Source organism: Pseudoalteromonas sp. CNC9-20 (assembly GCF_022347875.1).
Lineage (GTDB): Bacteria > Pseudomonadota > Gammaproteobacteria > Enterobacterales > Alteromonadaceae > Pseudoalteromonas > Pseudoalteromonas ruthenica.
Window position 1 is genome coordinate 1 of sequence record NZ_JAKRFS010000007.1, and the last position, 57,671, is coordinate 57,671.

At 48.2% G+C, this 57,671-nt stretch carries 52 protein-coding genes and 4 tRNA genes (1 of these 56 running past the window's edge); 23 read left to right on the top strand and 33 right to left on the bottom strand.

The genetic code is table 11. The annotated features are described in order from the left end of the window. From MHM89_RS16400 to murB, 8 genes are all read right to left on the bottom strand, one after another. Positions 1–379 (bottom strand): GTP-binding protein (locus MHM89_RS16400; protein ID WP_239409258.1); only part of this gene is annotated, 379 nt, incomplete at its 3' end. A gap of 134 nt (positions 380–513) precedes the next feature. Then, a tRNA-Thr gene (locus MHM89_RS16405) sits at positions 514–589 on the bottom strand. 13 nt (positions 590–602) lie between these two features. After that, a tRNA-Gly gene (locus MHM89_RS16410) sits at positions 603–677 on the bottom strand. Positions 678–723: 46 nt separating this feature from the next. Beyond that, positions 724–808 (bottom strand) — tRNA-Tyr (locus MHM89_RS16415). A 41-nt stretch (positions 809–849) separates the two neighbouring features. Then, positions 850–925, bottom strand: a tRNA-Thr gene (locus tag MHM89_RS16420). Positions 926–1,042: 117 nt separating this feature from the next. Continuing rightward, positions 1,043–1,747, bottom strand: coding sequence for a type III pantothenate kinase (locus tag MHM89_RS16425; protein WP_053911105.1), 705 nt, complete (start codon positions 1,745–1,747; stop codon positions 1,043–1,045). Continuing rightward, positions 1,744–2,730 carry a bifunctional biotin--[acetyl-CoA-carboxylase] ligase/biotin operon repressor BirA gene (gene birA, locus MHM89_RS16430; protein WP_239409259.1) on the bottom strand — a complete coding sequence of 329 codons (987 nt, stop codon included), beginning with the start codon at positions 2,728–2,730 and terminating at the stop codon, positions 1,744–1,746. Before birA ends, MHM89_RS16425 begins: the two co-directional genes overlap by 4 nt. Continuing rightward, the gene (gene murB, locus MHM89_RS16435) at positions 2,717–3,745 is read right to left on the bottom strand and encodes a UDP-N-acetylmuramate dehydrogenase (RefSeq protein WP_239409260.1); all 1,029 of its coding nucleotides are present in this window, start codon (positions 3,743–3,745) and stop codon (positions 2,717–2,719) included. Before murB ends, birA begins: the two co-directional genes overlap by 14 nt. A gap of 118 nt (positions 3,746–3,863) precedes the next feature. Here murB and MHM89_RS16440 point away from each other — a divergent pair, with 118 nt between their 5' ends. Next, positions 3,864–5,702: a M1 family metallopeptidase gene (locus MHM89_RS16440; protein ID WP_239385795.1), complete on the top strand. Its 1,839-nt coding sequence runs from the start codon at positions 3,864–3,866 to the stop codon at positions 5,700–5,702. An 82-nt stretch (positions 5,703–5,784) separates the two neighbouring features. Here MHM89_RS16440 and MHM89_RS16445 read toward each other — a convergent pair whose 3' ends face one another. Next, a complete protein-coding gene (locus MHM89_RS16445) occupies positions 5,785–6,375 on the bottom strand; it encodes a DUF2057 family protein (protein WP_045979364.1) in 591 nt (196 codons plus the stop codon). Positions 6,376–6,473: 98 nt separating this feature from the next. Here MHM89_RS16445 and MHM89_RS16450 point away from each other — a divergent pair, with 98 nt between their 5' ends. Together MHM89_RS16450 and MHM89_RS16455 are read left to right on the top strand one after the other, a co-directional pair. After that, positions 6,474–6,839: a histidine triad nucleotide-binding protein gene (locus MHM89_RS16450; RefSeq protein WP_239409261.1), complete on the top strand. Its 366-nt coding sequence runs from the start codon at positions 6,474–6,476 to the stop codon at positions 6,837–6,839. A gap of 216 nt (positions 6,840–7,055) precedes the next feature. After that, a complete protein-coding gene (locus tag MHM89_RS16455; RefSeq protein ID WP_022946419.1) occupies positions 7,056–7,712 on the top strand; it encodes a response regulator transcription factor in 657 nt (218 codons plus the stop codon). 151 nt (positions 7,713–7,863) lie between these two features. On the opposite strand, the gene MHM89_RS16460 is transcribed toward MHM89_RS16455, so the two are convergent. From MHM89_RS16460 to MHM89_RS16480, 5 genes are all read right to left on the bottom strand, one after another. Further along, the gene (locus tag MHM89_RS16460) at positions 7,864–8,298 is read right to left on the bottom strand and encodes a hypothetical protein (RefSeq protein WP_053911101.1); all 435 of its coding nucleotides are present in this window, start codon (positions 8,296–8,298) and stop codon (positions 7,864–7,866) included. A gap of 774 nt (positions 8,299–9,072) precedes the next feature. Then, positions 9,073–10,101: a hypothetical protein gene (locus tag MHM89_RS16465; protein ID WP_239409262.1), complete on the bottom strand. Its 1,029-nt coding sequence runs from the start codon at positions 10,099–10,101 to the stop codon at positions 9,073–9,075. Positions 10,102–10,444: 343 nt separating this feature from the next. Next, entirely contained in the window at positions 10,445–10,651 is a 207-nt protein-coding gene (locus tag MHM89_RS16470; RefSeq protein ID WP_022943677.1) for a 4-oxalocrotonate tautomerase family protein, read from the bottom strand. Between the two features lie 10 nt (positions 10,652–10,661). Continuing rightward, on the bottom strand, positions 10,662–11,030 hold the full coding sequence (locus MHM89_RS16475) for a nuclear transport factor 2 family protein (RefSeq protein WP_239409263.1): 369 nt from the start codon (positions 11,028–11,030) through the stop codon (positions 10,662–10,664). Continuing rightward, entirely contained in the window at positions 11,027–11,656 is a 630-nt protein-coding gene (locus MHM89_RS16480; RefSeq protein ID WP_239409264.1) for a glutathione binding-like protein, read from the bottom strand. Before MHM89_RS16480 ends, MHM89_RS16475 begins: the two co-directional genes overlap by 4 nt. A 191-nt stretch (positions 11,657–11,847) precedes the next feature. Here MHM89_RS16480 and MHM89_RS16485 point away from each other — a divergent pair, with 191 nt between their 5' ends. Together MHM89_RS16485 and MHM89_RS16490 are read left to right on the top strand one after the other, a co-directional pair. Beyond that, positions 11,848–12,147: a helix-turn-helix domain-containing protein gene (locus tag MHM89_RS16485; protein WP_197275966.1), complete on the top strand. Its 300-nt coding sequence runs from the start codon at positions 11,848–11,850 to the stop codon at positions 12,145–12,147. 95 nt (positions 12,148–12,242) lie between these two features. Further along, positions 12,243–14,402: an ATP-binding protein gene (locus MHM89_RS16490; RefSeq protein WP_022943681.1), complete on the top strand. Its 2,160-nt coding sequence runs from the start codon at positions 12,243–12,245 to the stop codon at positions 14,400–14,402. Here MHM89_RS16490 and MHM89_RS16495 read toward each other — a convergent pair. From MHM89_RS16495 to MHM89_RS16530, 8 genes are all read right to left on the bottom strand, one after another. Further along, positions 14,399–15,808 carry a mannose-1-phosphate guanylyltransferase/mannose-6-phosphate isomerase gene (locus MHM89_RS16495; RefSeq protein ID WP_239409265.1) on the bottom strand — a complete coding sequence of 470 codons (1,410 nt, stop codon included), beginning with the start codon at positions 15,806–15,808 and terminating at the stop codon, positions 14,399–14,401. The genes MHM89_RS16490 and MHM89_RS16495 overlap by 4 nt on opposite strands. 55 nt (positions 15,809–15,863) lie before the next feature. Continuing rightward, positions 15,864–16,520: a glutathione S-transferase family protein gene (locus tag MHM89_RS16500; RefSeq protein ID WP_239409266.1), complete on the bottom strand. Its 657-nt coding sequence runs from the start codon at positions 16,518–16,520 to the stop codon at positions 15,864–15,866. A gap of 71 nt (positions 16,521–16,591) precedes the next feature. Beyond that, positions 16,592–17,365 (bottom strand): amidohydrolase, encoded by a 774-nt coding sequence (locus tag MHM89_RS16505; RefSeq protein ID WP_239409267.1) that lies wholly within the window; start codon positions 17,363–17,365, stop codon positions 16,592–16,594. A gap of 2 nt (positions 17,366–17,367) precedes the next feature. Next, positions 17,368–19,098 (bottom strand): DUF4153 domain-containing protein, encoded by a 1,731-nt coding sequence (locus MHM89_RS16510; protein ID WP_239409268.1) that lies wholly within the window; start codon positions 19,096–19,098, stop codon positions 17,368–17,370. A gap of 87 nt (positions 19,099–19,185) precedes the next feature. Further along, positions 19,186–19,425: a VF530 family protein gene (locus MHM89_RS16515; RefSeq protein ID WP_239409269.1), complete on the bottom strand. Its 240-nt coding sequence runs from the start codon at positions 19,423–19,425 to the stop codon at positions 19,186–19,188. A gap of 104 nt (positions 19,426–19,529) precedes the next feature. Beyond that, positions 19,530–21,230 (bottom strand): alkaline phosphatase D family protein, encoded by a 1,701-nt coding sequence (locus tag MHM89_RS16520; RefSeq protein WP_239409270.1) that lies wholly within the window; start codon positions 21,228–21,230, stop codon positions 19,530–19,532. 96 nt (positions 21,231–21,326) lie between these two features. Then, a complete protein-coding gene (locus MHM89_RS16525; protein ID WP_239409271.1) occupies positions 21,327–22,808 on the bottom strand; it encodes an FMN-binding glutamate synthase family protein in 1,482 nt (493 codons plus the stop codon). Between the two features lie 128 nt (positions 22,809–22,936). Then, on the bottom strand, positions 22,937–23,242 hold the full coding sequence (locus MHM89_RS16530) for a DUF6482 family protein (RefSeq protein ID WP_239409272.1): 306 nt from the start codon (positions 23,240–23,242) through the stop codon (positions 22,937–22,939). Between the two features lie 100 nt (positions 23,243–23,342). On the opposite strand from MHM89_RS16530, the gene MHM89_RS16535 reads away from it, so the two are divergent. The 3 genes from MHM89_RS16535 (at position 23,343) to MHM89_RS16545 (ending at position 25,681) form a co-directional block, all read left to right on the top strand. Further along, positions 23,343–24,041 carry an RNA pseudouridine synthase gene (locus MHM89_RS16535; RefSeq protein ID WP_239409273.1) on the top strand — a complete coding sequence of 233 codons (699 nt, stop codon included), beginning with the start codon at positions 23,343–23,345 and terminating at the stop codon, positions 24,039–24,041. Between the two features lie 61 nt (positions 24,042–24,102). Beyond that, positions 24,103–24,480: a BlaI/MecI/CopY family transcriptional regulator gene (locus tag MHM89_RS16540; RefSeq protein WP_022945014.1), complete on the top strand. Its 378-nt coding sequence runs from the start codon at positions 24,103–24,105 to the stop codon at positions 24,478–24,480. 1 nt (position 24,481) lies between these two features. Beyond that, complete coding sequence (locus tag MHM89_RS16545) at positions 24,482–25,681, top strand: TonB family protein (RefSeq protein ID WP_239409274.1); 1,200 nt, start codon at positions 24,482–24,484, stop codon at positions 25,679–25,681. A gap of 79 nt (positions 25,682–25,760) precedes the next feature. Here the strand turns inward: MHM89_RS16545 and MHM89_RS16550 are convergent, their stop codons facing one another. Beyond that, positions 25,761–26,144 carry an MAPEG family protein gene (locus MHM89_RS16550; RefSeq protein ID WP_138510013.1) on the bottom strand — a complete coding sequence of 128 codons (384 nt, stop codon included), beginning with the start codon at positions 26,142–26,144 and terminating at the stop codon, positions 25,761–25,763. Positions 26,145–26,370: 226 nt separating this feature from the next. Between MHM89_RS16550 and MHM89_RS16555 the strand changes: the two genes are divergently transcribed. The 3 genes from MHM89_RS16555 to MHM89_RS16565 all read left to right on the top strand — a co-directional run bounded on the left by MHM89_RS16555 (position 26,371) and on the right by MHM89_RS16565 (position 29,407). Further along, positions 26,371–27,225 carry a hypothetical protein gene (locus MHM89_RS16555; RefSeq protein ID WP_239409275.1) on the top strand — a complete coding sequence of 285 codons (855 nt, stop codon included), beginning with the start codon at positions 26,371–26,373 and terminating at the stop codon, positions 27,223–27,225. Between the two features lie 9 nt (positions 27,226–27,234). Continuing rightward, positions 27,235–28,359, top strand: a complete 1,125-nt coding sequence (locus MHM89_RS16560; protein ID WP_239409276.1) for a DUF4785 domain-containing protein — start codon at positions 27,235–27,237, stop codon at positions 28,357–28,359. Positions 28,360–28,534: 175 nt separating this feature from the next. Next, entirely contained in the window at positions 28,535–29,407 is an 873-nt protein-coding gene (locus tag MHM89_RS16565) for a DMT family transporter (RefSeq protein WP_239409277.1), read from the top strand. A 97-nt stretch (positions 29,408–29,504) separates the two neighbouring features. On the opposite strand, the gene MHM89_RS16570 is transcribed toward MHM89_RS16565, so the two are convergent. Then, entirely contained in the window at positions 29,505–29,681 is a 177-nt protein-coding gene (locus MHM89_RS16570; RefSeq protein ID WP_239409278.1) for a hypothetical protein, read from the bottom strand. 575 nt (positions 29,682–30,256) lie between these two features. Between MHM89_RS16570 and MHM89_RS16575 the strand changes: the two genes are divergently transcribed. Beyond that, positions 30,257–30,724: a hypothetical protein gene (locus MHM89_RS16575; protein ID WP_239409279.1), complete on the top strand. Its 468-nt coding sequence runs from the start codon at positions 30,257–30,259 to the stop codon at positions 30,722–30,724. Here MHM89_RS16575 and MHM89_RS16580 read toward each other — a convergent pair. The 3 genes from MHM89_RS16580 to MHM89_RS16590 form a co-directional block, all read right to left on the bottom strand. Then, positions 30,721–31,038: a multidrug efflux SMR transporter gene (locus MHM89_RS16580; protein ID WP_022945006.1), complete on the bottom strand. Its 318-nt coding sequence runs from the start codon at positions 31,036–31,038 to the stop codon at positions 30,721–30,723. The two genes, MHM89_RS16575 and MHM89_RS16580, sit on opposite strands and share 4 nt — an antisense overlap. After that, positions 31,038–32,570, bottom strand: coding sequence for a carbon-nitrogen hydrolase family protein (locus tag MHM89_RS16585; RefSeq protein WP_138548802.1), 1,533 nt, complete (start codon positions 32,568–32,570; stop codon positions 31,038–31,040). Before MHM89_RS16585 ends, MHM89_RS16580 begins: the two co-directional genes overlap by 1 nt. 71 nt (positions 32,571–32,641) lie before the next feature. Beyond that, on the bottom strand, positions 32,642–33,550 hold the full coding sequence (locus MHM89_RS16590) for a LysR family transcriptional regulator (protein WP_045979389.1): 909 nt from the start codon (positions 33,548–33,550) through the stop codon (positions 32,642–32,644). Positions 33,551–33,653: 103 nt separating this feature from the next. On the opposite strand from MHM89_RS16590, the gene MHM89_RS16595 reads away from it, so the two are divergent. Beyond that, entirely contained in the window at positions 33,654–34,508 is an 855-nt protein-coding gene (locus tag MHM89_RS16595; RefSeq protein ID WP_239409280.1) for a type 1 glutamine amidotransferase domain-containing protein, read from the top strand. A gap of 12 nt (positions 34,509–34,520) precedes the next feature. Beyond that, positions 34,521–35,675 (top strand): iron-containing alcohol dehydrogenase, encoded by a 1,155-nt coding sequence (locus tag MHM89_RS16600; protein ID WP_239409281.1) that lies wholly within the window; start codon positions 34,521–34,523, stop codon positions 35,673–35,675. A gap of 40 nt (positions 35,676–35,715) precedes the next feature. On the opposite strand, the gene MHM89_RS16605 is transcribed toward MHM89_RS16600, so the two are convergent. After that, positions 35,716–36,402 (bottom strand): SDR family oxidoreductase, encoded by a 687-nt coding sequence (locus MHM89_RS16605; protein ID WP_045979392.1) that lies wholly within the window; start codon positions 36,400–36,402, stop codon positions 35,716–35,718. A 122-nt stretch (positions 36,403–36,524) separates the two neighbouring features. Between MHM89_RS16605 and MHM89_RS16610 the strand changes: the two genes are divergently transcribed. Further along, positions 36,525–40,697: a DEAD/DEAH box helicase gene (locus tag MHM89_RS16610; RefSeq protein WP_239409282.1), complete on the top strand. Its 4,173-nt coding sequence runs from the start codon at positions 36,525–36,527 to the stop codon at positions 40,695–40,697. Between the two features lie 67 nt (positions 40,698–40,764). Here MHM89_RS16610 and MHM89_RS16615 read toward each other — a convergent pair whose 3' ends face one another. Beyond that, the gene (locus MHM89_RS16615) at positions 40,765–42,597 is read right to left on the bottom strand and encodes a fasciclin domain-containing protein (RefSeq protein ID WP_239409283.1); all 1,833 of its coding nucleotides are present in this window, start codon (positions 42,595–42,597) and stop codon (positions 40,765–40,767) included. A gap of 318 nt (positions 42,598–42,915) precedes the next feature. Between MHM89_RS16615 and MHM89_RS16620 the strand changes: the two genes are divergently transcribed. The 6 genes from MHM89_RS16620 (at position 42,916) to MHM89_RS16645 (ending at position 50,964) form a co-directional block, all read left to right on the top strand. Beyond that, complete coding sequence (locus tag MHM89_RS16620) at positions 42,916–45,057, top strand: TonB-dependent siderophore receptor (protein WP_239409284.1); 2,142 nt, start codon at positions 42,916–42,918, stop codon at positions 45,055–45,057. A 9-nt stretch (positions 45,058–45,066) separates the two neighbouring features. Beyond that, complete coding sequence (locus MHM89_RS16625) at positions 45,067–46,281, top strand: PepSY-associated TM helix domain-containing protein (protein ID WP_239385821.1); 1,215 nt, start codon at positions 45,067–45,069, stop codon at positions 46,279–46,281. A 183-nt stretch (positions 46,282–46,464) separates the two neighbouring features. Further along, the gene (locus tag MHM89_RS16630) at positions 46,465–48,792 is read left to right on the top strand and encodes a TonB-dependent receptor (RefSeq protein WP_239385822.1); all 2,328 of its coding nucleotides are present in this window, start codon (positions 46,465–46,467) and stop codon (positions 48,790–48,792) included. 47 nt (positions 48,793–48,839) lie between these two features. Then, the gene (locus tag MHM89_RS16635; protein WP_022944995.1) at positions 48,840–49,127 is read left to right on the top strand and encodes a hypothetical protein; all 288 of its coding nucleotides are present in this window, start codon (positions 48,840–48,842) and stop codon (positions 49,125–49,127) included. Further along, on the top strand, positions 49,124–50,731 hold the full coding sequence (locus MHM89_RS16640; RefSeq protein WP_239409285.1) for a PepSY-associated TM helix domain-containing protein: 1,608 nt from the start codon (positions 49,124–49,126) through the stop codon (positions 50,729–50,731). The genes MHM89_RS16635 and MHM89_RS16640 overlap by 4 nt, the downstream gene beginning before the upstream one ends. Continuing rightward, a complete protein-coding gene (locus MHM89_RS16645; protein WP_239409286.1) occupies positions 50,728–50,964 on the top strand; it encodes a hypothetical protein in 237 nt (78 codons plus the stop codon). The genes MHM89_RS16640 and MHM89_RS16645 overlap by 4 nt, the downstream gene beginning before the upstream one ends. 5 nt (positions 50,965–50,969) lie before the next feature. Here the strand turns inward: MHM89_RS16645 and MHM89_RS16650 are convergent, their stop codons facing one another. The 3 genes from MHM89_RS16650 to MHM89_RS16660 all read right to left on the bottom strand — a co-directional run bounded on the left by MHM89_RS16650 (position 50,970) and on the right by MHM89_RS16660 (position 53,624). Beyond that, positions 50,970–51,704 (bottom strand): SDR family oxidoreductase, encoded by a 735-nt coding sequence (locus MHM89_RS16650; protein WP_239409287.1) that lies wholly within the window; start codon positions 51,702–51,704, stop codon positions 50,970–50,972. Between the two features lie 40 nt (positions 51,705–51,744). Next, the gene (locus MHM89_RS16655; RefSeq protein ID WP_022944991.1) at positions 51,745–52,671 is read right to left on the bottom strand and encodes a prohibitin family protein; all 927 of its coding nucleotides are present in this window, start codon (positions 52,669–52,671) and stop codon (positions 51,745–51,747) included. Between the two features lie 80 nt (positions 52,672–52,751). Then, a complete protein-coding gene (locus tag MHM89_RS16660; RefSeq protein WP_239409288.1) occupies positions 52,752–53,624 on the bottom strand; it encodes an MBL fold metallo-hydrolase in 873 nt (290 codons plus the stop codon). 227 nt (positions 53,625–53,851) lie between these two features. Between MHM89_RS16660 and MHM89_RS16665 the strand changes: the two genes are divergently transcribed. Beyond that, a complete protein-coding gene (locus MHM89_RS16665) occupies positions 53,852–54,946 on the top strand; it encodes a GGDEF domain-containing protein (RefSeq protein ID WP_022944989.1) in 1,095 nt (364 codons plus the stop codon). On the opposite strand, the gene MHM89_RS16670 is transcribed toward MHM89_RS16665, so the two are convergent. Next, positions 54,943–57,201: a penicillin acylase family protein gene (locus MHM89_RS16670; protein ID WP_239409289.1), complete on the bottom strand. Its 2,259-nt coding sequence runs from the start codon at positions 57,199–57,201 to the stop codon at positions 54,943–54,945. The genes MHM89_RS16665 and MHM89_RS16670 overlap by 4 nt on opposite strands. A 153-nt stretch (positions 57,202–57,354) precedes the next feature. On the opposite strand from MHM89_RS16670, the gene ycaO reads away from it, so the two are divergent. Beyond that, on the top strand, positions 57,355–57,671 hold the start of the coding sequence (gene ycaO, locus MHM89_RS16675) for a 30S ribosomal protein S12 methylthiotransferase accessory factor YcaO (protein WP_026111117.1). The gene runs 1,444 nt beyond the window's last position; the window shows 317 of its 1,761 coding nt (coding positions 1–317); the start codon lies at positions 57,355–57,357; its stop codon lies beyond the right edge, outside the window.

Below are 57,671 nucleotides of genomic sequence, written 5' to 3' on the forward strand. Positions count from 1 at the left end.
CAACCTGACGAGATAGTAGGATGTGCTCACGTGTTTGTGGCATAGGACCGTCAGTAGCCGCAACTACTAGGATCGCGCCGTCCATCTGTGCAGCACCTGTGATCATGTTTTTAACGTAGTCAGCGTGCCCTGGACAGTCAACGTGTGCATAGTGACGTGTCGGAGTGTCGTACTCTACGTGTGAAGTTGCGATTGTGATACCACGCTCACGCTCTTCTGGAGCGTTATCGATTTGTGCGAAATCACGTGCTACACCACCGTATACTTTTGCTAGTACGTTAGTGATCGCTGCAGTTAGAGTTGTTTTACCGTGGTCAACGTGGCCGATTGTACCTACGTTTACGTGCGGTTTCGAACGTTCAAACTTTTCTTTTGCCATGACGGAACCTATAAGTTTTTGTGTATCTAGATTACATATCAAACGATCGACGCAAGCGCCGGTCAATTCAATTCTTCAATTATTGAATATTTTTTAGACAAATCAAAGGGAGTAATTCAGGAAAAGTCAGGGACTGGTGCTGATAGGCAGATTTGAACTGCCGACCTCACCCTTACCAAGGGTGCGCTCTACCAACTGAGCTATATCAGCACACCAGAAAAACTGGAGCGGGCAGCGGGAATCGAACCCGCATCATCAGCTTGGAAGGCTGAGGTAATAGCCATTATACGATGCCCGCTTTTAGGAACCTGTTCTTAACTACCTCTAACCGTCAAGAATAAAAGTGGTGGAGGGAGCTGGATTCGAACCAGCGAAGGCAATGCCGTCAGATTTACAGTCTGATCCCTTTGGCCGCTCGGGAACCCCTCCACGCTAAAATTCTTTCTAAAGCCTTTCCAAGTTGAGGAAAATGGTGCCGACTATCCGAGTCGAACGGATGACCTACTGATTACAAGTCAGTTGCTCTACCAACTGAGCTAAGTCGGCACTGCTTTAGTACGGGGCGAGATTCTAAGGCATGGTTTTGAGTGATGCAACTATAAAATCAAAAAAAGTTACGGTTTCGTGCTTAAACGTTCAATATTCGCGCAGAACTGCGGGTTTTTAAACAGTTTGCGCACCAATTCGCCACTTAAGTAAGCCTTCAAAAACAAAATGCGGCCGATACACACTTGCCTTCAAGTGGTTATGTAACGCTAAACCATCACCGCCAGTTATATATAACTGCGCCTGGTCGCCATGACAATAATGTGAAAGAACATACTCCACCGCTCCCAAAGCACTGAGCAAGGCACCATTTTTTACTGCGCTGGGTGTCGAGCGCCCAGGACTGATATGGCGACGTAAGCCATCAACACTGAACACCTTCTGTGCGCGACTAACAATACTGTGCTCGGTAAGATCGAGGCCAGGCAAGATATAGCCACCTAAATGTTGGTGTTCACTGTTTACCACATCAATTGTCAGCGCTGTGCCCGCATCCACAATCACGGTCTCGCCTTGCGGGTTTTCACTGTAGCCAGCGATCACCGCCAACCAGCGGTCAATTCCCAAAGTATTGGGGTTTTCATAAGCGCACTGCAACTGCTGCCAATGGCCACTCACGCGAGCATAGTGCACTTGCTTACCTTGCGCTGCCGCCAATGCCAGCACCTGAGTGAGGGCACTGGATTCAGCAACAGCCGATACCAACACCTCCTCCACATGTGACCAAGGCACTTCTTGCAGCCCCACAGCACTGAGCTCACTTTGCTCTGTGGCCAACATTAGCTTTACTGCCGAATTACCAGCATCTACTAGTAGTTTCATGTCGTCGCTCGCAAACTGATTTCGCCACCAAAATAGCGCTTACTCTGGCCATCAACACGGATCACCACCGCGCCCTGTTCATCAATGCCCTCACATATTCCGCGCCAATGGTTGTTGCCAGAGTTCAACTCCACACATTGACCGGCAAACGCATGCACATCATTCCATTGCTGATACATATGCGTTAACCCCTGGCGCTGATACTGGTATAAGCGTTTTTGTAAGAAGCAAGTCAACGCCGCCACTAATTGGTTTTTGTCTAATTCGGTCGTAAATTCGTTAAGGTCACACCAAGGTTGGTCGATATGCTGAGCCGCGTTGTCGGGCATACTGACATTCAAGCCGATGCCAATCACCAAGTGACAGGGCCCCTCGGCGGTGCCGTCAAGCTCCACCAATACCCCGGCTAATTTTCGCCCAGCGACCAACACATCATTCGGCCACTTTAACTGTACTTCTAAGCCATAAAGCGCTTTTAAGCAGTCATAAATGGCCAAGCCGACGGCAATAGACAGCCCCATTGCAGCGTGCATGCCATCGTCTAAGCGCCAGTAGTAACTGTAATACAAATTCGCCGCAAAGGGCGATTGCCACACTCTACCGCGACGCCCTTTGCCTTGGCGCTGCATTTCCGCCACTAACACCGTATCAGGCTCAAGGCTATTCGCCTGGATACGGCGCATAAGCTCACTGTTGGTGGAATCAATAATCGGTTGTACTTCGAAGCGCCCCGCCTGCCCTTGTAATTGCTCATACACCTCGGTAATTGCTGGTTGAGATAGTAAGCTTAATGGTCGGCTAATACGGTAACCCTTACCATTGACCTTATAAATGTCGATGCCCATTTCTTGCAGCGAGTGAATATGTTTGGCAACCGCTGCGCGGCTAATGCCCAGTTCGTCCCCCAGCACTTGACCAGACAAAAAGCGTCCTTGATTGAGACGCTCCAATATAGCCAGTTTATTGCCATCAGGTGCTTTCATTGCCAGCCTCCACATGGATTTCACCTTGCGCGCCCAGCAATCGCACTTCATGCTCCAAAGCAATACCAAATTGCGCCAAGATAGTGCGCTGAATATGCTTAATCATTGCCATAAGTTGCTCTGCGGTGCCCGTGCCACGATTCACCAAAACCAAAGCTTGCTTATCGTGTACAGCAATATCACCAATGCAATAACCCTTTAACCCTGCTTGTTCAATTAGCCAGCCCGCCGCTACTTTTTGGTACTCGTTGTCCACATCGTAACAGGGCATATGGGGGTCGCGTTGTCGAAGACTAGCCACTTGTTGGCGCGGCAAAATTGGGTTTTTAAAAAAGCTGCCTGAATTAGCTAGTTGATATGGGTCAGGGAGTTTACTTTGGCGTACAGCGACCACCTGCTCAAAAATTTGTTGCGCTGTGGGTTGATGCAGCTCTTGCAGTGGCCCATAACTGGTGTTTGCCTGCCACGCTTTCGATAACCGCAAACCCACCCGAGTAATAATAAAACGCTCTTTTAAGGCATGCTTAAATATCGAATCGCGATAGCCAAACTCACACTCCTCAGCACGCAAAGTGTGAAAGCAACCCTTAGTAATATCGTAACCTTGCACGTAATCTACAAATTGTGCCAATTCAACACCATAGGCTCCAATATTCTGCACAGGTGCTGCGCCCACGGTCCCGGGGATCAGTGCTAAGTTTTCTAACCCTGGCATTGCCAAGGCTAAACTTTGCTGCACCAGCTGATGCCAATTTTCACCTGCTTCACAATGCAGCAGCCACGCGTCGCTATGCTCTTCTATTACCAAGCCTTTGTTGGCAATTAACACCACGCTCCCCTGATACGGGGCCGTAAAAATAGTATTGCTGCCCTCACCCAGCACGCAAAACGGCTGCGTAAAATCAATATCATGCAGCTGCTCAGGATCTTCGACAATCAACAGTTGTTGGCACTGAGCCGCAAGGGCAAAAGTATGAAGGCTTTGTAATGCAGGCAAAAGGCACTCTCTTGTCATTAATTTATTACTTAAGGCACAGCTAGTGTAACCCAAGGAGCTCGTCTGACATAGCTGTCAGTGCTGGTTGAGATCTGGTATAACGAGTTCTTCTTATTTCGCTCGTTCTGAGGATACTATGAAATTAAAACCACTCGCTTTGGCATTGGCCATGGCAGGCTTAAGCCAGCATGCGTTAGCTGCCCAAGATGAACACACCTATGCCAACTTGGATGAAGTTGTCTCAACTCACCTTTTTTTAGACTTAGATGTTGATTTCGCCGACAAACAACTTGAAGGCTTTGTGGAACATAGCCTAGAGTGGAAAGATAAAAGTGCGCGCACCTTGGTGCTTGATACTCGCGATTTGGAAATTGATCGCGTTATTTATGAAGACAACCAAGGCAAATGGCATAAAGCTGACTTTACCTTAGCCCCGCGCAACGATGTTAAAGGCGCCAAACTGACCATTCGCTTCGCCCAGCAGGCTCCTAAAGTACGAATTTACTACAACAGCTTGCCACAAGCTTCTGGCTTGCAGTGGCTTACGCCAGAGCAAACTGCCAGCAAAACCCAGCCGTTCATGTATAGCCAATCGCAAGCTATCCATGCCCGTAGCTGGATCCCAGTTCAAGATACACCAGCGATGCGCGTAACCTATAGCGCCCGCATTGAAACACCAGAAAACGTGCGTGCGGTAATGAGTGCCGACAACACCGGGGCTTTCATTAAAGACGGCGATTACTTCTTTGATATGCCGCAGGCCATTCCTCCTTACCTGATCGCCATTGGTGCCGGTAACTTGGAATACAAGGAAATGTCGCATCAAACCGCTATTTTTGCTGAGCCTCAAATTCTTGATGCGTCAGTTGCCGAGTTTAATGACACTCAGGCGATGATTGATAAAACCGAAGGTATGTACGGTGAATACGCATGGGGCCGCTACGACTTACTCATGCTGCCGCCAAGCTTTCCGTTTGGCGGTATGGAAAACCCGCGCCTATCCTTTATCACCCCAACCGTTGTCGCCGGTGATAAGAGTTTAGTGAACCTTATCGCTCATGAGCTGGCCCACTCTTGGTCTGGTAACTTGGTAACGAACGCGACTTGGGAAGATTTATGGCTTAACGAAGGTTTCACCTCGTATGTGGAAAACCGCATCATGGAAGAGGTATTTGGCCGCGAGCGCGCAGTGATGGAGCAAGCCCTGGATAGCGCCGGGTTACGCGCTCAACTAAAAACCATTGACGCTCCCGATACGCGCCTAAACTTAAAGCTAAACGGCCGTGACCCAGACGATGCCTTTAGCTCAGTGCCATACACCAAAGGTCAATTGTTCCTTATCTACTTGGAGCAGCAATTTGGTCGTGACACCTTCGATACCTTTGTGAAGCAATACTTCAGCGATCACGCTTTCCAATCTGTGACTACCGACGAGTTTGTGGCCTACCTAGACAAGCATTTATTAAAGGCCCACCCTGGAGTGGTCAGCTTAGAAAAAGCAAAAGAGTGGATTTACCAGCCAGGGTTACCCGCCGATGCGCCTAACCCCACCTCTGACGTGTTTGATAAAGTAGATGCACAAACTCAAGCTTGGCTAGCAGGCGATAAGCAGCTCAGCGACTTGCCAACGGCTGACTGGACTGTGCACGAGTGGTTGCACTTTTTGAACAATCTGCCGCGTGATTTAAACAATGATAAAATGGCAGAGCTAGACGCGCAGTTCAACCTCACGGCATCGACAAATAAAGAAGTGGCGTTTGCATGGTTTATGTTAGCGGTAGGCAATGGTTATGAAGCGATTTACCCTGCATTAGACCAACACTTGAGCAGCATTGGCCGCCGTAAACTCATTGTGCCCTTATACAAAGCACTTATCGCAAACGGTAAGCGCGACTGGGCGTATGACGTTTATCAGGGCGCACGCCCAGGCTACCACCCCTTAGCACAAGGTACGATCGACGCCTTATTCAAGTAACTGGGCTTTGCCAGTTTAAACGTTGCAAAAAGGGCGAGAAATCTCGCCCTTTTTTGTACTTGTAACAACGATGCTAGTTTTACTATTGTTGGTTTGCTTTTACTTTCTCCAAGAAAGCTTGGCGCTCTTGCGCACTGGCTTGCTGCCACCAAAAGTCCAGCATAGCCGCAGCACTGACGTTGTTATTAACCACGACTTGGGCCGCTTCAAGGCTCTCTTTATCAGGGTTATTGGCGCTGACTACCGTCTTCGCCTGTGGTGCCTCAGCTGGCGCAACAGAAGCCATCGGCGCCGCTAATTTTTGCCCCCGCGCCTGTAAACGCACTGTCGGTGCTTCGGCATAAAGCTCGGCCGCTGCGGCATTACTGGCACGCTCAAAGATCACATCGTAATCCTCGCCCGCTTTTACCTCTAAATTTACCCAAAATGGTTCTGACTCCACCACTTGATGATCATCAAACCCACTTTCATACAAATCGCTGTATTGCAGCTTCAAGCGGTATTGCCCTGGAGCTAGCTCCAATTCATCGACCGTTGAGAAAAATGACTGCTCTATCTCTTTATCATCCACCTGTAACGGAATGATTTCCTCCGGGAAGTACACCATCTCGGCCTGCACCTGAGGAGCCAAAGCCAGTGTTATTAGGCTGGTCATTATCGTTTTCTTCCACATAGTCATTTCCTTGTTAGCAAATGGATTAAGCTTCAGTTTGACACTTCTGCTTTTCTTTGTCATTACTGGCTCATCCATGAAAAGATAAGGACCACATCGTGAGTGAAGAAACCATTTTCAGTAAGATTATTAACCGCGAAATTCCAGCAGAGATCGTGTACGAAGATGAACATGCTTTAGCATTTAAAGATATTAATCCCCAAGCGCCGTTCCATGTGCTTATTATCCCAAAAACCCCGATAGCCACCATTAACGATATTACCGACGAACATGCCGCCACAGTCGGGCATTTGTATGTTGTTGCTGCAAAACTAGCTAAAGAACAAGGCGTTGCAGATGAAGGTTATCGCGTAGTAATGAATTGCAATGATCATGGCGGACAAACTGTTTACCACATTCATTTGCACATGCTGGCCGGCAAAGAAATGGGTTGGCCTCCTTATCAGGATAAGAAAAAAGTATAACTTTCGCTTATCTTTTATAAGGTTAACAAATATGGGCAGAGGTAAAGAACGTGTTATCGTTGGCTCCGCTGCCCTGTACCTCGCATTCTGCCTGTATATACCCAGAAGTTGAAGATTATTAATCTTTTTTCACTAATAATTCTGAGCCACCTAATACAAAAGAAGTGAGCTCCATGATACGATAGTGGCAATAATGTAAAAGAGCCGCTAACCACAATGAGTAAGACTGTCTTTCTATTACTTGAACAAGACCCCATCAACCAAATAGGCGTCAATGTCCTTGAGCCACTTCTGCGTACACAGGGACTCGAAGTCCATAAAGGCACCGACGTTGCTCAGGTTAAGCCTGGCACCACTTACTTATTTATCGAAACATCATCAGACGATGCGTGGAGTCGTTTAAAAGAGCACTTAGTCAATTTAAAAGTGGAATGTGACATTGTGCTGTTCAATCTAGATGAGAATCCAGAGCTCGCTAATCGGGCGCTACTAAGTGGTATTCGTGGCGTGTTTTACACCACAGATAATGCCGATGTGATGATGAAAGGCATTCGCTTACTTCAAGAGAATCAGTTGTGGTATCGCCGTGATGTTATGTGTAACGTGCTGAACCGCATGCTGCAATTTAATAAAGATTCGCTGCACAAACTCACTGAAGGTGATATTGAGCCGGTGAAGCTGACCAAGCGCGAGAAAGCCATCGTCGCGTTAATGAGTAAAGGCGCTAAGAACAAAGAAATTGCCGAAGACTTAAATATCAGCCCGCATACGGTTAAAACTCACTTATACAGTGCGTTTCGTAAGACCAAGTGTCGTAACCGTGTGGAGCTATTATCTTGGGCTCAAACTAACATGCCCAATGAATTACGCTAATCGCTAATATCAAAAAAGCCGGCTATTGCCGGCTTTTTTGTCGGTAAAATTTATTTACCCAATGGCGGCTTTAGCGGAGATAGACACGCATGGAGAGCTTTTGTGAGAACCTGTAAGGTGTTGTCTCAGCGCTGGGCACTAATGGGTGATATTAGAATCTACTGAACTCTTCCATAAATACTTGTTTAGAGCCATGAAAAGGAACTTGCTCAACTCTATGTTGGGTGGCCTCACCATTTCCTTTAAAGTCTATAAAAACGTACTGTATCTTATTCATTTTAATGACTTGTGGTTTGTCACCAACATAAACAACTTGCTCTTTACCTTCACCCTCCACAAAAGACATTGAATGCATGAACATGACTTGCATAGTCGAACGCTTGTATCTGAAGTCGTAATTAGCACTGACATTAATTAACTTAACCTCAACACCTCTAATTTCAGGCATAGCGTTGTGGATATATTCCTTAGCTTTTAATCGAATAGATTCTTGATCGATCGTTGCTAAATTACCCCACTGAATCGTGTCACTCGCAGTGGCAAATACACTCCAAAACAAAACTATAAAGGCAACTAAACTTTTCACTACAACTCCCTGCGGCCCTAACGCCTTACTTATGATTCAAAGACTCGGCTAATTGCTTACTATGCCAATGAATGATGAAAACAAACCCTGATACCGGAGCGACCATAAGTGAAGCTACGAACATCGCAGCCACAATCAACAATATTCGGTGCTTACTTAATTCCTCTGTAAGAAAGTTAACTTTTAAATAAGAGTCGTAGGCGCGTGGAATATACTGCGAAGCAGCCCACATGCATGTCTCTCAAAGAACAAAGTGAGTGACTTAATTTTTTGTTAGGCGAGAGTTATTCATCAAGCCTCTTGCTTGGAAGTATGTCTTTAAATAGTTGATCTACTTCGTTTAGTAGGCCGCTTATTTCAGCGCCGGACTTAGATTTATGCTCTAAGCTATGTAACTTCTGAAAAAGTTCGATAAACTTTTCGAACAACGTTTCATCTACGAAATATTTCGAAGATACGATAATTTCCTGATTACCTAAATACTTGGAAATATAGAAAGTCTCATATTCGCGCTAGAACCTTCTGTATAAGAAATTGATATTCGTTGCTACATCATTTTTTTAGTTAGAAATACATGCTTTTTGGCTTCTTTTATAGCTTGGAATGAGAAGTAAGCTGCAATGGCAGCGGCGCAGCCAGATAATGCCGAAAAAAACGTATCCATAATTTGAAATAAGTCATCCATAAGTTGAGATATCACTGTTGTCGCTTAACGCCTTGCTCACCGGAAAATTGCGAGCGCAGCGAGTAATTTTTTCCGAGTGCAGCAACTTGTTAACTCTCTTCTTCTAAAGTTGAGATAAGCTCTTCTTTGTTCAATTCAATCTCAGTAGCTTTTCCAGATTTGCTCGCAGATGGCTCTTCAGCAATATTTACTTCTATGTAATAGATTATTTTATTCCCAACATTTAGATATGGAAAATTATCAAGAGCATCAAGTCCAAGTCTGATTCTAGTTGTATTGGCTACAAAATTAACTAAGAACCCCTCACTAACATCAAAATCGTTACAGTATCTTGCTACTTGATGAAATCCAGAGGCAAGTTTGGAGAGAACACTAGACCTGTTCGATTCATTCTTAACATACTTTGCATCAACTATTATGTAACGGCCTTCCGAAGATTTTAAAACAAGGTCGACCTCTCCACTAGCAGATGCTGGTTCAACGAAGAATTCAACACCCTGGTCCAATATATACTCTTGAACATCAATCGCTAAGGCAACCTCACCTTTTTTACCTTCTAATCCATTTTCAGCGAATTCACGCAAGCGATTCTTTCGAAACCACTCAGAACGTTGTTTATACTTTAACAGGATTGAATAGATAGAATTTCTTTCATCTAAGTGTTCATCTAAATGCTCATATAGTCCATCTATTGCCACATCTCTTACAACGGACACGGCATCATCAAATTTAATATGAGCATCGTTGTTTAAGTATTCACCGAGACATGATATTACAAATTGCTGTTTCCTAGGCTCTAAGCTTTCCAACTCAGAGATTCCTTGAACTATTAACCAACACACTGATGAGTGTTTTAGGTTGATTTCAGCTGTGTAAAATCCCGGGTTATAAGACCCGTGACAGCCAGGCACTTCATCTAACGTTTGTTTAATTCTCGCTACGTGCTCGCCCTCAATTTTTGACAAATCTGCAACCACATAACGTAATAATGGATGATTTTTGATCCAGTGAACAAGCTGCCTACAAGAATTAACAAACATAGCATCTGGACAAGTTTGTGCCCGTCTGAATCTTGATCTTAAAAGATACCTAGTACGCTGTATCAAAAGCTGATCCATTTATTCAAATCCTTTAAACAAATTGTTGAGAGCTTTAGTAGCTCTTTGAACTCCACCCAAGTGGTCTTGCAAGTGGATATTTGAATGGCATCCTCTGCAAACCAAATATTCGCGTCTTTTTATTTGACCTAGCTGAACCCAATTACCCAGTTTGCATAACGGGCAGTCAATCTCTATTTCTTTTCGATCAAAATTTGGAATCGTAACATTAATGGAAATTTTCAATGTGACCCCTAAAGAGAGTTAACAACATATTAGTAAGACCTTACAAGGTAGCATACCTTGTAAGGGTAAGATGCACCATTACTAGCGCGAAGGCTCTGTATTAGTGTGCCGGGCCAGGCTATTCAAGCGCTGCTCGTCGGTATTGCTCAACCGGCAGGCCACCAATACCCCAGCTGTCGAGTTCGACTTCATCAATCACCACCATAGTAGTCGCTGGGGATTTATTTAATACCTCAACCAGTAACTCGGTGACCCCTTTTATTAAGGCTGATTTTTGCGCTTGGGTGACTCCCTCTTGCGTTACTTTAATATTCACATAGGGCATATCCTTCTCCTTACTTATCAATAACATGAAATACTTTTGCAATAATGCGCCACTGCCCAGCACTGCGTACCAGTGACAATAAATCAACATAGTCCTGAGCACCGATAGAGCAACGCACCCTAGCCTGTGCAGTGTTATCGCCAAGCAGCTCTATTGCATCTATGCTGTCTTGACGCTGCTCACCGCGAGAAGCGGGCGATGTACGCTGAGCGATCACCTCACGATAGGTAGACATATCGCGATACAGCAAAGGTTGCTTATCTGCGCTCACATAAATAGCTTGGGGATGAAAAACGCTATCGAATTTCTGCAAGTCGCAGTGGTACAAGGTATCGAAGTAGCGTTGCAACAACGCAGTAATTTCTGGCAACGGCTTCATGAGGTGACCTGCTCAGACACCAGCCCTTCGGTGTGCATCGCTTTGCGCACACTTGCACGAGCATTAACTCGCTGCCAGTAGGCATTAATGGCAGGCCATGACGTCAGTGGAAAGCCAATAAACTGTGACCAGTTAATAATGACAAAGGCATAGGCATCAGCCACGCTAAAGGTATCGCCTTGCAAATATAAGCTGCCAGCACTTAACTGAGCTTCAATCGGTGCGAGACGTTTGCCAATTTTCGCCTGTGCCGCCTGGCGCTGTGTGGCTGTCAATTCAGCTCCTGAGAAAAAGGGGCTAAAGCTCTTATGCAGCTCAGAGCTTAGGTAAGCAAGCTGCTCACGAAGCTGATAGCGCTGCCATGTGCCAATGCTGGGAGCAAGCGCTAGCTGTGGTTTTAGATCGGCTAAATACTCAAGAATGGCAGGATTTTCGGTCAGTATTCTTTGGTTATCAACGGCCAGCGCAGGCACATAGCCCTTGCTATTAATTTCGCTGTAGTTACCCCCTGTCTCGGTTTGACCTTTATCGGTATCAACACGCTCAAGTTTAAAGTCGACCTCGAGCTCATTGAGGATAATATGCGAGGCCATAGAGCAGGCGCCAGGTTTGTAATAAAGCTTCATTTCACGGTATTCCTGTTGTTGTCCTTGTGGAGCTTTAGATAATATCTAATGGAAATTAGATTACTAGAAGTAACCATGCATTTGGTGCTAGAATTGGGTTACCGCACAGAAACTTAGTCACTCTTATGTCATTGAAAGTTAGGCTGAATAAAAGCCCTAAACCACCCCAACCCTGTATGCTTACAGAATGTATGGCGGTCATTTCCGGTGCCTGGGCGCCCAATGTGATTTGGTGTTTACGCGCTGGACCGCGCCGCTTTAATGAGCTGCGAATTGATATCCCGCCGATTTCGGCAAAGGTACTTTCAACTCGCCTAACTGAGCTATTAGAGCGCGGCGTTATTGTTCGCCATGTACGTGATACCTCTCCGCCCTCGGTGGAGTATGAGCTTACCGAGCTTGGCCAAGAACTTATTCCAGCATTAGACGAAATCGTGAAGGTCGGTCACAAACTTAAAACCATGGGCTATCTACAAAAGCAGTACGACTAGCACCATAACCACGGATGAGTTATGACTTTTCGCATGGTCATCGAGTGAATTTTGCGTATAGTAGTGGCTATCTAACGTAAACTTTTAACTTGTTGATGCTCGACGCAAAAGCCCTTTTTTACACCAGTGCCGCTGCCGTATTTGTTATGGCGCTGCTGAACTTTATTACTTGGCGGGCCAACCGTAATTTTGTCGGTATTGGCTTGTACGTGTTTTATCCCGTGTGCTTGTTATTGGCGATTTTACTGTTCGCGTTGAAGAGCACCGTTGATGTGGGCTCACAGGCGTTAGTGGTACTGGCTAACATTAGCTTTATGCTCGGCTCCATTATTCATGTGTTAGCCATCAGCCGTTTTTTAGATTACAAAGGTTTTGTTACCACCTTATTTATTTTCGTTAGTGCTTTTTTACTCCTTGGCTTTACCTACTTTATGTTCTTTGACAGTAACTTACGTACTAGAGTGTTATTGTCTGACTTACAACATATTGCTGAAGCACTGTGTCTAACCTACATTGTTATTCGCTACGGACGACATAAATACCCCAGTGCCAGTTTGGTGTATTTAATTGCCTTAGTGATGTGCTTAGGCATATTCAGCGCCCGCACAATTTGGATTGGCGATATCGACCGTTTCAGCCTGATCCGTAATGATTGGTTTAGTATGACGCTGCTAATTAATGGCGTGCTAGCGCCGATGCTCTACGCTGCTGGTTTGGCGTTATTCTGTAACGAGCGTCGCGAGCTTAACCTTAATCAACTCACAGCCAAGGCGCAGAAAGATTTAGAAATTCGCGGCCTGTTTTTATCTACCGTCAGTCATGAGATTCGCACCCCACTCAATGGCATATTAGGCAGTGCGCAATTGATCATGAACCAATCCAATAACCCCAAAAACAAACCCTATTGTGAAGCCATTATCAACTCAGCCGAGTCGCTTAACTTACTCATTGATAAAGTCCTTGAGTATGCGAGCTTGGACCAAAGTGATGAAGCCCTCTTTGAAGAAGACGTAGAGTTACGCACTTGGATTAATAACCTGTGTTTGTTGCTAAGCCCGCTGGCAGAGCAAAAAGGGGTCAAGTTTGAGTTGAACTTTAACTTGCCGCGACAAGCCTGTTATTACTGCGACCACCAAAAGATACGACAGGTACTGATTAACCTAGTAGGTAATGCCATCAAATTTACCGACCGAGGTGAAGTGATTCTACAGGTAGATTTATTGCGTGAAGGCCAAGAAGAGCATACCCTACGCTTTAGTGTTATTGATTCAGGCCCCGGCATAGAACAAGAAGAAATTCAGTATTTAACCGAACCCTATGTACAAAGTAGCGCCGGTAAACTCAAGGGCGGCTCTGGCCTGGGCTTAGCAATCACCAGCCGGCTGCTGGAACACTTAGGCAGCCAGCTTATTATTGATAGTGAAGTTGGCAAAGGCAGTACCTTTAGCTTTGATATGCGCTTAACTGTGGGCGAGCTTAGCCTCGTTGAGAAACGTCCGCAAACGACCCATTACCTCACCGGCCTTGATGTGTTGTTAGTAGAAGATCTCGACCTTAACCAAAAGATTGCCATAGAGTTTATGGCCGAGGACGAGCATCGAGTGAAGCTCGCTACCGATGGCCATAGCGCCATTGAACTGATGCAGCAGTATCATTTTGATGTGGTGTTATTGGACATGAATTTACCCGACTTAAGCGGCCAAGAGGTGATCCGACGCTTGAAGAATATCGACCATCGCAATCATCGCACGCCGTTTTTAGCCTTTACTGCCAGCCTCAGCCCCGATGAAGTGAAAGAATACCTGGCCTTGGGGATCAAAGACATTGTCGGCAAACCTATAAAACAAGAAAAGCTGCGCCAAGCGTTAAGTGACTCGCAGTCCAGTCAAGCACCTAATTTGAGCGTTGAGCTTAAAGATGTGCTCTACGATGAAACCGCCGCAGAGCAAATGGCCAATACCTTTGAAGAGCAAGAGCTGACCTCTATTTATAATGAGTTCGTGCTTTCAGCCCGTAATAAACTGCTGCGTTGCCAGCAACTTATGGCCAGTGATAAAGAGCAGTGCATCAAAGTGTTACACCGCCAAGCCAGTACAGCTTTGCAACTCGGGTTTAATCGCTACGGCATGGCGTTAAAGAAAATTGAACGGCGATTGCTTGAGGATAAGCCGTTAGATACTCACCTAAGCGATTGCCTAGAATTGTGGCAACAAAGCTTAGAGCTGTACCTTAAATCAATGCGCGCCCAAGTCTAACGGCCATAATCATCATCAAAGCGGACTATATCATCTTCTTCAAGGTACGCACCGCTTTGCACCTCAATCACCCGCGCGACAGTGTTTGAGGCGTTGCCCAGGCGGTGTTTTTGTCCCGCAGCGATAAAAGTTGATTGTCCGGCGCTGAGCTGGCTTTGCTGGCCATCAATCTCCACCAGCACAGTGCCGCTAACAACCACCCAGTGTTCAGCGCGATGTTGATGTAGCTGCAAAGACAGTCGCGTCTTAGCATGAAGCATAATGTGCTTTACTTTAAAACCTGGCCCCTCATTGAGCACCTCGTAGCTGCCCCAAGGTCGAAATACTTGGCGGTGACGCAAACGCCGCTGTGGGTATTGCTCACTGACTTGGCTAAGTAGAGCTGGCATAGTGTGCAGCTGCGATTTGGCTGCCACCAAGGTGGTATCACCGCTTTGCACTACTGCCAAATCATGCACTCCTAAGGTCGCCACCACCTGATGCTCGTCAGTCACCACTAAGTTGTTATGACTATCTTGCAGCACCGCTTCACCAATCACCGCATTGCCCTGATGATCTTGCTCTGTGTGTTGCCATACTTGCGCAAAGCTACCTAGGTCGGCCCATTGCAGTGGCAGCGGGCAAGTGAGCACCTGTTCGCTATGTTCCAGCAGAGCATAATCAATAGAGTCTCTGGGCACGTGTTGCCAGGCATCGGCATCGACACGAACAAAATCAAGATCGCTGTGAAAGTGCGCCGCTTTGCGCAGCGCAGCCATCATCTGTGGTTGGTGTTGCTCTAGCTCTCGCACAAAACAGCCACTGGTAAACATAAACATGCCGGAATTCCAGTAGTAATTCCCGTGTTCGATATACTGCTGCGCTAGCGCGTATGAGGGCTTTTCCTTAAAGTGCTGTACATGAAATAGATTGGTCGCCTGTGCTGCGGCTTTACCTTTTAAAATATAGCCATATTCTGTGGCGGCGCGCGTGGGTTCAATGGCGAACGTAAGTAGCGCCTGCTCACTGTGCTGCGCTAACGCCGGTAAACGCTCAATTAAACACGCGGGATTAGCAATCGCATGATCCGCCGGGGTCACAAATAAGCTCGCATCGGGATAATATTGCTGTGCCCACAGCGCGGCAATAGCCACCGCTGCGGCAGTATTTTTGCTCTGTGGCTCGAGAATAATGGCGCAGGGATCAATGCCTACCTCCAGTAGTTGCTGCGCGACCATAAATCGATGTTCGGCGTTGCACACCACCAGCGGTGGCAGCAAGCAGTGATGCTGTACTCGCAGTGCAGCCTGCTGTAACAGTGAATGCTCGCCATCTAGGCATAAGAATTGTTTTGGACGGTCTTGGCGCGATAACGGCCATAAACGCGTACCGCTGCCGCCCGCTAAAAGCACAGGTAAAATCAACATACCAGCTCAGAACTAATAATCGAATAACAATTATACCAGTTCTTCATGGCGTTGATTAAGCCTTGGGTTGATCTGCAGAAGGCTCTCCATACTGAGCTAGTTGCTCTTGCAGTGCCGCCTCAAATGCAGGCCGAGCACAGGCCCGCTGAAGGTACGCATTACAGGCTTTTAATTCGGCCAAGGCGTCAAAGCGCGCCACTAACCGCAGTACATCGGCCATTAAAATATCGGCGATAGAAAAGTCAGCGGCCAACCACTGCCGCTGCGTCAACACTTGCTCCATGTGCGTCAGTCGAGCGCGTAAAAAGGCATCTAACTGCTTTCGGGCTGGGGTGTCATTGCTATCACCACAGAACTGGTAAATAGACCAGGGTAAACTAGCGGCTTCAACCGAGTTTAACGCCGCAAAAACCCATTCAATCACCTTGCTCCGTTCGCTGGCGACACTGGGCGTCAGTGCGGTACTTTTCTCGCCGAGATGTAACAAGATAGCGCCGCTTTCAAACACCGACAGCTCGCCATCTTCGAGCCAGGGAATTTGCCCAAACGGTTGCCGGGCAAAATGCTCAGCGCTTCTATTTTTAAATGCCACAGTGGCAACGCGGTAATCAAGACCGGCTTCTTTTAATGCCCAACGTACGCGCAAATCACGCACATAGCCACGCGGTAGTTCTGGCACCCAGTCGTAGGTGAAAAGAGTAATCTGAGTCACCGCACACCTCCTTGTTATTGCTAATCCTCTTAGCCTAGCAGCTTAAAAGTGATTATGCCGTGGCCAGAGGTTTACAAGTTGAGCTCAAAGTCATCCGCATCCTGCCATGCGGGAAAAGATTCCTTATAGTCCTCTAACTGCGCTAAATCCAAGGTAACCGTAATCGTCTGGGCCTTATTATCCTCGCCATAAGCGAGCTGCTTGCCATCGAAGCGATAAGCTGCGGTGCCGCCATTGTGCTCAACACCTTGACCATCTTCACCAACCCGGTTGACCGCTAACACGTAACACTGGTTTTCTATGGCCCGGGCTTTTAATAACGTATCCCAGGCATCGCGCCGGGCTGCTGGCCAATTGGCAATATTAACCATTACATCATAGTCATTGCGGTTACGTTGGAATACGCCAAAACGCAGGTCATAACATACTTGAGGAAGAACTCTGACCCCTTTTACGGTGAACACCTTGCGCGCTGTGCCGGCGTCCATGTGCTCACCCTCTTTGCCTAAGCAAAATAGATGGCGTTTGTCGTAATAATCCAGCTCGCCACTGGGCTGCACCCAATATAGGCGGTTAAACTTGCCTGTCTCGTCGGCACTAATAACACTGGCGCACAAAACCGCTTGGCGGCGCTGGGCCTGGTCTTTAAGCCAAGCAATAATGCGCTCGCTGTAACGCTCAACATTTGGTTCGGCGACAGCGAATCCAGTGGCAAAGGTCTCGCTCAGCAAGATTAAATCAACCTCTGGTAGCGATTGTAGCTGCGCCGCTAACTGTACGAGGTTTGCCTCTACGTCCAACCAGTGAATGTCATGCTGTAGCAAAGCGACGGTTAGTTTCGACATCGTTACTCCTGTTGCTCATAGATATTTACTGGCACCGATAAACGCGCCCCACCTATCTCGATATGCTGCCATTGCGGCGTTGTTAAAGTAAACTCCCCTGCAGCCAAAGCCTGCTTAATTTGCTCTTCATCGTCAGTGGCGTTGGCCACCTGCAAGTGATAACTCTGCCACTGTTGTTGCTGATTTTCGGTGAACATCACCCCTTGCAGGTAATTGTGTTGCTGGTGCAGCAATAGCCATTCTAGCTGCTGATCTTGGTTCACATCGGCAGCGATGAGGTACAAAGAAGCCCCCTGGCCATAATATTTGTAGAGGTTACTGCTATGAATAAACTGTAACAAGCTGGAAGGAGGTTGGTTCGCCGCATCGGCAATGCGTACCCCTTGCAGCCATTGTGACTGCCATTGTTCAAAGTCGCTGGGCTCATCACGATTAGCATATAAGCGAACTATGCGCGCTTTGAGAGAGTCATTATCAGTATGCTGTTGTATTTGCTGCAGCGCCTCAAAGCCAGCCTTGCCAAGTTCCCTGTAAAAGTAATACACATCAAACTCATCGGCACTGACTTGCCCCGATTGCAACCGGTGTACTTGGCTTTGGGCACTGAGCTGTTGCAAATTAGCAAGCGGTGAATTGACCGCCAACAACGCCATGAATAATGCGGCGCAGCCGATAACGTTGATTTTGTGCACCCAAATGAGCCAATGCTGGCGCTTGATGATGATAGCTCCGCAGTAAGTGAAGGCAAAATATGCCAAGCTGGCGCTGATCAGCACTCCCCACCCCCGGCTCACTGTCAGGCCATACTGTTCAATGCGCAGCCACAGGCCGTAATGTGCCAACATTGCGTATAGCGGTAAAGTCAGCAGCGCCAATAGCATCACCCCACGCCACCAGTGATAGTAAGGCAGAGCATCGGTTCGGCTGTACACGGTATTAAAGAAGAACAACAAACTCGCTTGCATCCACAGCAGCATTAAGGTGCTGTTCTCCAGCCGCCAGAGCGACTCTAATCCGGTAAATGGCAAGCTGGCGATAAAGGTAATGGCCAGCACAGCAAGCACGGGCAGTAAAAATTTGGCTAAAATTTTCAGTAGCTTTTCAATATTTTCAACGGCCGAAAGCATGCTTCTAAGGGCAATAGCAGATCCTGCAAACGCACAGGTAAGCACTGGAATACTAACCCAAGGTTCATCGAGCAGTTCAGCTAAAATTTCAATGCCGATGGTGCTGAATAGCTCGCCACCAAGAAGCAAAATAAGCCATAAAGCTAAAGCAAAGAAGCAACATAAACTGAACTGAATAAAATGCTGCCAAGATAGCTCGTACAACTGCCGATAGGTGATCGGCTCGCCTCTGCTATACAAAGTGGCTATATTGAGCAGTTTTAACGTGGTGATTAAGGCACATAATACAAAGGTGACAATCAACGCGTCGTTATTAAAGAGCTCTTGTTGTGGCTGCTGCGCACCGATATACATCCCCAGCACGCTCAACAACAGCGAGTAGGGCACGACTAAAGTTAAAAAGCGCCGCCAACCTGCGCGTTCTAATCGCAGGTAGCATAATCCAGGAAAGACGATAGTCAGGGTAACTAAACCCACCAACCAGGTGGGCGATTGCGCTGGCCAGTTACCATTGTCAACGGCTAAGTACAGCCACACCAGCAAGGCACTTTGCAGCAAAGCCTGAGGCACTAGCCACCGTAAAATAAAGTGCTGTTTCTGGGTCATGAGTATGTTCCTATCCTTAGTCGTTCATACTCACCATACGCTATTTTTAGCGCGTTGCGCAAAATCCTTATCGAGACACGAATAACATTATTGTTGGACGTTGTATGGCCACGTGTGGAAGGTTTTAATATAAAGCTGCTCTACTTCCTCTCTCGCCCAAGGAGTACGACGTAAGAACTTCAGCGATGATTTCACCGAGGGTTCATTCTTAAAGCTATTAATATTGATGTGCTGCGCTAGCACCTGCCAGCCATAGTGCTCGACTAGACGAGTCACTATTTGTTCCAGCTTAACGCCATGCAGGGGGTTATTGGGTTGATTATCCATTGTACTTAGCCTTTTAATCAGGGCGCAATTGGCCTCATAGCGCTAAGAATACCACGCAATGCACAGCGACTGAAAACTGCCGCTGTGCATCATTTAGTCTCAATCTAAAAGTTTATTATGGTAGAAACCGCTTGTTCGTCAGCCGTTTCAATGGATAAGGTAATTGTTCGTTGCTGCCAGTCAATATCAACCATGCCATAGTTGCTGCCCGATTTATTGATAAAATGGCGATTACCCGTGCTGAGGCGGCCAATATTATTGCTCACCGTGCCCACTTCACCACCCGGGATCTGAGCGCCACTGCCAGCACAGTTTCCCCATTGCTGAGCAACGCCTTGGCCGTTTGCGTCGGTTTCGGTATAACACCACGGCTTATCATGATCTCGAGTAATACAACCTTGATAAGTTACTCCCGCGTAAGTAAACGGCAGTTGACACTGATGCCGATAAACACCGTCGCCTTGATGATCTGCATAGATAGGCATACGCAGTGGGTTTTCTATATGATACGGCCAGTTTTGCCCAAACCCAGAGGCCGTTACCTCATACACTGTGACCGCTTTGCCATACTCAGCACTGGCGGGAATTTTTTTCTGTAGCAGTTCGCCCCAATGTTGGTCGCCCGATAAGAAAATAACAGCTTGGGTACGTCCTTCATTCACGGCTTGCTGAACTAAGCGTAACAGTCGCGCGCGTTGAGCTGGCATCTCTGCCCAAGACTCATAACTCGTTCCTGACATTGTTTGCTCTTGCATACTGCTGAGCGCGTCCTCGAAGGCCTGGCCATCACCATAAGCACAATAGCTGCTGCGGCTACGTTGTTGGTGTAACGGTGGCAGCACTTGAATGCCACTGGCTATTAAGGTGACTTGAGCCGGTTGTTGCAGCTGGTGCTCTAACCACTGCCATTGCTGCTCGCCAAGAATGGTACTTTGCTCACCCTCGCATTGGCCATATTGGCTAAATGTGGGCGAACGGAAGTAGCGTGCATCGAGGGTGATCACATGAGTACGCTCACCGCTGGGGCCAAGCATTTTGGCTTCATATATGCCCTGTTGTTGCTGATAACGTGGGTCAGTTTCGGGGATATCGAAGTGACGTAGATACTCCTGCTGCGCTTGCTCGCGCTTGGGGTAATGCTTACCGTCGTTGTTGCGGCCAAAGTCATGATCGTCCCAAGTCGCCATAACAGGGATTTGTGCAGCCAAAAATTGTCGATAATGCGGGTTTTGCTTCTTATCGTCGTATTTTTGCCGCATAACCTTCATATCTTGGGTGTCGGCATAAATATTATCCCCCAGCCATAAAAATAAATCGGGTTGATGAGAGATCAGTCGCGCCAAGGCCTCTGGCATGTCGCCCTTGGTTTTGAAGCACGAACCCAGGGCAATACGATCTAAACGTTTACTTTGCTGCGGCTGCGTATGTTTAAGTAGCTCAGGTGGCGGCACTGGCGCGCACTCTTGCCAACTGCCATCAGCAACATAACACCAAGGTGCACTGTGATTGCGTGTGCTACATCCATAAAAAGATTCGCCTTGATACTGCGAAGGGGTCTGGCAGCGCTCTCCCTGCACGGTGGTAAATTGAGGGATAGTTTCATTACGAACATGCCCCCATGTCGCACCGTCTATGGCTTCTTGTAAATAACACCATTGCGAACCGCTATTATTTCTGTCGGTTGTGCCTTGATAATCAGTGCCCATATAGCTGAAGCGCTTTTTACACGCTTCATAGTGCACTTCGGGCTCAGCCAAGGCTGCGCTACTGAACAGTGCCACCATAACAATTAATGTTTTTTTCATTATATCCTCGGTAAGTTGTAAAGTTCCTTTAAAAGAAACAGCCTACCGAAGGAATGTTAAAAAGAAGTTAAAGTCAGCAGCTCACCCTTTTACGCGTTACTTATAATGCGCGTACATCTCATCCAAGGTTTGCGACAAACCGTCTTCTTGCACCACGCGCACATGCTGACGATTCAGGCCACGTATGTTATTCACCCCACAGGAGTGAGCAATCAGACCGATGCCATAGTGAATATATTTGTTGTAGTTCGCAACGCGCTGAGTTTTATCAACCACATCAAGCCCTTTCATCAGTTTCGGGTTATGGGTGGTGATCCCTGTGGGACAAGTATCTTTATTGCATTGCAGCGCCTGAATACACCCCAAGGAAAACATGTGGCCACGAGCCGAGACCACAAAGTCAGCGCCCAAGGCAATCGCCCAGGCCACTTTGGAAGGCACAATCAACTTGCCAGAAACAACGACACGAATACGACCACGTAATCCATTACGCTCAAGCAAGTCGACCACCCAAGGCAGGCTCTCTTTCAATGGCAAACCAACCGAATCCAGCAGCGGTTGAGGGGCGGCGCCAGTGCCACCATCGGCGCTATCAATAGTGATAAAATCTGGCGCACTGTGCTCGCCACGTTGTTTAATCAGGGCCACCAGTTGCTCAAGCCACTGAGTTTCCCCTAATACCGCTTTAAATCCCGTAGGCTTCCCCGTCACCTCACGCACGTGGTTTATCATATCCAGCAAATCACTAACGCTTTTAATTTCCGGATGTCCATTCGGGCTAATGGAGTCTTTGCCCTCAGGAATACCACGAATTTTGGCGATTTCAGCGTTGACCTTAACCCCAGGTAACATCCCGCCTTTACCGGGCTTTGCACCTTGACTCATTTTGATCTCGAACATTTTCACTTGCTCGTGGGCCGCCACTTCCTTGAGTTTATGATCACTGAGCTGGCCATGCTCATCACGCACCCCATATTTGGCGGTGCCAATTTGAAAGACAATATCGGCGCCACCCTCAAGGTGATAGGGGCTCAATCCCCCCTCACCAGTATTCATCCAACACCCTGCTTGACGGGCTCCGCGCGATAGCGCCAACACGGCGCGTTTAGATAAAGCGCCATAACTCATGCCAGAGATATTAAACACCGCCTTCGCGGTGTAGGGGTGGCGAGATTGCTCACCGAGCACAATCGGCTCAGGGTCGATGGCGTCTTCTTCTAAGGTGGGAAAGGCACAATTCATAAACATAATAGTGCCGGCGGGGTCTAAGCTTTGTGTGGAGCCAAATGCGGAGGTGCGATCAACATTTTTCGCAGCTTTGTATACCCAGCTGCGCTCGGCACGGTTGAACGGCATTTCCTCGCGGTCCATGGCGAAGAAATATTGCCGAAAAAACTCGCCTTGGCGCTCGAAAAAATAACGAAACCGACCAATTACTGGATAGTTTCGACGAATTGCATGCTTGTTCTGATTAACATCAACAATATAAAAATAAATCACCACCAGTACGATGATGCCCAACGCCAGTAAAAACAGACTGGTCAAAAAGTCGATGGCGTAAATGAAAAAGTCGCTCATCAGCTAACCCCTTGTTGTCCCTAATGCTATGCAGATTTACATATAGTGAGGCAATTGACCAGACTGTTAATAGGGTTATTTTCTTTCTACCTAGAGTACAGCGATTGAAACAAAAGTACGCAGCACCATTAGTAGTAACCGTTTTTGCCGTAGGGCACTTCTAAAGTGTTATCTTGTTGGCGAGTCGGCTGACCGCACATTTCATCGTTAGCACTGCTATGGCGCAGTACCATGGAGTGATAGGCAATATCATCGAACAGCTTTTGAATATGCAATGGGCTATTGGCTTTGAGAATCTCGCCTCGAGGGTCTTTGACATAGTATTCAATATTGTTGATTACTACCGATACTTGATACAACGCCATATCCAATGAGTGGATCACTACTTTTTGAATCGGTTGATGATGCTGCAGGTTAGTAAAGTCGATACCCATGATTTGCTCCAAACATTAAGGTTTAAAGCTATACGTAAGCAAAGGCCATGGCGATTAAAGCATGCTATGATGGCCTTGTCCGTTAGTTACAGTAATAATCATGTCACCGCCTATTCGTGTCGCTAAGTTTTTATCTCATGCTGGTGTTTGCTCACGCCGACAAGCCTCAAGACTGATTACCGCCGAGCGAGTGAGAGTCAACGGTGCCTTGGCGCGACACATTACCCATGTCAGTCCCTATGACCATATCACCGTGGATGGCGAGGAAGTGCTGGGACTGGCGCCGAAACGTTATTTTGCTTATCACAAACCAGTGGGCATTGATTGCAAGCTGCAATCACACAACCCTCATAGTCTTATTCATCACCTCCCAGCAGGGCCCCGTGTTTACCCGGTTGGTCGCCTTGATAAAGACTCACGCGGGTTACTGATACTGACCAATGATGGTGCGCTGTGCCAACGCCTCTCACACCCCGACTTTGCGCATCAAAAAGAGTATTGGGTTGAAGTTGATAAACCATTAAACCCCGAGTTTTTTGTGCAAATGCGCAGTGGCATTACTCTGGGCGAACACACGACGCGTCCCTGTGTTTGCGAACCTCTTTCAACAACTCGCTTTAAAATCATCCTAACCCAAGGGCTTAATCGGCAAATTCGTAAAATGGCGAAGCACTGCGGCTACCGGGTTATCGACCTTATGCGTGTGCGTATAGGAGACTATGTACTGCAACCCGAGCTGATCAACGAACACCATTTTCAAGCACTGACAGCGGAGCAGGTGTACGGATTACAAAAATAACTTGACGACATTGACTACAAGTGTAATCTTTAATTTAAGAATTACATTTGTGAGCAATACTATGATCGAGTTGTCGAAAGCCGAATTTGCCGTTATGGAAGCCCTTTGGCAAGGCCACCCAGCGAAAGCCAGCGAGGTGGTTGCACGCCTGAGCGACGACACCCAGTGGCATGAAAAAACCATAAAAACGCTGTTAGGCCGACTAGTAAAAAAACAGGCGGTCAGCTTTGAAAAACAGGGCCGTTTATACAGTTACACACCCACAATTGGCCGCGAGGAATATACCCTCAAGCAAAGTAAAAGCCTAATACAACGATTTTTCAGTGGCCGTATTGCGCCATTAGTCAGCGGTTTTGCGAAAACAGAGCAACTGTCACAGCAAGATATCAACGAACTCAAAGCCGTTATAAAAGAGTGGGAAGACCAACAAGGAAAGTAATATGTTTGCCTGGATCATCGCCCAACAAGCTTGGCTCTCTGCGTTGTTAATAACACTTGTTATTGTTGAGCGCTATGCCCTTAAATCATTGACCGCCCGTTTTATATATGGCCTGTGGCTTGTGGTTCCTGCAGCGCTCATCGCGCACCATGTTGAGCTCAGCCAATCAGTGGCATCACCCACAGTGCTAAACAGTTACATCGTGACGCCTCTGCAGCAAGCGAGTACGCAGGTTAGCATGAATTGGGAAATCGCTTATTGGTTAGTGGTCACAGTGTTATTGCTAGGTGTTTTCTTGCAGCATGCACAGTTCCAACGCCGCATAGGCGCTAAACTGACCAGCACTGGCACCGTAAGTAATGCATCACTACCTATTTACGAGAGCACAAAAATAAGCTCCCCCATGCTTATCGGCTTTTTAAGGCCACGTATTGTGCTACCTAGCTATTTGGTAACACAGCATAACCCCGACACCTTGGCTTTGATGATTGAACATGAGCATGTGCACCTAAGACGCCATGACAACATCATTAATGCCGCTGCGTTAGGTTGTGTGATTTTAATGTGGTTCAACCCACTAACATGGCTAGGATACTTCAGCTTAAGACGCACCCAAGAGCTGGCCTGCGATGAACTGGTATTGGCAAACAAATCGGCCACACAGCGCTTGCTGTATGGCAAATCCATGGTCGAGTGTGCGAGTCGTTCGCAACTGCACAGCTTGGCTTATTCATACTACGGAGATAAAAACATGATGTTACAACGCTTACATAATATGCAATCGGCGAATCGGGGTCATATCGTCGCTAAAGCACTGAGTATTTTACTCGCATTCGCGAGCCTAACGCTGATTGCCACAACACAAGCAGGTGAAGGGCACAATCAAGACAAAACCGACCAACCGCAAGCAGTGATGCGCATAGAACCAAAGTACCCAATTGAGGCTGCGGAACAAAACATTTCCGGTTCTGTGGTTTTGCGATTCCAAATTGCGCAAGATGGTTCGGTGAACAATGTCACGGTGGTGAAATCACAGCCGGCCCAAGTGTTTGACAAAGAGGCGGTACGCGCGCTTGAACAATGGCAGTACCAGCCTTATTCGGATCCTGAGCATGAGCACCTAGTGCAACTTGATTTCAAACTCAGCAACGACGTGCAATTGCCTGATTTAACCGAGCGCATTAACGTCACTTCGCACTAATTCGCGACCAACAAAAACACAAAGCAAGCCCCTTAAATTAGGTGCTTGCTTTGTGTTTTTCGTTAACACCAGAAAAGTGCTAAATACTCAGTGCGATCATAGCAATGGGACAGGCATAGGAAACCGCCCAAATTAATGAGCGCAACAAGTGTAAATCAAACCAATAGCAAAGACAGTACAACACCCGCGCAACAATATAGCTGATAGCTAAGGTATCCATAACTGCGGCTTGTTTATTGGCGCCAATCACCACAGCTAATGCCACAGCAAAAATAATCAGGGACTCGAAGCTATTTTGGTGCGCTGCTAATGCTCTTGCGCCAAAGCCGGTAAGTGCGTGTTGTTGCGCCCTAGGGTGGCGATTATCGTACCCCCCTTGCTGGTTCTGCGCCCAAGCGAGCGGCGCTTTGGCAAGTATAGGTAACACACAGGCGATCAACGCACACACAACTAATACACTCATAATCGTTCCTTTTAAAGGCCACAGGCTTGGTACTACCCTAATCCAATGATACGCCCGGTGCTAGGTTATTGTTTTTTACGCATCACAGCTCCTATTTTAGCCCCTAAAACAGACACCAAGGTTAAATAATTGTAAATTTCAGCTTGCAATTGTACCTCTTTAGTCTATTTTCTGATCGGAGGTCACACCTCTCCCCTGATGGAAATAACAATCAACAGGAACACACATGAAAATAAAACTAATCTCTCTCGCGCTTACGCTCGGAATGAGCCAAGGCGTTTTTGCAACTGAGGGCGTTGCCTTCATTCACGGCACAGGCCAGCAAAGCGATGCCTATAACGACTACTGGACCAGTGGTTTTGTTGATAAGGTTCGCCAAGGCATTGCCAACCCCAATAACTTTACGGTGATTAATTGTGACTTTGAGCAGTTTATGTGGGCCGAAGGCGCCGCAGGTTGCCTAGCCGACTCATTAAACAGCTTTATTGCCAACAAAAATATTACTGACTTAACGCTGATCACTCATTCAAACGGCGGCAATGTCGTGCGTTGGATCCTCTCCAACCCCACGTGGGATAGCCGTTACCCAAGTATCATCAATAAAGTCAATCACACCATCGCCTTGGCCCCTTCCAGTGGCGGCACCCCTTTGGCCGATGCGGTGATTGCCGGTAACACCTTTGAACAAGGGTTAGGTTGGATCCTCGGCTACGGCAATGACGCAGTAAAACAACAGCAAGTATCTTGGATGGCTGCTTATAATGCCGAGTGGTTAAAAGGTACACCGAATCGCCCAACCCTCCCCTCACGTTTTGAAACCGTGATCGGCAGCGACGTTGAATCTGCGGTGTGGGATTCGGATAGTTATTGCGGTGGTTATCAAAATCAAGTTGGCCTAGAGGTCACGCAAAACTGGTTAGATGACTGTTCCGATGGTTTTTTAGAGTGCAGTTCTCAAGCTCTAGCGGGCTCAGTATGGTTTACCGATAAATCACGCACCCGTGGCAGAGAGCCACTAAGCCACCAGCAAAGTCGTCGCGACTGCTTTGGCCTGGGCGATATGCTGAAAAACAGAATATAGGAGCCAGACATGAAATACACAATAACCCTGAGTGCTCTGGCGATGATGACCAGCGCCGCAATGGCCAATGAACAAACCATATATCAGTGGCCTAATGTATATCAAGGCGACAACACCAGCTTGCAACAGTTAACAAAAAGCAGCCATGAATACTGGCAAACGGTCAGTGGTCGAGAGCTTAAACAAGGTGTGGCTGTGCACGTCACCCAAGCCGAGCACCTCATCCGCGTTGCGCCAAAAGCGCGTTTTGACAGCGGCGCAGTGATTAAACCGCAACAATTGCAAATGGATAAACTGCAACTGCGAGATGCAAAAAGCAACGCCACACTGGCGCTAAAAAGCATAGCCGCGCAGCAAAAAATGCACCAAGCGGGCTTTAAAGATGGCAGTGTTGCCATTCAGCTCAAAAATGTCAGTGCGCAGGGCAAACCGATGCTACAAAGTACTCAGCCACTGGGTGACGATGACCAATACTTAGTGCATGTGGTAGAGAAAGGTTCGCCCTATGCACTTAAAGCCGAAGCTGATTTCAGGGTCGATGAACAACAGCGTTCTCTTGCTATGGATTTATCTATGGCGCAGCAGGGCAACGCTAGCACGGCTGCCAACAATGTTTCGCTGCGCGTTCACAGCCCGGTGAATGAACAACTATCTGCTCGGTACGCCAATGGTAAAGTGATTTTCAGCCAGCCGTTACAGCATGTAGGAGCGGCGCAAGGATTTTATGAAATAGAAGCCGACACCACAGTAAACATTAACGGCCAACAGGTTAAACGCACCATAAAACTGCCTTTTGTGTATAGTAAAGACACTATTACCATGAAAACCGCAAAAGTAAGTGCGCTCGGTAATAACCGTTTCCAAGCCAGCGTACCGGTGAATGTGAGTGATGAAGGCCGTTACGCTATTCGCGCTACGCTGCAAGGAATGGTAGCAGGTAAGGCAACCAAGCTGGCTACTGTCGAGGTCGCGAAAGCGATAAAAGGTGTTGATACCTTTACCCTGCCTTTCGATGTTGCCACAGCGGCAACGGGGCCATTCAAGTTGGTGGATGTTGAGTTAAGTGACCACACTCGGATGCTGAAATTCACCCCCACCCAGAAGTTTGTTAAAGGCCCGGTAGCCGGGTTTTAAGCGCACGATGATATGCACCCAATATCAGGCTTGGCTTGGTATTGGGTTTATCCTACCTACGCCTACAAGTACCTTGGGGTAGTTATTACCTTGGTTAATAATGAGTATCTAATTTCCTCATTCGCCAACGCTACAACATCATGATAACTTAAAGTTTTTCTTGTTGGTTGAATTCATGGCTTGGGTGTTGTTGACATTGTTAGCGGCCTTTTCGCAAAGCTGGCGCAACGCTCTGCAGAGCCAGCTGAGCTGCCATACCTCCAGCCTTGCGGTCACCCTCGCACGGTTTATCGTTGCCGGCCCACTCGCTGGTGTTTATCTTGCTGTGCTTTACCAAGTCCAACCAACCCAACTGATCACCCCATCACCGACCTTACTCTACTACGTCGTTGGCGCAGCGCTGATGCAAATACTCGCCACCGCCTTGATGGTACGGTTATTCAAAATGAACAACTACGCTGTGGGCGCAGGGCTGGCAAAGAGCGAAGCCTTGGTCGCGGCTATTTTAGGTATGTTATTTTTTGGCTCAACGCTCTCGATATTGGGCTGGTTTGGGGTTATTCTCGGCGCCATTGCGGTCATGCTGTTGTCGGGCCCAAGCTTACGCGCTCTCAATGGGCCAACGGTGTTGCTGGGGCTTGCCTGTGGCAGTAGTTTCGCCCTCACCTCTTTATGGGTGCGCCAAGCGAGCCTCAGTTCAGGACTGACCTTTCCGCATAGTGCTGCTTGGGTGTTATTGTTTGTAATTACCCTGCAAACCCTCATTTTACTGGCCTATCTCGGCTATAAAGATCGGCCCGCATTATTAAGCTTATGGCGATATCGGCGACTAACGGCTTGGATCAGCTTAACCAGCTGCATTGGTTCTATTGGCTGGTTTAGTGCGATGAGTTTAGAGCACGTCGCCTATGTAAAAACCTTGGGCCAAGTGGAGGTATTTTTCACCATGCTAATCTCCTATCTATGGCTCAAACAGCCAGTAAAACGCCGTGATAGCCTAGGCCTGCTGCTGATTGCTATAGCAGCAATTGCAGTGATGTGGGGATAACAGCGGGTTATATGTACTCACATCGCGCTGTATATTGCCACGCGGTATAGGCTCAACACGCATGTAGGTAAATGCCGAGCCAAAACATCTATGTCGACTACTTAATAAACGTACCCGATATATCGAAGCCAAAGGTAGTCGACGTTGTTGTGACATCGTCTTCATGACGCTCTGAATTATAGACGGTGATATCTGTATCACTCACTTCTATGCGGCTGATATTACTCGTCAGTGTAAAGTCGTCGATCGCTTCCAGACTAGAATGTTTACACAAACCCTTTCAAAACCAGCAGTTTGTTCCCCGAGTAATACTTCACGAGCGCATAATCAACACCGTTTTTATTCACGAAAGTGATACTCGGTGTGTGCCCTTGTATCCTGGCAGCCAAAAACGGCATGTTATTCTCATTGTAACTGAGAATATAGGTGTCTTGGGTCGGCAAGCAAATTCCTGATTTATCTTTATGGAGAAGCTTTACCTGAGTAAAGTCCACATCGGCTTGGTTATTAACAACTTCAATAGGCTTAGTAACTTTGATAGCGAGGCAATCAGAAGCACTAACGAATTGGCTTAATAAAAGAAAAATAATCGAAGCGAAAAAGCGATAGCTCTTCGTTGTTTAAATCTCCTGGTTTAACTTTAAAGGTGAGAGCAAGCATCTTCCCTTACTTGTTGTCGCTGCCCGCCTTTTCTGCATTCGCTTAGTTACGCTATTGAAGCTCAGCGATCAATTGAGAAAGCCTCTGTTGTATAGGCACCGCTTTTAGGCTCAAAATTGCTTATCTCATTTATTTAATAGCCATTGTATGTAGTAGTATTCTTGGGCACGGATAGAAAAGGAACACCCCATGCAAGGAACTAAGCAGCTCACTTATATTACCCTTATCGTTATTCTCTTAATAATGTTCACTGCACAGGCTCATTCTGAAGATAAAGAGCTAGCTTCCATAACGGATAACCCTGGCTTTAACTACTTTAAATCCACCTTATTACAAGTTATCGAGCAAAGAAGACCTGAACTATCGGGGCAGCACCACTTTTATGTTGCTCACTACCGCGAAGGCAGCGAATACACTTATATGTTTTGGCAAGAAGCGAGGCTATTTTGGGTTTTACACCTAGGTACCCCAGAGGAATATGGTTGGATGTCAATGCTATTACCTAGTAGTGGCGAGTTACTGCATATCGATAAGGATGTCGTCGCCACTCAAGAGGAGGTGGGCGCAAGCACTTATATGGTAAGCCAACAATGGATAAATGATAAAATTTTTAAGTGTGTGGTCGACGGTGATTTAATCACCGTCACCTACCCTTAGTTCGCCACCTTTAAGGTAATCACTCCAGCGATAATCAATAACACGCCGAAATAACGCATTAATGATGAGCTATCGCCGTAGAAGAACACCCCAACCAAGAAGGTGCCTGCGGCGCCTATGCCTGTCCAAACCGCATAGGCTGTGCCAATGGGAATGGTCTTTTGCGCCAGCCAAAGTAAAAAGCCACTAACACCCATAAATACAATTGCCATGGCTATCCCTAACCAGCGCGTTTGTGGCTCCTGAGCCAGTTTTAACCCCACTGGCCAACCAATTTCAAATAACCCTGCGCAAATCAAATACAACCACGCCATTAAGAGGCTCCTTTAACTAACTTTACTTGGTACAGATCATCGCGACGATCCTTAAGGTTGCGCACTGTGCCTTCACTGTGGAGAATTTTCAACTTATCCATATCAAGATCAGAGAACAACAACATTTCAGTGTTAGGCGTGGCTTCGTTCAAGCAAGCATCATGAGGAAAAGAAAAATCCGATGGCGTTAATACCGCAGCTTGCGAGTACTGCACGTCTAAACTTTCCACTTCCGGTAAATTACCCACACTGCCTGCGATGACTACATAGCATTCATTTTCAATGGCGCGCGCTTGGGCACAATGGCGCACGCGTAAGTAGCTGTTTTTGGTATCAGTCCAAAAGGGTACAAAGAGAATATCTAGCCCCTGCTCGGCTAGAATACGCGCCAGTTCGGGAAACTCTACGTCGTAGCAAATCTGAATTCCTACTCGTCCGGCATCAGTGTCAAATACCGCTATTGTATCACCGCCTTGGATCACCCAATCATTGGCCTCATGAGGTGTAATATGGATTTTGCGTTGTTCATCCACTTTACCACTGCGATGGCACAGGTAACTGACATTATAAATAGTGTCATTCTCAGCAACCGGCATTGAGCCTGTGATAATATTGGCGTTGTACTCCACCGCCATACGCGACATCGCATCAACGAGCGTGCTGGTATACTCAGCTAAAAAGCGAATCGCCTCGGTCTGGCTGCGATGTTCTTGTATGCCCATCAACGGCATATTGAAAAACTCAGGGAAGAGGATGAAATCACTTTGGTAATCGGAAACAGTATCGACAAAATACTCCACTTGCTTAAGCAGCTCATCGACACTTTCAACACTGCGCATCTGCCATTGCACCGCACCCACACGAACAATCGACTTGGTGCTTTCAATAACTGTATCCGTAGGCTCAAAGAGAATATTATTCCACTCCAATAAGGTGGCATAACCCACCGACTCTTCATCCTCTGGCAGGTACTTTTTTAACAGCCGCTTGACCTGAAAGTCGTTGGCAAGCTGAAAGCTGAGGATTGGGTCATACACCTCTTTCCTATCCACTTTTTCGATGTATTCCATAGGCGACATCTGGGCGCGGTAGTTGTGATAGAGCGGTATACGACCTCCGGCTAAAATAGCCCTTAAGTTATACTGCCGGCATAGCTCTTTACGCGCATCATACAAACGTCTTCCTAAACGCATGCCTCGGTGACTCGCGGCAATCGCCACATCTAAGCCGTACAATGCATCGCCATTAGGGTCGCTAAACACTCGGTCATGGCCATCGACGATATCATCATAGGTATGAGGGTTAGAGAAGCGCGCATAGTCGACCTGCACACTGAGGGCGATGCCTACTAACTGCTCATCATCAACAATGCCAATTTGCCCTTCAGGAAACTGGTCAATCAAACGGAAAATCGTGTGGCTAGGCCAGGCACCACCTAAATCGGGGTAAGCTTCGTCCATCAGTGTTTTAATCTGTGGGTATTGCTCTTTGGTCAGATTACAAATGGCTAAGCGGGTTTTTTCTACCGACATCATTCCCTCCCATGGGCACTGTAAAACTCTATTGTGGTGTTAGTGCAGGCAAAACAAAAGAGCCAATACACTTATTCGCGATGAAATGCGTAGCGATTAATGTTGGAAAACGCCATCATAATATCTCGCGCATAGTTAACTCTAGGATGTGCCAACGCGCCTTTACGCCAGGCCAAATAAATATTGTTTTCCGGTCCCTCGGGGCCCAACTGCACCAAACGTCCGCTGCGAATATCGTCATGACACAAGTAGTCCGGCAACACCGAATAACCCACGCCGGTGCGCACAATCCCTGCCAGGGCACGAATATCAGGGCAGGTCGCTACGATTGGCGAGCGACAGTGAGCTTTAAAAATCACATCAAAATATTCTCGAATAAGCGGTAGCTGAGCGTCGTAGCTCACCACTGGCAAGGTGTTTAAAACGCTGGCATCGATTGGTGCTTGGGCAAGCGCGTCGGCAAGCAAGCGGTGTGCAACCAGCATCAGCCTCTCACTATCGAGCACCTGATAGTCATAAACCTTACTATCGGGTAATGAGGCGGTGATCGCTAAATCGGCATTGCCACTGTCCAATGCCGAATAAATTTGCTCGCGGTTACCGGGCAAGATGGTGACCGTTACATTGCCCCCCTGCAATAGATTTGCAAGCTGCGCGGAGGCCACGTAACTAATGTATTCGGCGGGCCCGGCGAGGGTAATGGTTCCTTGCACATCGGTAGAGCGACTGCGCGTTGACGCCATTTTTTGTTCTATGGCATCGAAATGGCTGCCCAACTGGGCCGCCAACTCATGCGCTATGTTGGTCGGCTCAACCCCGCGATGACGGCGCGTAAAGAGCGATTTTCCCACGGCCGACTCCACTGTTTGAATATGCGCTGTCGCCGCCGGCTGTGATAGCCCCAGATTTTTCGCCGCTCGAGAGATATTCAAACAGCGATAGACTTCAACGAAGGTTCGTAATTGCACAAAGTAAGACATAAATTGATATCAGATATTTTATACCTAACCCAAATTAAACTGAATTCTGCTTATTATAGCCCTCCGCTATACTTGTCTCATCCTAAACTTGATTGGAGCAAGTATGCGCATCAAATCAATTACCACCCTAATCGCCACCGTGGCGACCTTAGTAACCACGGCGACCGTTAGCGCCAATAGCAATGCAGAGCAAGTGCTGGTGCTGCTCTCCAGTGAAACGCAAATGACCCTCGCCGATGGCAGTACCTATGAAACAGGGTATTACCTCAATGAATTTGGCGTACCCGCTGATAAGTTACAAAAAGCGGGCTATGACTTGGTGCTTGCAACACCGAAAGGGAACGCCCCACAAGTAGATGAAAACTCGGTCAAAGCCATGTACTTTGGGGGTAATGAACAAGAAATGGTACGTATTGAAAAGGTTGTGGCGAACTTAGATGGCATTAACGACACCTTGAGCCTCACGCAAGTGATCAGCAACGGCCTAGACCAGTACAGCGGCGTATTCATTCCTGGTGGCCACGCACCTTTGATAGATTTGGCCAATAACCCAGAAGTAGGCACCATTTTGGCGCACTTTCATCGTCAGCAGAAACCAACAGCGGCTATTTGCCACGGGCCTATCGCGCTGTTATCAGCACAGCAAAACCCCAGCGCTTACGAGCAAAAGATTGTCTCTGGGCAAAACGCGTCAGCCACAGACTGGCTCTATGATGGTTACCGTATGACTATTTTCTCAAACCCCGAGGAAGCCAGCTTTGAAGCCTCGTTGGCAGGTAAAAAGCTACGTTATTATCCAGCCAAAGCCATGGCCCAAGCCGGTGGCGATATGAGCTTTGCCGACAAATGGCAACCTAATGTAGTGGTTGATAGAGAGCTGATCACCGCGCAAAACCCTTTTTCCGATAACAAACTTGCCGATGCACTTATTTCCGCATTGCGTCAACGTAGCCAGTAGGGTAGTAACACCATGTTAAACTTTGAATTTAAAAACACCACAGAGATCCTCTTTGGCGAAGGCCAAAGCAAGCTTATCGCCGAGCGCCTTAATAGCAATGACAAGATCTTATTGCTATACGGTGGCGGCTCGATTAAGAAAAACAGCGTTTATGACGATGTCGTCGCCGCCCTTGCCGGGTTCGAATTTGTTGAGTTCGCCGGAGTGGAGCCTAACCCCACCTATGAAACTCTCAGTGAGGCTCTGCAAGTGGTCAAAGAACAAGATATCAACTTTATTCTTGCCGTTGGCGGTGGCAGCGTGATCGATGGAGCGAAATATATTGCCGCAGCAGCAAACTATCCTGGCGATGGTTGGGATATTCTCGTTGAAGGGGCTGAGGTAACAAGGGCGCTGCCTATTGGCGCCGTGCTTACGCTGCCGGCCACGGGGTCGGAAAGTAACGGTAATTCGGTGGTTACCAAAAAGGCCACACAGCAAAAGCGCGCATTTGGCTCGCCTTTAGTGCAACCCCAATTTGCGGTGTTAGACCCAACTTACACCTATTCGCTGCCCACTCGGCAAGTGGCTAATGGTGTCGTTGATGCCTTTGTCCATGTGATTGAACAGTACTTAACCTACCCGGTGAACGCGCCGCTGCAGGACCGTTTTGCCGAGGGCATTTTGTCGACTCTTATTGAGCAGGGCCCGCAAGCGCTAAGTACACCGCATGATTACGCTGTACGGGCTAATATCATGTGGTCAGCAACCATGGCACTTAATGGCTTGATTGGTAAAGGCGTGCCGCAAGATTGGGCCACGCACATGATAGGCCATGAGCTGACAGCGCTTTATAACCTCGACCACGCACAAACTTTGGCCATTGTGCTACCGGCGCTAATGTTTGTGAAAAAAGAGCAAAAGCGTGAGAAAATCATGCAGCTAGGACGGCGTGTCTTCGCTCTAGAGAATGCCGATGAAGAGGCACTCATCGATGCCACCATCAAAGCGGTGCAAGATTTCTTCGAGCAGATGGGGGTGAAAACCCGCCTCGGTGATTACGGATTAGATAGCCAAGCGGCTAGCGAAGCAGCTGAGAACCTGCGCCGCAATGGTTTGCATGAACTCGGCGAACACGGTGATATTACCCCTCAAGTTGCCCAGTCCATTCTCGAACTGGCACGCTAAGGTGATAGGGCCGCCAAGCGGCCCTTACTTATCAATCTTGCTAGCTGTCCATCTGTGTCGGCATGACATGCACTTCACGCACATTCGCCCTGGCATCAGCGCTGATAGCATAGTAAACCGCGTCGGCAATATCGTCAGCGGCAAGCTTATCCGGTTTCGGTTCGTCGAAAAATGGCGTGTCCACCATGCCCGGGGTGATAGTGGTGCAACGCCCCTGCCACTGAGCCATTTCTAGCGCCAGGTTTTGACCAAAGCCATAGGCAAACCACTTACTCGCGCCATAAATAGACCCCTTCAATGGCATGCGCCCAGCAACCGAGCTAGTAAGAATGAATTGCCCTTGGGTTTTCCGCAAATGTGGCAAGCTGGCATGAGCGGTATATAGCAAGGCATTAATATTAATGTCTATCATCTTCTGCCATTGCTGTGGGTCGCCCTTTTCTGTGCCCGCTTTGCTCACTCCAGTACCGGCATTAGCAAAAGCCACATCCAAGCGCCCATAATGCATCACCGTACGCTCAACAACATCTTTAAGTGCATCATAATCGGTGGCATCACAGGCAAACGCTACGGCAAAGTCTTCGCCAAGCTCTTGTACCAACTGAGTAAGCTTATCCTCACTGCGGGCGGTCAATGCCACCTTATGCCCCTCAGCCACAAGTTTACGTGCCGTGGCTTCACCAATGCCGCTGGAAGCGCCAGTGATCAACACAATTTTCTCGCTCATACACTCTCCTTTTAATTAAACTGACCTTATAGACCTTGGGGGGTTACAGGCAAAAACAACCCACTTGTGCAAAAACCTTGGCTTTGCTAGCGTGTCGCAATCGCCATTGCACTGCCATAACCATGCATTTTATCGCCCTAACCGCTGAATTGAACGACACTATTGCTGAGCTATTGCACCGCTTTAATGAGCTTAGCCAAGAGCAACAACACCTTGCCCGAGTGTTAGCCGCCATTTATAAACCGATTGAGTTGCATGCCCTGACACGCATTGTGCAGCATTCGGACATGGCTGCAATCGCGCACTTCAGCGACAAAACTTTGAAACATGCCATTACCGAGTTAAAAGCCTTAGAACTGGTGCAGCAAAGTCGCCACGGCGTGGTCATTAACCGTTTAGTCGCCAATTCACTGGTGCGCAGCGCCATAGCTAAAAATCATTACTTGGCGATGTTAACTGCTGCCGAGACCGTGGTTCCGGTGTTGAGTAGTTACCAGTGGCAAGAGCAAACCGCCGATCAGCGTCGCCTTATTCGCGATATGTATTTCTTTGGTGAACACAAGCGGGTGATGGAGCTGTTGGCACTGCCTAAAAATCCACTACAACTTGATTGGCAACAAAGTCCGGCGCTGTGCGGCTTGGTGTTCTATCCCTTTAACCTTGATGAGTTCAAGACCCTGGATGCACGTTTACAATATCAAGCCTTCGCCACCCTACTGGCAGCACATCGGCAACAAGGCCAAAGCACGGCAGTACTAGTGCAATACTTGCATCAAGCTTGTGTCGCAGTGCCGGACAACACCTGGCTACACAATCTAAAGGCGGAGCAATATCTATGGCGTGGCGATATCACTCAACTCGCGGCCCATATTAATCCGCAAGATACCGAGTTATATAGTTTATTACTGCAAGGCAGTGCTGCTTTTTTACAACAACAATTCGCAGCAGCGAAGCAGTTATTTGAACAGGCACTACAGGCCAAAAGTCGATATCAACGGCGTAAAAAGCAATACCTAGAAGGGATCTACGGACTTTTTTACCAGCTCACCTTGCTCACTCTAGGTAGTGGCCAAGACCGCAGCCCCTTGCAGACTCTAGAGCAGCAACTGGATCACCAACAACAAGACAAACAACGCAGCGAATTTGCACTGACTATCGAGTTGGTTTTAAGGCGCTTTATGCATCATCTCAAAGGCCGTGATAGTTACCGATTTCGCGCCGATTACTTGGGGTTCTGTCGCAAAGGAGAGTTGAATTATCAGCTTTATGTGGTGTTTGCGCTGGCAGCGTACCGCTGGAGCTCGCAATCACCGGAGCCGTGGTTATTAGCGCTCAAAGACCCAGCTCAACGCTTCTTCGAACATAGCCAATGCCAGCTGTTTAGCGCATTTTTACAGCATTTTGACGACTTATCTACCGACGTTCCCATCAATATTGCGCATTTACTCCGAAGCCAAGAAAGCTGGGATATAGCCCTTGAACAGCTGCTTGCACTCGATACTCAAACTGACAACACACGCGATGAAGACACTCGGTTAGTATGGCAATTAACCTCTGAGCGTTTTGCAGCAACACTCAAACCAAAACAACAAAAACGCAGTAAACATGGTTGGAGTAAAGGCAAAGCCGTGTCGTTACAGCGCCTGCATAAAGAGCCTCAGAGCTTTAACCTGAGCCACCAAGACCAGGCTATCTGCGCCCAAATCGACGTGCGCACCGGCCATGACTTCTACCGCAGCAAAGAATACCATTTACCCCTTGCCAGCGCCCTACCCTGTGCCGTCGGCGCCGACAATATTGTTGATGAGCAAGGCCATGCTTTGGAGCTGGTGCAGCGCGAGCCTAGCCTCCGCATCGTCACCCATGGCGAGGAGCTTAGCCTCAGTATCGCCCAGTTGCCCACCCAGATTTATCAGGCAGAGCCGCCACTTACCTCGGTACGTATGCCTCGCCCTGGGGTGTGTGAGTTCACCATTTTTCAGCAACAGCATCTGCAAGTGGTTAATATCGTTGGCGAAGCGGGGCTCACCATACCCAGTCACGCGAAAGCAAAAGCACTGCAAAGCATCCGCGCCATTGCGCCATTGATAAACATCGAGTCAGACATCGATGGCATCGGCGAAGCACTCATACAAACAGAACCCGCTGCTGAATTAGTGATCAATATTAGCCCTTTGGCGTCGGGGTTAAAGTTCGACTGCGTAGTGATGCCTTTTGGCGAGCATGGCCCAACCATGAAGCCAGGGGTGGGCAGCCGCAATGTCAGTGCTCATATTGACGGCAAGCGTATTGCTCTACAGCGCGATCTCGCCTACGAACAACGTTTGCTCGAGCAACTCGATGAGCATTGCAGTGATTTCCAGGCCATGACCGACACCAGCTTGTCACAACCCGATTGGCAACCTGCGTTAGTCACTTTAGAGCAATTGCAATTGGCGTTAGCCAACCAACACCCTGATTTACCGCTCAAGCTGCGCTGGCCGCGAGGAAAAGCTATTACCCTAACACAGCCACTAAAAAGTGAGCATTTACAACTCAGTATCAGCCAAAAAAATGAGTGGTTTGATATTACCGGCAGCGCCACACTGGACGATGGTAAGGTGCTGGAGTGGCAAGCTTTGATCACCGCTTTCGCCACGAGTGGGGGGCGCTTTATTACCTTGGAAGATAATCGTATTGTGGCGCTCAGTGAGCAACTCAAACAGCAGCTCGAAGTGCTCAGCGGGGCTGCCGATCAGGGCTTATATCACCCGCTAACCAGCCGCTTAATTCGCGACCATACCACAGGTATGCGCATGCAAACTGTGCCTGGCTGGGAGCAATTAGATCGCCGCATGCGTGAAGCCAATACGTTACAGCCGCCACTCCCCAGCACCTTTCAAGCACATTTGCGCGACTATCAATTGCAAGGTTTTGACTGGGCCATGCGTCTCGCCCACTGGGGTGCGGGAGGATGTTTAGCCGACGATATGGGCTTAGGCAAAACGGTGCAGGCTTTGGCGGTGTTAGTTGCCCGCGCCGGGGATGGCCCAGCGCTGATCATTGCCCCTACCTCGGTATGCTTTAATTGGCAGCAAGAGGCGCAGCACTTCGCTCCGACCTTAACGCTAACACAATTCTCAGAACTAAAAGATCACCAGAGCAGAGCGCAAAAAGTTCAGGCGCTTGGCGCCGGCGATGGTTTAGTGATCAGCTACCAGCAACTACAGCGTCATATTGAGTTACTTGAGCCCATCCGCTGGCATAGCATTATTGCCGACGAAGCTCAGGCGTTAAAAAACCCGCTGGCTAAACGCACTCGCGCTGCGTACGCCCTAAAAGGCGAATTTAAACTGATCACCACAGGCACCCCCATTGAGAACAACCTCACCGAACTGTGGAGTTTGTTTCGCTTTATTAATCCTGGTTTGCTGGGCAACTTAAAACGCTTTAGTCGCCGCTTTACCCACGTCATTGAGAATGCCGAGCAGGAGCCGGCCAAGGCCTTAAAGGCACGCCGGGCGCTCAAGGAACTGATCAAACCTTTTATGCTACGCCGCTTAAAATCGCAAGTTTTGCAGGAGCTGCCGCAAAAGACAGAGATTAACCAGTTAGTCCCATTGAGCGACGAAGAACAGCATTTTTATGAAGCGCTGCGCCAGCAGGCCCTTGAGCAACTGCAACAACTAGAGCAGATCGATAATCCCGGTGAACAACGCATCCAAATGTTGGCGCAGTTGACTAAGTTGCGTCAGGCTAGTTGTCACCCACAATTAGCAATGCCACAAAGCACCTTAACCAGTAGTAAACTCGAAGCCCTTGATGAACTACTACAGGAGCTACTTGAGAATAATCATAAAGCACTTATTTTTAGCCAATTTGTCGGCCATTTGCGGTTATTGGAAGCGCATATTAAGCGCCGTGGCATCGCCTATCAATATCTAGACGGCAGCACCCCAGCCGCTGCGCGCAAAGCACGTATTGAGGCCTTCCAGCAAGGCCAAGGGGAAGTGTTCTTAATTAGCCTTAAAGCCGGTGGCTCAGGCTTGAACCTCACGGCGGCCGACTATGTTATTCATATGGATCCTTGGTGGAACCCAGCGGTGGAGCAACAGGCTTCTGATCGCGTTCACCGTATGGGGCAAACACGACCAGTAACCATCTACCGACTCATTGCCAAAGGCACCATTGAAGAAAGGATTCTCGCCCTGCATCAGCACAAGCGCGAATTAGCCGACACCTTACTCAGTGATTTTGATAGCACTGCACAGCTCAGTGTCAGCGAGATGATGGCTATGCTTAAAGACACCTTTTAACTCTGTACCACAACAAGCACAAAAGCCCGCTTAAATAAGCGGGCCGGCTGTCTGCACTGAGTTGTACTTATTGCATGGGCATCAAAACGGTGTCGATGACGTGGATGACACCATTGTCACTTGCCACATCCGCCGTGCTCACCACCGACTCGTCGATATACAGCGTCCCATCTTGCAGTGACAAAGTGCTCATATCGCCATTGGCCATGGTGACCATTGGGTTGTCTGAATTAGCGATATCAATGGCCGCATCAGAGCTCACCGTAGCATCAGCAACTACATGATATAAAAGTACATTTGTAAGCGCTTCAGGATCGGCTAACAGCGCATCTAAGGTCGCTTGGTCAAGCTTATCAAACGCCGCATCGGTGGGAGCAAACACCGTAAACTCGCGCTCTAAGTCTGCCAAGGTTTGCTCAAGCCCAGCCTCTTGCAACGCACTGACTAGGGTTGTGAAATTACCATCGGCTACGGCAACATCGACGATTGACTGCCCACTAGGCGGCATTAGCACGCTATCAATCACATGAATAACACCGTTGTCAGCAGCCACATTGGCGGTGGTTACCTGCGCATTGTCAATGTACAACATGTCATTTTTCAGCGATAACGTCGCTGTATCGCCATTGGCCATGGTGATCATCGGCTGCTCTGAGTTAGCCACAGCAATGGCGGCGTCTGATTGCACTGTGGCATCAGGAAGTACGTGATAAAGCAACAAATCTGATAGCGCTTCAGCGTCGGCAAATAGCGCATCGACAGTAGCTTGGTCAAGCTGCTCAAAGGCCGCATCGGTCGGGGCAAAAACGGTAAATTCACGCTCTAAATCGGCTAAAGTGGTATCCAGCCCAGTGGTTTGCAAAGCCGCCACCAAAGTGCTGAAGTTGCCATTACCGACGGCGACATCAACCACAGATTGTGCTGGTGCCGGAACTTGAACTTCACCGACAACAACAGTATCGAGCACATGGATAATACCGTTAGTAGTTTGGATGTCTGTCATGGTCACTGTGGCATCACCAAATTTTAGCGTGTCGTTTTCGCCATCAATGGTTATATCTATCTGATTGCCTGATACCGTCTGTGCTTGTTGGCCATTCAAAGAAAATGCCGTGATTGAGTCTACCGAGCCACTGACAACATGCTGCAACAAAATCTCTTTGAGCACTTCAGGGTTGGCCAGTAACGTGTCGATAGTGGCTTGCCCTAATGCCGCAAAAGCCGCATCAGTCGGAGCAAAAACAGTGAACTCCTGCGATTCGTCACTCAAGGTTGCGACCAAATTAGTCGCTTCAAGGGCCGCCGCTAAGGTGGTGAAGTCGTCGCTGGCAACCGCTGTTTCAATAATATTCATCGTTGGCTGCTGCGGTTGCGATTGTGGCGGCGTCAATACCGCATCAATCACATGGATCACGCCGTTGTTGGCGCTAATATCCGTGGTGGTCACGGTTGCCGTGTTGACCAATAACTCGTCACCAGATAAAGACAAGCCCAATGCTGCACCATTGACTGTCGCAACAGTTGAGCCTGCGGCGTCAATTGCGGCACTTGAGCTGACCCGAGAGTCCAAAACATGATAAGTGAGGATCGCCGAGAGGGTATCAGGGTCCTCAAGCAAGGCATCAATGGTTTCTTGCCCAAGCAAGGCAAAAGCGTCATCAGTGGGTGCGAACACTGTAAATTGACTGTCGGTATCGCTGAGAGTGGCATCTAGCCCGGTGGCCTGAAGTGCAGCGGTCAAGGTTTCAAAATCCTCAGACGCAGCGGCAACATCAACCACTGTAGTAATGGGCGCTTCGGGCGGCTCGACGACAGCAGTATCGTTGTCATCATCATCGCTACAAGCAGTAGTAAGCGCCAACAAACCTGCTATGAGCGTTAATTTCAGATAGTCTTTCACGTTTGCTTTCCTTTTTTTTAAGTGAGACAGCAAACTCAACTACGTCGGTAACGATAATAAAAGATCAATAAAGTGTTACTTTATTTATACAAGCTGTGCCTACATCATCAACAAACAACGGTGATTCTCTCTATCACAACCACATAGTAACTATCTAAATAAATTGAGATTTTTATCGCTTTCAGAGCAAAGATAAAGCATCGAGAGTGCTCCTAACTATTGCTCAATTTTATATAAGCCTTATACAACCAAGTTGTAAGTGATAATTGTTTTCATTATAATTAAGTTCTGTTTTCAGTTTTACTTACTACAATAACTATGCGCTACTTTTCTATTTTCTTAGCTGTAATTAGCTCTTTACCGGCTCTTACTCTTGCCAATACGGCCACCGAGCAAGATCAAGCGAATAACGATACCATAGAGAAAATTGAGGTAGTTGGTCGCGCGTTTTCTCTTTATCGGCCAACAGAGTCAAGTTTCGGTACCCGCACCAATACGCCTTTGGAAAAAATTCCACAGTCGATTCAGGTACTGCCACAAGCATTAATAAGCGATCAAGCTGCAAGGCAGATCACCGATTTATACAGCAATATCGCCGGCGTTAATGCGTTTAGTTATTCAGGGGTGACCTTTCGCGGCTTTCGCCAAGACGAAATTCTCTATGATGGTGTAAAGGGCGACCCATTTAATGGTTTTGCCGTTCCCCAGCTATTTAATATTGAACAAGTCGCCGTGCTCAAAGGACCAGCTGGCGCAGTGTATGGCAGTGGTAACCCAGGCGGCATTATTAACTACGTGACTAAAAAGCCGCAGTTTAGTGAGCAAACCACGGTAGAACTAGAGGTAGGTAATGATGATTATCTTAGCGGAGCGTTTGAAAGCACCGGCGCCATCAGTGACTCCGACGCTCATGCCTATCGCGTTGGTCTATACCGTGATAGCGAAGAGCCCTTTCGCGCCAACACCACCACCGACAACACCATTGTCGATCTGGGCTATACCTGGCTGGCCACTCACGATACCGAGCTGACGCTACAGTATACCTATATAGAACAAGAGCTAGGAGGCGCACGCTTGCGTGGCGTTCCTGTAGACGAACAAGGTAACTTCATCACCGACATTAGTTGGAATCACAACGAAGCGACTGACTTTCAGAACGTTGAGGCCCATGTTTATCAAGCCATTATAAAACATGACCTGAATGATACTTGGCGAATGGATATCACCGCACGTTACTTCGATAACGAGGAACTACAGAATTACCATGAGCCTCGCGGCCTAGTCGATACTGACAACGACGGCGTGGCTGACTGGAGCCATCGCGAATTTCGTGATCAAATACGCGAAAATGAAGGTTTTAGTCTAACAGCCAACGCTATTGCTGAGTTGCAACTTGGCGATACGCAGCATCAAATACTGCTTGGTAGTGATTGGTATAAACATGACTTTGCTGGCGATTACCGTACTGCACGGCAACAGAGTAAAGGCGGCCCCGTGCCCGGGCTCGACCTACACAACCCTGAGTATGGTCTAACTTCACGCGCCGACTATAACATGGACGCCATTGCCTCTCGCTTGAGCGCGACTACGCTGACGCGTTGGGGGGTCTATGCACAAGACCAAGTCGACTTAACCGACCAATGGAGTGTGACTGCAGGGCTACGTTACGATCACTTTGAAGACCGTGATGAGCTTAATCACACCGAGTTCTCCGACAGCGATATAACTTATCGTCTCGGCACCAGCTATAACATCAATGACATGTTCTTCCCTTATGCCTTGCACGGTACCGGATTTGTGCCGCAAAGCGCGAGCAATCAAGACCCTGCTGCTGGTGGCCCGTTTGACCCAGAACACAGCCGTATCAATGAGTTAGGGCTAAGAACTAAACTTTTCGATGACAGCCTCGCGGTGAACATTGCCACCTACGATATTGTTCGCGAGAATATCTTACAGCCCAGCTTGCTCGGTGATATTGGCAATGATGGCACCGATGATTTGGTGGCCTTGGGAGAAGTGCAAAGTAAGGGTATTGAGCTGGAAGTGGTGGGAGATATTACCGAGCGTTGGGTGATCACCGCAAGCTATGCATACAACGACACGCGAATCACCGAATCCAGTGATAGCATTCGCAACCAAATTCCCGACAGCGACAAGTTTGCTAATGCGCCACAAAACACGCTGGGAGTCTGGACTCGCTATGAGCTGCCACAGCTTAACTCATCAATTTCCGCAGGTTTAGACTATGTCGACGAGCAAATGAGCCTAGGTGGATTGCCGGTGAAGCCTTACACCATTTACAATATGGCATGGCAAACCCAGTATCAAAACTGGCAATGGCAGCTCTCGGTTAAAAACCTCTTCGACAAAGAGTATGCATCCAGCGGCTTTATTACCCGTACAGGGCACTTCCCTGGCGAGCCTCGTCGCATTTATGTGAGCGCCAAGTATCGTTTTTAAGGAATACCAGTGAGCGCTAGGCAGTGGTTTAATGTGCACTCATGGGCAGGGCTGTTTGTTGGCGCCCTGCTTTTTGTGACTTGTTTATCGGGTACTTTGGCAACGCTCAGTCACGAGCTTGAGTACCTGAGTGATAGTCAGTTTCGCGCTATCAGTGACAGTGGCGACACCGATTTTGCCGCCATTGAACGCACCTTGAATACGCATTACCCCGGTGCTCAGGTGATGTATCTAGCTCGCCATAAACAAGACTATCTCGCCACTGAAGTTCAGTTAAAAATACAAGGGTCTTTTCGCTTCGTGTATGTGGATGGTGCCACCGGTGCATTACTCGGAGAAGGGCCGTGGGCGCGTATCTCACGATTCTTGCGTAACTGGCATATGACCCTATCCATGGGCTGGACGGGGAAGCTTATCATCACCAGCTTAAGCTTACTGTTAGTGGTGTTGTTGGTGTCCAGCCTTTACGTATATCGTCAGTGGTGGCGTCATTTTTTGAAGCGCCCCGCTGCTCTCACACTTAGCAAGCGCAATAGCTGGTCCGATTGGCATAAACTCCTCGGTTTGTGGAGCTACTGGTTTATCTTGGTGATGGCACTAACGGGGTTATGGTATTTAGTTGAACACGGCCTACAAACGGCGAAGATAGATCATTATGTTGCACCGCCGCCAGCAGTGACCCAATTGGCCAATCAAAATGAAAAGAGCACACGCCCGCCGCTCACTTTGAGTGCCGCTTATCAAGCAGCGAAGCAGGCCTTCCCAAGTTTAGATATTCGCTATATCAGCTACCCACAACACAGTCATCAGGCTATCCAAATTCGCGGTTACAACGACGATATACTGCTGCGTCTACGCGCCAATAAGGTCTATTTGCACCCAGCAACAGGTGCCGTATTAGGTATTCAAAAAGGCGAGCAGCTGCCCTTAGTGCCGCGCCTAAAAGACACCGCCGATCCATTGCACTTTGGTAACTTCGCCGGCCTCGGCACTAAGCTCATTTGGGCGTTCTTTGGCGCGCTGATGACCTTTGTGAGCGGTGCCGGTGTGGTGATGGGCTGGTTACGAGTGCGACGTAAAACCTCTGCTATTCGCTGGCTGGGGCTATCCGGTGTTATCGCTATTGCCTTAGTGCTTGCCTCGGTGGTTGCCACAAGTATGTCATTTAGTGTGCGCAACGTTCCGGCGCAGTTATTTTCGCCGGTGCTCGGCGTTGAGAAGTAAGAGGGTGTTGCAATAGTGCTACCACTCTAAAAATAACAATTAATCCCTTAACTATTGAGTTGAAAGTAAAAAATTAGCGCTTAATCAGCTTTATTAGCAAAAAATGAACAAATGATTATTGTTTGTACTTACATAACAGATCTATAATGCGAACGATTTTCATTTTTCATACAGGGAATTATTATGAAGTCCTCTCCCGCTCTCGCCCCCTTAGCCAGTGCTATTACTTTGGCGTTATGTGCAGCAAACAGCTTAACCGTTCACGCCGATGTTCAGGATATCGAAAAGATTATTGTCAGTGGTCAAAAAATTGATCGCGGTCTACAAGAAACCCCCACCAGCGTTGCCGTAATAACAGAGCAAACGGTAGAGCGTGAGAACCTCAATACCTTCTATGATGTCCTTGCTCGTACCCCCAACGTATCTGGAACTGACGGTGCAGGCTTTAATATTCGTGGCATTGATGCGTTTAATGTTACCGGCGGCGGCTCTGGCGGTTTAGCCAGTGTGTATATCGATGGCGCGCCTGTGCCGTACAGAATGATGCAACAAGGCGGCTTTTCTACTTGGGATATCAGCCAGGTGGAGGTTCTTCGAGGCCCGCAATCGACCCTGCAAGGCCGTAATGCACTGGCAGGCGCGGTGGTCATGAATACCCGCGATGCAGAGCAAGAATACAGTTTGAAAGCTCGCCTGGGCATGGGCGAATACGGTGCTCAAGAGGCCGCCATTGCTCTTGGAGGTGGCCTGGTTGAGGATGAACTGGCATTTCGTCTCAGTGCTGAAAAACGTGATAGTGATGGTTACAACACCAATGTGGCTACCGGTGAAGAGTCGGACTTTGACGACAATGAATTCTATCGCGCTAAGCTACGCTATACGCCGACAGCCTTACCCCAGTTTGAAGCACAACTGAGCTTTATGCACAGCGAAAACGAAAAAGGCATCGAATGGGTAGCGACACAAAGCGGTAATACGGCTTATCCGATTAACGATATCTTCGATGATCGTTACGTTTATCTCGACTCACCAACCTTTGAGTTTACCGATACCGACATGTATGCGCTCAATATGCAGTACGACCTTACTGATTTTTGGCGTCTCACTGCAATCACTACTTACTCTAACTCAAAGTATGGCTATGAATGGGATGGCGATGCGTCGATGGTTGGACCGCAATCAACACTCACCGATCGCCGCGAAGACAAAACCACTTCTCAAGAACTGCGCTTAACCTATGATGGTGAACGCCTCAGTGGGTTGATCGGGCTTTACTATTCCGATGTTGATGTTAATGACATCAGCAGTGGCGAGCGTGGTGTCACCTTTGAGCAGCTGGGTGTACGCACGTTACTGACAGCCCCCCCAGAGTTTGGCGGGCTGGGACTACCCGCTGTGTTAGCCGAACAAGTTCTGCAATTATACCGTGGCGCTGACCCCTTGTTTATTAGCCAGTCTGCCCATTATGTGCAAGGGATCACCACCACCGCCTTGTTCGCTGATTTTACCTATGAGCTAAACAACCACTGGGACGTATTCGCTGGCCTACGCTATGACCGCGAACAACAGGAAAACGGCAACACCACCGATATCAGTATCAGTGCACGCACCGAACAAGCGCTACCACAACCCAGTGACTATGCGTTTGATCCCATGCTGGCACAACTGATTGGCGGCATTAATCAGCAATTATACGCGATGGCCGCCGACGCCTCAGGCGACGAGCCCGTTGAAGACGCTGACTTTGATGCTTGGCTGCCCAAAGTGGGCGCTACGTATCGCTTCAATGATGACGTATCATCTAGTTTTACAGTGCAACGCGGTTATCGCTCAGGAGGTGTGGGCACTAATATCGCCCAGTCGACGCCCTTTACGTTCGACCCCGAATACACTTGGAACTACGAGTTAGCAATGCGTTCCGTATGGCTTGACGACGCATTAGTACTCAACGCCAATCTCTTTTATTTGGACTGGGAAGACCAGCAAGTTGATGTCTATCTATCCAGTAACCAATATGATCGTGAGGTTCGCAACGTTGGCGCGTCCCATGTCCAAGGTTTTGAAACCGAATTAAGTTACTCGCTCAACCCAAGCACTCGCTTCTATGGCGGTATTGGTTATTCGCAAACAGAGTTTGACGACTTCGTGCAACTCTTTAATGGCGTTGAGACCAATTACAGCGGACGCGAATTCGCCGGTGCGCCGCAATGGACTGCGCTAATGGGAGTTGATTACTTCTCACATCAAGGTTGGGTCGCCAATGTGAATGCCAGCTACACCGGCAGCTCCCAACGCCTATCCACACCCTTAGAGCAGGGGTTAGACCCACGCAATGACGCCTACTGGCTGGTCAATGCCCGTGTCGGCTACCAATGGCAGCATTATGGTGTGTACGCCTTAGTGCAAAATGCGCTTGATGAGCAATATGTTGTGTTAGCCCCAGCGGGACTTGGCAACCAAACCTTAGGCGCTCCGCGCACCTTCAGTGTGCGCTTCGAAGCACAATTTTAGTTAGGCATTCATCGCGCGGCCCAGCGCCGCGCTCAAGGGGCAATAATATGACAAAAAAACGCACCTTCAGTGCCACCAAGCGTCGGCACTTTCTTGCCTGCGTGTTGGCACTGCTCACCTCGGTAGTGATTATTCCGGGCATGACAACCTATTTACCTTTTGCCATGAGCGAGCAAATTCTCATGCCAATTATGCTGTTTCCGCTTATTTGGACGGCGCTATTTATGTACGCATATATGGCGGAAAAGGCATGGCATCCGTTGGCAGTAATGGTACTGCTGATAGTTATTCATGGCGTATTGAGTTTTATCGCCCTAACAGGAGCAACAGGATGAAATCATTAACCATCAAGAAGCTCTTTAGTATCCATAGTTGGGTGGGAGTTATTACCGCTGCATTGCTATTTATTGTCGCCTTTAGTGGTGCTATTGCGGTATTGAGTCGCCCTGAGCTGAAAATATGGGCGAACCCCGAAATTCAGCAAGCTCCAAAAATACCAGCGCAAGCAATCACTGAGCTTGTGAATCAATACCATGAGCAAGTACCCGCACCATTCGGTGAAAATATTCATGTGTATCTGCCTAGCGGCCATAACACTCATTTACTGACCTTGTTATTTGAATCGCATCATGGTGATGACAATTACGACCAGGCTGTGGCGCACGTTTTTCAATTTCATCCCAACACCTTGGCGTTGCAATCGACTTACTATGGTCCGAGCCAAACCTTCTATGCTGAGCGCAAAACAGATGCTGCCAGCTTTATTGGCCACTTTCATGCCGACTTACATCTCGGCCGACCGATTGGGCTAATACTCACAGGGGTGCTAGGTTTGACGCTGTTGGTGTCGACGCTCACCGGGCTGTTTATCCACCGTCAGTTTTTGCGGCAACTGTTTACCTTTCGCCGCCATAAAGGGACCAGTCTGTGGGTAAGTGACGGGCACAAAATCATGGGGATTTGGGGAAGTCTCTTTCATGGCGTGATTGGTTTTACCGGGGCATTCCTTGGCCTAGCGACGGTTATTTTATTGCCAGCCGCCGCTTTGGTTAACTTTGGCGGCGATCAAGATAAGCTGGTGGAAACATTTACCGCTATTCCTGAGCCAGTCATTAGCCATCAGTATCAACCGACCCAACTGGCCGATATTCTTGCTGATGCCGAGCAGCGCTTCGCCGATGCCCATATTCTTGATGCCACGATTATGGCGCATAACGACGCCAACAGCGAAGTCTACCTGCGTTTGCTTGGCGGGGAGTCGGTGGCCTCGCAGTTACTGCATTATCACGGCGATGGCGAGTACATAAAATCAATGAGTAGCTTTGGCGATATCCCCGGCGTGTCCATCAAAGTGTTAGAGCTATTGTTTCCCTTGCACTTTGGTAATTTCGGTGGGATTTTTATCAAGCTCGTGTGGACTGCACTGGGCTTAACCACAGCACTATTGCCACTGTCAGGGATCATGATGTGGTTAAGTAAACGCGCTCGAGGCAACAACCCGAGCTTAAGCCACAAAGCTTATCAGCGCTGGAATCGCTTTATTATTGGCAGCTGTGGCGGCTTAGTACTGGCCTGTATGTTACTGTTTCCGGCGCAAGTGCTCATCAATGCCTATGTTCCACCCACCACGCACAATGCCGTTATCGGCCCGCTGTTTTTCTATTCGTGGTTGCTCTGGTTACTGCTGGGCGCATTACCTTGGCATTATCATCGCTATTTCCAAGCGACATTAGCATGCATAGGCAGCTTAGCGTTGTTGGTGCTACCGCTTAATGTTTTACTCTCTGAAAACCACGTGTTTAATGCTGGCAGCTTATTGGTAAGTAGTATTGATATCAGCTTTTTTGCTATTGGCTTGGGTTGCTACTACGCCCTTAGACGCCTCTATAAAGGCGCTGCAACTCAGTCGCAGCTTGTTAATCAGGAGCAACAAGTATGAAGCTAATAATACTCGTGTGTGTCTCGATGCTACTGTTGGCCGCCACCGGGTTAGTGCGTAAACACCCTAAAACCCCACTCACTGTGCTGAGCTCGGTGCTTGGTTATGGCTTAGCAGCTTGGGGGTTTGTTTATGTCTACGGCGTTATCGGCGGCGCTTTCGCTTTCATTGCCAGTGCCTTATTAGCAGGGATAGTTATCGCCTTGAGCTTAGGCAAGCCTGACCAGCAATAACAACCTCAAGCGCCACCACTGACCTCAATAAAAGTGCCAGTGGTAAAACTTGCTTGTTCACCGAGTAGCCAGGCAATGGCTTGTGCTACTTCGTGAGCATACCCACAACGGCCTAAGGGTAACTGCGGCCCAAGGCGATGCACACGCTCTGGTTCCCCGCCGTCGCCATGAATATCAGTGGCAATCACGCCTGGGCGCACACCATTGACGCGGATGCCTCGCGCAGCAACCTCTTTTGCCAAGCCGATAGTGAAGCTATCCATGGCTCCTTTTGATGCTGCGTAATCAAGATACTCAAAGGGCGCACCCGTGCGCGCTGCAGCTGAAGACACATTAACGATAGCGCCGTTATCAGGCATACGTAGCAATGCTGCTTGAGCACATAAGAAGGCGCTGGTTACGTTCACGCTCAAAATGCGATTGATGCGCTGAGCATTGAGCCCTGCCAGCGAGGTTTGCGCTGCCAAGATGCCAACATTATTCACCAAATGAGTAAGGCCGCCGCAATGCTCATCAATGGTCGCAAAGAGGCGCTCTACCTCTGACTCTTGGCTGACGTCGCCAGCCACGGCGAGCGCTACGCCACCACCTAGTTCAATCTCTGCTACGAGTGCCTGCGCGGCGCGATGATTATTCAGGTAGTTAATGACGACTTGATAACCTTGCTCAGCCAACAACCGGGCTGTTGCTGCGCCAATGCCACGACTTGCGCCGGTGACCAGTACGGTATGTTTATTCATAACTTAACTGCACAAAAAAAAGCGGCTAACGCCGCTTTTCTTATTTTTCTTTCATATTCCAAAGAATACCTTGGTCTGAGCCCATAACCGTAGTCGGCATCTGACCATTCCATTGCTGTGCACGCATGTACTCAACTAGGGTGGCATTATTCTTAATGGCTTCAGCTTTCTTCTGCATCGCTTCAGCTTCCGCTAAACCTTTTAGTTTAATTGCTTCCGCTTCGGCCTGCGCCTCGATTTTAATCGAATAGGCTTTACCGTCTGCTTTTGCTTTTGCGGCATCACGTTGAGCCATTGCGGTATTTACTTCACGCTGAGCCTCAAGCTTCTGGCGCTCTAGACGGTGCTTTTCAGCCGCCGCAAGGTTCTTTTCTGTTTGCTTGGTCTCGATAGATTGGATGTATTTTTGCGGCAATACCAAGTCTTCGATTTGCGCCGAGTCTAACTTCACTGGATAAGCTTTCATTTCATCAAGTAACAGCTCCTCTATACGAGCGATAACTTGCGAGCGGTTTTGAATCAGCTCTTCTGCTTTGTAACGCGCCAGCGCATCTTTTGTTGCCGAGCGAAGCTTCGGGTCCAAGATGCGATTTTCGAACTGGGTCAATCCGCCATAGCTTTTAAAAAGGTCAAAAGCTTCGGTGCGGATCACTGTCCAGTTGATACTCACTTCAGCAGTTAAGGGCATTTGCTCGTGAGTAGCCGCACGCAGCTTTTCTACGTTTTTGCGTGTGCGGATTTCTAACATCTCGACACTATCGACGAAAGGTATTTTGGTGTGCAGCCCCGGATTCACTTGTTCGGTGGCTTCGCCAAAGCGTTTAATGATGCCAACATGACCTTCATCAACGGTGTACATCGCACTCATTACCAAAAATACGGCTAATACCATGGCAATGACAGAAATGATAAGTCCTTTTTTCTTGCCTACCGAGGCGGTTAAATCAGGTAGGTTATTATCGTTCATCCTCGTTGTTCCTTAATTACTTCACTGTAGGAACAACGAGTATAAGTTAACCATTCACATTTGTTAACTAAGCATTCATATTAATGCCCGTGATTCTCAATGGTTAAACTACGGTAAAATAAGGTGGTTACTCGCTCTTTGGGTAACCAGTTGGCGTATTCAAGCTCAAGCGCCCCGAGTGGGTCTGCCGCCAATACTGACTCGAGGTCTTGATGCTCATCAATCGCAGCCACCATCAGTGATTTCGCTTTGCTGAGCAACTGATAATATCTCTGCAGCCCTGCTTTATTGCTCATAGGCCCGTGCCCTGGGATCACCTGAGTGGAGTCATCTATTTGTGTCATCACTTGCTCAACCGCAGCTAAGATGCCGTCCACACTGCCTCCGCTATCCACATCAACAAAAGGCAAGCTACCTAAATTAAAGTAGATATCGCCCATATGCACGACATTGGCGGTATCGAAAAAAATCACCGCATCGCCATCGGTATGCGCATGGGCAAAGTGTACCGCTCTAGCATGCTCGCCGTTAAAATGTAATGTTAAGTCTTGGCCAAAGCTTAGCTTGGGTAAGTACTGTGAACCCTCACCATGCTTTTGCTGCAAACGCTTATGAACATTGTGGTGGGCAATCACATGGGCACCAGATTGGGCAAACACTTCGTTGCCGCCGGTATGGTCACCATGGTGATGGGTATTGATCACAAACTCAGGCGCATTCGGGTTGAGATTTTTCAGCGCTGCTTTTATTTTTGGGCCTAACTTGGCAAATTGGTCATCAATGATGTAGGTGCCATCTTTACCTACGTGCGCGGCTATGTTGCCTCCTTGCCCGAAAAGAACATGAATGTGTTCGCTCAATTGCTGAGTTTTTATTTCTACTTCTTCAGCTTGAAGTGAGACGCTCATGGTAGTCGCCACCACTGCCGCTGTAAATAACGAGGGTAATTTCATTGTTTTTCCTGTTGATGGTGTTGTTATTACTGTAGAGAACGCAATTGTCTGCAGTTTAGTTCATATTCGCGCTTTTGGCGGCGTCACTTTGTGACGGTAACAGTACCCGATGACTTGTTAACAACTATCAATAGCTATATAAATCATATAGTTGCCAGCCTAACAAAATTACCCTTATGCACTATACTCAATAGTCATACGATTTTTCATCGGCAGTAGGTCGTCCATTGCAGAAGCTACCCAGCAATACACACTCAGCTGAAGGCATTTTTGAGCAGGTTGAAGAGCTCAAGTTTAAGATTATTGTACGCGTTGCTATCTTCGCTGCCGCGATTCACGCCGCTTTGATCCCCGGCTTTTATGTCATCGGCGCGACTCCTTTAGCGATTTTGAACATATTTAGTACCTTAAGCTGGCTACTCGGAATTTGGTTAATTAAAAATAACCGACAAAGTTGGGGGTTAAGGGTGGTCAGCGTTGAGGTAGTGGTACATTCAATTGCCGCCTGTGCCTTTATGGGCACGGAAACGGGCTTTCAGTTTTATCTATGGAGTGTCTCATGTATTTTAATGGTTGATTATAAAATGCGAATGGGTAGTGCAGTGGGCTTCAGCCTGACCTTGATCGCTATATTTGCTGCCATATACATTTTGTTCTCCGGTGTTGCCTATCCCTATGCGTATGGTGAGTTTTTACGCTATATCGAGGTCGCTAATATTCTTGTCGCCGGAGTGCCGATGATTTATACCCTTGCACTGATCCGCCGTATCACTTTAGAACAACGCTCTACGCTCGCAGATATGGCAGCCAAAGATTTTCTTACCGGATTATATAATCGACGCTTTGCCAAAGAGCTTATGTTGAAGTTACACAATCGCTGCAGCACAGCAGAGCAACCCATGTGTGTCGCTATCGGCGATATCGATTATTTTAAGCAGATTAACGACCAATATGGCCACGAAGTCGGTGACAAAGTGCTGGTAGCACTGTCGCAAACATTACTTGAACACACTCGCGCCAGCGATGTTGTCGCGCGCTGGGGAGGGGAAGAATTTATTATTGCCCTGCCCAATATTGATATTGATACCGCCTCGGCAAGGATAGAATCTATCCGCAGTGCCATCAAAACCATGGACGCACGGCAGGTGAGCCCCGAATTGTCATTGACTATGAGCTTTGGTCTTAGTCAGTGGCAACCACAGCAGAGCGTGGAGGACGTTATCAACGTCGCTGATGACGCTTTGTATCGCAGTAAATCCAACGGTCGTGACCAAACGACCTTAGCGGCGTCAGCGCCAGTGACACTGACACAAGTCACCTAATCAGCAGCCCGAAATTCAATGCGATGCAAGGGCTCGCCAGGTAATAAAGACGTCGCTTGATGCTCAGCAAACTGCTGATAACCCGCCCGATAAAACGAAGACAACGGATGTGCCGATTGACCACCAGGAATAGCTAAAATAGCGTGTTCCAAACGCCCCGGTTGCGCAATAAATCGCTGTGAAGCGCCAAATTCTGGGCGCTGCACTGCGGGCATAAAGCTATCACCAAACCCGGGGGTAATTGGCATATCCAGCCATGAGCTCAGCAACGGTATCTGTTTGCTAAACGGATGCTTGAGCGCTAACGCATTCACTTTGCCCCATTGCCATTGCTGCATATCATCGCCAAATTTGTCACGCAAACGCTGAGTCGCGAGCGCGAAGCTGCGCATCAGTAAGCTCTGTTTATCGCCCAACTGCCAGCGCTGAGGCTGCGCCAAAAGCTGCCAGGTGGCGGGCTCAAGGTTGCGTTTGATAGGCCCTAGAGACAAAGACTCTTGTGCTAGCGCCGACTCAATATCGGCAAACACGGTGTCCATCACTGCGCTGCGGAAGTAGCGAACTAAGGTATAGCCAATGGAATCAGTGCATGCACAGCCCCGCCAATTGCGAACCGCCTCTAAGTGTGGGGAGTTAGGTTCGCTCTGCAAAGTCGTCACCAATAGCGCCTGCCATTTGCCTAAAAAGCGCGCTTCGTTATCAAGTTGCAGGTCAAGGAATGCCTGCTCATCAAACTGTTCACGTGCAGCGAGACGGTCGCGGATTTGTTGCTGGCGCGCTCCTAGCGCATAGCCACCATCACCAAAGCGCTGATGCTGCTGTGCTGACATAACACGCGCATTGGCGGTCCAAATGCGCCCCTGTTTAGGGTTCATCACGCGTGGTCGCTGCGGCTCATTACTAAACCAAGCTTGTTCAAATTGCTGCTCGGTGATGGCGGTATCACTAGGTTGAGTGCGTGCTGCAATAGCGCCCATGGGCTGCCAGCCTAGCTGGCCTTGGGCATCAACAACCACTAGATTTTGCACCGGCATACCGGCTGTATTCGCTAACTGAAAGGCTTCGGTGACCGTTTGGGTGGTGGCGAGTTCAGCTAAATCAAGGTTCAAGGCATAATCGTAATGGCCCACCCAACTAAGCGCGTAGCGCTGACCACCGACTTCGCGCACCGGGCCATAATCGCTCATGAGTAAGCGATATTGATGCACACTGCCATCATCAAGGGCGATGCTCTCTTGCACCTCGACTAAATCAGCGTCGTCGCTAAGGCGAATCCAATCAGATGTGTCGACGTAGGCATTGGTGAATCCCCACGCAATGTGGTTATTACTGCCAACAACAATGGCGGGCGCACCCGGTAACGATACGCCTGTTACTTGGGTATCGGCAAAATTCAGCTGCGCACGATACCAAATAATGGGCACCGCTAAGCCTAAATGCATGTCATCAGCGACCATAGGTTGGCCGCTTGTGGTTAACTCCCCCGACACAGCCCAATTGTTGCTCCCCACTTCCAAACTAGGAATGATTTCCCGTACCTGAGCATGCTGCGCTGAAGCCGGCAGCAATGGAATCGTCATCTCTGGTGCCAAGAGTTCGCTGTTATCGAGTGCAGATTGATAGGATGAAGGCTGAGTTAAAAACTGTCGCATTGGTGCACCAAACTGCTGCTCGATACGCTCTAGCACCATGTCACGGGCAAAAGTACCGGCTTGCAAATCGAGGTACATGCTGTAAATCACTAATAAGCTGTCGACTGGCTGCCAAGGCTCAATATCGGCGCCCACTAACAAGTATTCAAAGGTTTTTAAACTCTGCGCCTGCTGGGCATCATTCACGCCTTGGCTATAACGCTGAAGCAATTGCTGTTGTGCCGGTTTAAGCTGAGCATAAATGCGCTTTGAGCGTTGACGCAGTTGATGGAAACGCATTTTCTTATCCAATGGCAAAGCGGCCTCACCAAAAAGCGCACTAAGTTCGCCCGCCGCATTACGCCGCAGTAAATCCATTTGAAAGAAACGGTCTTGCGAATGGGCAAAACCCAGCCCATATGCGGCATCGGCCATTGAGTGAGCATCGACAATGGCCTGCCCTAGCGCATCGCGCTTTATCGTTACCACTTTATCAATGCTCTGACTTTGACCGCGACCATCGAGGCTTGGCAAACTGAGATATAAAATGGCATAAAGGACTGCCGTTACCAGAAGTAGCAAAACAATGACTGCTATCGCTAAGCGCTTAATCCACATCAACATAATCTGTCCATATCGAGTTTATTGTTATTCTGCCCACAGCTAGTGTATGACATTTTTTAAGCTTTGTTCGTGTTAAAGGCAAGTTACCGATATAATAACGGCCATAGTAAAATTTCTTCGCAATCAACTGCGTGTCGCTTTATTGAGAACATTATGACTGAACAGACTTTTATCAAAGGTAAAGACAGAGACTTAGAATCGTCTATCTCTACCATGCAAAACAAACTCGTGGCATTAGATATCAATGTGGAAGAGGCTTTGTGGCTGAACCCGGTGGCTAACTGCTACTCGGTCCACATCCGTGATAAAGACTGTGGGGTGATGTTCACCAATGGTAAAGGGGCTACCGATAAAGCGTGTTTAGCGTCAGCGTTAGGGGAGTATTTTGAGCGTTTAAGCTGCAACTACTTCTTCGCCGATTTTTACTTAGGCGAAGAGTTCGCGAACGCCGAATTCACCCACTACCCCAG

Coding starts and splice junctions, on each gene's coding strand:
- MHM89_RS16425 (WP_053911105.1), bottom strand. CDS start 1,747: ATGAAACTACTAGTAGATGCTGGTAATTCGGCAGTAAAGCTAATGTTG.
- birA (WP_239409259.1), bottom strand. CDS start 2,730: ATGAAAGCACCTGATGGCAATAAACTGGCTATATTGGAGCGTCTCAAT.
- murB (WP_239409260.1), bottom strand. CDS start 3,745: ATGACAAGAGAGTGCCTTTTGCCTGCATTACAAAGCCTTCATACTTTT.
- MHM89_RS16440 (WP_239385795.1), top strand. CDS start 3,864: ATGAAATTAAAACCACTCGCTTTGGCATTGGCCATGGCAGGCTTAAGC.
- MHM89_RS16445 (WP_045979364.1), bottom strand. CDS start 6,375: ATGTGGAAGAAAACGATAATGACCAGCCTAATAACACTGGCTTTGGCT.
- MHM89_RS16455 (WP_022946419.1), top strand. CDS start 7,056: ATGAGTAAGACTGTCTTTCTATTACTTGAACAAGACCCCATCAACCAA.
- MHM89_RS16465 (WP_239409262.1), bottom strand. CDS start 10,101: ATGGATCAGCTTTTGATACAGCGTACTAGGTATCTTTTAAGATCAAGA.
- MHM89_RS16470 (WP_022943677.1), bottom strand. CDS start 10,651: ATGCCCTATGTGAATATTAAAGTAACGCAAGAGGGAGTCACCCAAGCG.
- MHM89_RS16475 (WP_239409263.1), bottom strand. CDS start 11,030: ATGAAGCCGTTGCCAGAAATTACTGCGTTGTTGCAACGCTACTTCGAT.
- MHM89_RS16480 (WP_239409264.1), bottom strand. CDS start 11,656: ATGAAGCTTTATTACAAACCTGGCGCCTGCTCTATGGCCTCGCATATT.
- MHM89_RS16485 (WP_197275966.1), top strand. CDS start 11,848: ATGGCGGTCATTTCCGGTGCCTGGGCGCCCAATGTGATTTGGTGTTTA.
- MHM89_RS16490 (WP_022943681.1), top strand. CDS start 12,243: ATGCTCGACGCAAAAGCCCTTTTTTACACCAGTGCCGCTGCCGTATTT.
- MHM89_RS16495 (WP_239409265.1), bottom strand. CDS start 15,808: ATGTTGATTTTACCTGTGCTTTTAGCGGGCGGCAGCGGTACGCGTTTA.
- MHM89_RS16505 (WP_239409267.1), bottom strand. CDS start 17,365: ATGTCGAAACTAACCGTCGCTTTGCTACAGCATGACATTCACTGGTTG.
- MHM89_RS16510 (WP_239409268.1), bottom strand. CDS start 19,098: ATGACCCAGAAACAGCACTTTATTTTACGGTGGCTAGTGCCTCAGGCT.
- MHM89_RS16515 (WP_239409269.1), bottom strand. CDS start 19,425: ATGGATAATCAACCCAATAACCCCCTGCATGGCGTTAAGCTGGAACAA.
- MHM89_RS16520 (WP_239409270.1), bottom strand. CDS start 21,230: ATGAAAAAAACATTAATTGTTATGGTGGCACTGTTCAGTAGCGCAGCC.
- MHM89_RS16525 (WP_239409271.1), bottom strand. CDS start 22,808: ATGAGCGACTTTTTCATTTACGCCATCGACTTTTTGACCAGTCTGTTT.
- MHM89_RS16530 (WP_239409272.1), bottom strand. CDS start 23,242: ATGGGTATCGACTTTACTAACCTGCAGCATCATCAACCGATTCAAAAA.
- MHM89_RS16535 (WP_239409273.1), top strand. CDS start 23,343: ATGTCACCGCCTATTCGTGTCGCTAAGTTTTTATCTCATGCTGGTGTT.
- MHM89_RS16540 (WP_022945014.1), top strand. CDS start 24,103: ATGATCGAGTTGTCGAAAGCCGAATTTGCCGTTATGGAAGCCCTTTGG.
- MHM89_RS16545 (WP_239409274.1), top strand. CDS start 24,482: ATGTTTGCCTGGATCATCGCCCAACAAGCTTGGCTCTCTGCGTTGTTA.
- MHM89_RS16550 (WP_138510013.1), bottom strand. CDS start 26,144: ATGAGTGTATTAGTTGTGTGTGCGTTGATCGCCTGTGTGTTACCTATA.
- MHM89_RS16555 (WP_239409275.1), top strand. CDS start 26,371: ATGAAAATAAAACTAATCTCTCTCGCGCTTACGCTCGGAATGAGCCAA.
- MHM89_RS16560 (WP_239409276.1), top strand. CDS start 27,235: ATGAAATACACAATAACCCTGAGTGCTCTGGCGATGATGACCAGCGCC.
- MHM89_RS16565 (WP_239409277.1), top strand. CDS start 28,535: ATGGCTTGGGTGTTGTTGACATTGTTAGCGGCCTTTTCGCAAAGCTGG.
- MHM89_RS16575 (WP_239409279.1), top strand. CDS start 30,257: ATGCAAGGAACTAAGCAGCTCACTTATATTACCCTTATCGTTATTCTC.
- MHM89_RS16580 (WP_022945006.1), bottom strand. CDS start 31,038: ATGGCGTGGTTGTATTTGATTTGCGCAGGGTTATTTGAAATTGGTTGG.
- MHM89_RS16585 (WP_138548802.1), bottom strand. CDS start 32,570: ATGTCGGTAGAAAAAACCCGCTTAGCCATTTGTAATCTGACCAAAGAG.
- MHM89_RS16590 (WP_045979389.1), bottom strand. CDS start 33,550: ATGTCTTACTTTGTGCAATTACGAACCTTCGTTGAAGTCTATCGCTGT.
- MHM89_RS16595 (WP_239409280.1), top strand. CDS start 33,654: ATGCGCATCAAATCAATTACCACCCTAATCGCCACCGTGGCGACCTTA.
- MHM89_RS16600 (WP_239409281.1), top strand. CDS start 34,521: ATGTTAAACTTTGAATTTAAAAACACCACAGAGATCCTCTTTGGCGAA.
- MHM89_RS16605 (WP_045979392.1), bottom strand. CDS start 36,402: ATGAGCGAGAAAATTGTGTTGATCACTGGCGCTTCCAGCGGCATTGGT.
- MHM89_RS16610 (WP_239409282.1), top strand. CDS start 36,525: ATGCATTTTATCGCCCTAACCGCTGAATTGAACGACACTATTGCTGAG.
- MHM89_RS16620 (WP_239409284.1), top strand. CDS start 42,916: ATGCGCTACTTTTCTATTTTCTTAGCTGTAATTAGCTCTTTACCGGCT.
- MHM89_RS16630 (WP_239385822.1), top strand. CDS start 46,465: ATGAAGTCCTCTCCCGCTCTCGCCCCCTTAGCCAGTGCTATTACTTTG.
- MHM89_RS16635 (WP_022944995.1), top strand. CDS start 48,840: ATGACAAAAAAACGCACCTTCAGTGCCACCAAGCGTCGGCACTTTCTT.
- MHM89_RS16640 (WP_239409285.1), top strand. CDS start 49,124: ATGAAATCATTAACCATCAAGAAGCTCTTTAGTATCCATAGTTGGGTG.
- MHM89_RS16645 (WP_239409286.1), top strand. CDS start 50,728: ATGAAGCTAATAATACTCGTGTGTGTCTCGATGCTACTGTTGGCCGCC.
- MHM89_RS16650 (WP_239409287.1), bottom strand. CDS start 51,704: ATGAATAAACATACCGTACTGGTCACCGGCGCAAGTCGTGGCATTGGC.
- MHM89_RS16655 (WP_022944991.1), bottom strand. CDS start 52,671: ATGAACGATAATAACCTACCTGATTTAACCGCCTCGGTAGGCAAGAAA.
- MHM89_RS16660 (WP_239409288.1), bottom strand. CDS start 53,624: ATGAAATTACCCTCGTTATTTACAGCGGCAGTGGTGGCGACTACCATG.
- MHM89_RS16670 (WP_239409289.1), bottom strand. CDS start 57,201: ATGTTGATGTGGATTAAGCGCTTAGCGATAGCAGTCATTGTTTTGCTA.